The sequence below is a fragment of the Gemella haemolysans ATCC 10379 genome (assembly GCF_000173915.1).
GTDB classification, from domain to species: Bacteria; Bacillota; Bacilli; order Staphylococcales; family Gemellaceae; genus Gemella; species Gemella haemolysans.
This window is the reverse complement of sequence record NZ_ACDZ02000004.1, coordinates 1-57,671: the sequence shown is the minus strand read 5'-3', so window position 1 is coordinate 57,671 and position 57,671 is coordinate 1. Positions and strand designations below refer to the sequence as shown.

The 57,671-nt window shown below is 30.8% G+C and carries 49 protein-coding genes and 2 other annotated features (1 of these 51 running past the window's edge); of the genes, 14 read left to right on the top strand and 35 right to left on the bottom strand.

All coding sequences use genetic code 11. The features are described 5' to 3' along the window. Positions 1-547, bottom strand: the 5' end (the start) of a protein-coding gene (locus tag GEMHA0001_RS08655; RefSeq protein ID WP_004392796.1) for a hypothetical protein. The gene continues 2,390 nt to the left of window position 1, outside the view; 547 of the gene's 2,937 nt are visible here — the first part of the coding sequence; its start codon is at positions 545-547; the stop codon falls past the left edge of the window. A gap of 316 nt (positions 548-863) precedes the next feature. Between GEMHA0001_RS08655 and GEMHA0001_RS00585 the strand changes: the two genes are divergently transcribed. Both GEMHA0001_RS00585 and GEMHA0001_RS00580 read left to right on the top strand, forming a co-directional pair. Further along, on the top strand, positions 864-1,169 hold the full coding sequence (locus GEMHA0001_RS00585; RefSeq protein WP_004392795.1) for a rhodanese-like domain-containing protein: 306 nt from the start codon (positions 864-866) through the stop codon (positions 1,167-1,169). A 97-nt stretch (positions 1,170-1,266) separates the two neighbouring features. Further along, on the top strand, positions 1,267-1,572 hold the full coding sequence (locus GEMHA0001_RS00580; protein WP_004392779.1) for a rhodanese-like domain-containing protein: 306 nt from the start codon (positions 1,267-1,269) through the stop codon (positions 1,570-1,572). Between the two features lie 139 nt (positions 1,573-1,711). Here GEMHA0001_RS00580 and GEMHA0001_RS00575 read toward each other — a convergent pair whose 3' ends face one another. The 4 genes from GEMHA0001_RS00575 to GEMHA0001_RS00560 all read right to left on the bottom strand — a co-directional run bounded on the left by GEMHA0001_RS00575 (position 1,712) and on the right by GEMHA0001_RS00560 (position 5,603). Next, positions 1,712-1,969: a metal-sensitive transcriptional regulator gene (locus GEMHA0001_RS00575; protein WP_040464191.1), complete on the bottom strand. Its 258-nt coding sequence runs from the start codon at positions 1,967-1,969 to the stop codon at positions 1,712-1,714. A gap of 44 nt (positions 1,970-2,013) precedes the next feature. Next, positions 2,014-3,045 (bottom strand): sensor histidine kinase, encoded by a 1,032-nt coding sequence (locus GEMHA0001_RS00570; protein ID WP_004392790.1) that lies wholly within the window; start codon positions 3,043-3,045, stop codon positions 2,014-2,016. 19 nt (positions 3,046-3,064) lie between these two features. Continuing rightward, on the bottom strand, positions 3,065-3,754 hold the full coding sequence (locus tag GEMHA0001_RS00565) for a response regulator transcription factor (protein WP_004392811.1): 690 nt from the start codon (positions 3,752-3,754) through the stop codon (positions 3,065-3,067). A 217-nt stretch (positions 3,755-3,971) separates the two neighbouring features. Next, the gene (locus GEMHA0001_RS00560) at positions 3,972-5,603 is read right to left on the bottom strand and encodes an SSURE domain-containing protein (protein WP_004392801.1); all 1,632 of its coding nucleotides are present in this window, start codon (positions 5,601-5,603) and stop codon (positions 3,972-3,974) included. Between the two features lie 260 nt (positions 5,604-5,863). Then, positions 5,864-6,082: a binding site (T-box leader), on the top strand. Positions 6,083-6,140: 58 nt separating this feature from the next. Further along, positions 6,141-6,383: a binding site (T-box leader), on the top strand. A gap of 83 nt (positions 6,384-6,466) precedes the next feature. On the opposite strand from GEMHA0001_RS00560, the gene metE reads away from it, so the two are divergent. Continuing rightward, on the top strand, positions 6,467-8,707 hold the full coding sequence (gene metE / locus GEMHA0001_RS00555; protein WP_004392838.1) for a 5-methyltetrahydropteroyltriglutamate--homocysteine S-methyltransferase: 2,241 nt from the start codon (positions 6,467-6,469) through the stop codon (positions 8,705-8,707). A 9-nt stretch (positions 8,708-8,716) separates the two neighbouring features. Further along, positions 8,717-10,558, top strand: a complete 1,842-nt coding sequence (locus GEMHA0001_RS00550) for a bifunctional homocysteine S-methyltransferase/methylenetetrahydrofolate reductase (RefSeq protein ID WP_004263238.1) — start codon at positions 8,717-8,719, stop codon at positions 10,556-10,558. A gap of 109 nt (positions 10,559-10,667) precedes the next feature. Here GEMHA0001_RS00550 and GEMHA0001_RS00545 read toward each other — a convergent pair whose 3' ends face one another. The 6 genes from GEMHA0001_RS00545 to GEMHA0001_RS00520 all read right to left on the bottom strand — a co-directional run bounded on the left by GEMHA0001_RS00545 (position 10,668) and on the right by GEMHA0001_RS00520 (position 19,599). Further along, entirely contained in the window at positions 10,668-11,021 is a 354-nt protein-coding gene (locus tag GEMHA0001_RS00545; protein WP_004392847.1) for a YlbF family regulator, read from the bottom strand. A gap of 475 nt (positions 11,022-11,496) precedes the next feature. Then, a complete protein-coding gene (locus GEMHA0001_RS00540; RefSeq protein WP_004392849.1) occupies positions 11,497-13,521 on the bottom strand; it encodes a glycosyltransferase family protein in 2,025 nt (674 codons plus the stop codon). Positions 13,522-13,523: 2 nt separating this feature from the next. Next, on the bottom strand, positions 13,524-14,525 hold the full coding sequence (locus GEMHA0001_RS00535) for a glycosyltransferase family A protein (RefSeq protein WP_004392808.1): 1,002 nt from the start codon (positions 14,523-14,525) through the stop codon (positions 13,524-13,526). Positions 14,526-14,688: 163 nt separating this feature from the next. Continuing rightward, positions 14,689-16,839 carry a YhgE/Pip domain-containing protein gene (locus GEMHA0001_RS00530; protein ID WP_004392834.1) on the bottom strand — a complete coding sequence of 717 codons (2,151 nt, stop codon included), beginning with the start codon at positions 16,837-16,839 and terminating at the stop codon, positions 14,689-14,691. A gap of 125 nt (positions 16,840-16,964) precedes the next feature. Then, on the bottom strand, positions 16,965-17,612 hold the full coding sequence (gene nrdG, locus GEMHA0001_RS00525; protein ID WP_004392824.1) for an anaerobic ribonucleoside-triphosphate reductase activating protein: 648 nt from the start codon (positions 17,610-17,612) through the stop codon (positions 16,965-16,967). Positions 17,613-17,982: 370 nt separating this feature from the next. Beyond that, a complete protein-coding gene (locus tag GEMHA0001_RS00520; protein ID WP_004392817.1) occupies positions 17,983-19,599 on the bottom strand; it encodes an ATP-binding cassette domain-containing protein in 1,617 nt (538 codons plus the stop codon). 375 nt (positions 19,600-19,974) lie between these two features. Between GEMHA0001_RS00520 and pcp the strand changes: the two genes are divergently transcribed. The 3 genes from pcp (at position 19,975) to GEMHA0001_RS00505 (ending at position 22,591) form a co-directional block, all read left to right on the top strand. Beyond that, complete coding sequence (pcp, locus tag GEMHA0001_RS00515) at positions 19,975-20,622, top strand: pyroglutamyl-peptidase I (RefSeq protein WP_004392807.1); 648 nt, start codon at positions 19,975-19,977, stop codon at positions 20,620-20,622. 172 nt (positions 20,623-20,794) lie between these two features. Continuing rightward, positions 20,795-21,199 (top strand): MarR family winged helix-turn-helix transcriptional regulator, encoded by a 405-nt coding sequence (locus GEMHA0001_RS00510; RefSeq protein WP_004263184.1) that lies wholly within the window; start codon positions 20,795-20,797, stop codon positions 21,197-21,199. Positions 21,200-21,211: 12 nt separating this feature from the next. After that, positions 21,212-22,591, top strand: a complete 1,380-nt coding sequence (locus GEMHA0001_RS00505) for an MATE family efflux transporter (RefSeq protein ID WP_004263193.1) — start codon at positions 21,212-21,214, stop codon at positions 22,589-22,591. Between the two features lie 55 nt (positions 22,592-22,646). Here the strand turns inward: GEMHA0001_RS00505 and srtB are convergent, their stop codons facing one another. The 3 genes from srtB to lplA form a co-directional block, all read right to left on the bottom strand. Next, complete coding sequence (srtB, locus tag GEMHA0001_RS00500) at positions 22,647-23,447, bottom strand: class B sortase, LPKTxAVK-specific (protein ID WP_004392774.1); 801 nt, start codon at positions 23,445-23,447, stop codon at positions 22,647-22,649. Between the two features lie 100 nt (positions 23,448-23,547). After that, positions 23,548-23,871: a YbjQ family protein gene (locus GEMHA0001_RS00495; RefSeq protein ID WP_004392840.1), complete on the bottom strand. Its 324-nt coding sequence runs from the start codon at positions 23,869-23,871 to the stop codon at positions 23,548-23,550. 24 nt (positions 23,872-23,895) lie between these two features. Then, positions 23,896-24,885 (bottom strand): lipoate--protein ligase, encoded by a 990-nt coding sequence (gene lplA / locus GEMHA0001_RS00490; protein ID WP_004392810.1) that lies wholly within the window; start codon positions 24,883-24,885, stop codon positions 23,896-23,898. 177 nt (positions 24,886-25,062) lie between these two features. Between lplA and trpS the strand changes: the two genes are divergently transcribed. Then, positions 25,063-26,079 (top strand): tryptophan--tRNA ligase, encoded by a 1,017-nt coding sequence (gene trpS / locus GEMHA0001_RS00485; RefSeq protein WP_004392762.1) that lies wholly within the window; start codon positions 25,063-25,065, stop codon positions 26,077-26,079. A gap of 71 nt (positions 26,080-26,150) precedes the next feature. Beyond that, complete coding sequence (locus tag GEMHA0001_RS00480) at positions 26,151-26,897, top strand: DNA/RNA non-specific endonuclease (protein WP_004263231.1); 747 nt, start codon at positions 26,151-26,153, stop codon at positions 26,895-26,897. Positions 26,898-26,935: 38 nt separating this feature from the next. Here GEMHA0001_RS00480 and psiE read toward each other — a convergent pair whose 3' ends face one another. Further along, positions 26,936-27,337 carry a phosphate-starvation-inducible protein PsiE gene (psiE, locus tag GEMHA0001_RS00475; RefSeq protein ID WP_004263178.1) on the bottom strand — a complete coding sequence of 134 codons (402 nt, stop codon included), beginning with the start codon at positions 27,335-27,337 and terminating at the stop codon, positions 26,936-26,938. A 144-nt stretch (positions 27,338-27,481) separates the two neighbouring features. Between psiE and GEMHA0001_RS00470 the strand changes: the two genes are divergently transcribed. Then, the gene (locus GEMHA0001_RS00470; RefSeq protein ID WP_040464187.1) at positions 27,482-28,000 is read left to right on the top strand and encodes a GNAT family N-acetyltransferase; all 519 of its coding nucleotides are present in this window, start codon (positions 27,482-27,484) and stop codon (positions 27,998-28,000) included. 225 nt (positions 28,001-28,225) lie between these two features. On the opposite strand, the gene lpdA is transcribed toward GEMHA0001_RS00470, so the two are convergent. Genes lpdA through GEMHA0001_RS00450 form a run of 4 tightly spaced genes read right to left on the bottom strand, consistent with a single transcriptional unit; the run spans position 28,226 to position 33,487 of the window. Continuing rightward, entirely contained in the window at positions 28,226-29,974 is a 1,749-nt protein-coding gene (lpdA, locus tag GEMHA0001_RS00465) for a dihydrolipoyl dehydrogenase (protein ID WP_004392835.1), read from the bottom strand. 53 nt (positions 29,975-30,027) lie between these two features. Beyond that, positions 30,028-31,425 carry a dihydrolipoamide acetyltransferase gene (locus GEMHA0001_RS00460; protein WP_004392823.1) on the bottom strand — a complete coding sequence of 466 codons (1,398 nt, stop codon included), beginning with the start codon at positions 31,423-31,425 and terminating at the stop codon, positions 30,028-30,030. 31 nt (positions 31,426-31,456) lie between these two features. After that, positions 31,457-32,449: an alpha-ketoacid dehydrogenase subunit beta gene (locus tag GEMHA0001_RS00455; protein WP_004392775.1), complete on the bottom strand. Its 993-nt coding sequence runs from the start codon at positions 32,447-32,449 to the stop codon at positions 31,457-31,459. A 57-nt stretch (positions 32,450-32,506) separates the two neighbouring features. Beyond that, positions 32,507-33,487 carry a thiamine pyrophosphate-dependent dehydrogenase E1 component subunit alpha gene (locus GEMHA0001_RS00450; RefSeq protein WP_004392765.1) on the bottom strand — a complete coding sequence of 327 codons (981 nt, stop codon included), beginning with the start codon at positions 33,485-33,487 and terminating at the stop codon, positions 32,507-32,509. A 565-nt stretch (positions 33,488-34,052) separates the two neighbouring features. Between GEMHA0001_RS00450 and GEMHA0001_RS00445 the strand changes: the two genes are divergently transcribed. Then, positions 34,053-35,705 (top strand): L-lactate permease, encoded by a 1,653-nt coding sequence (locus tag GEMHA0001_RS00445; protein ID WP_004263235.1) that lies wholly within the window; start codon positions 34,053-34,055, stop codon positions 35,703-35,705. A 60-nt stretch (positions 35,706-35,765) separates the two neighbouring features. Here the strand turns inward: GEMHA0001_RS00445 and GEMHA0001_RS00440 are convergent, their stop codons facing one another. After that, complete coding sequence (locus GEMHA0001_RS00440) at positions 35,766-35,957, bottom strand: hypothetical protein (RefSeq protein ID WP_040464185.1); 192 nt, start codon at positions 35,955-35,957, stop codon at positions 35,766-35,768. Positions 35,958-36,469: 512 nt separating this feature from the next. Then, positions 36,470-37,030 carry a C40 family peptidase gene (locus GEMHA0001_RS00435; protein WP_004392764.1) on the bottom strand — a complete coding sequence of 187 codons (561 nt, stop codon included), beginning with the start codon at positions 37,028-37,030 and terminating at the stop codon, positions 36,470-36,472. Positions 37,031-37,463: 433 nt separating this feature from the next. Between GEMHA0001_RS00435 and GEMHA0001_RS00430 the strand changes: the two genes are divergently transcribed. Continuing rightward, the gene (locus GEMHA0001_RS00430) at positions 37,464-37,850 is read left to right on the top strand and encodes a hypothetical protein (RefSeq protein ID WP_004392803.1); all 387 of its coding nucleotides are present in this window, start codon (positions 37,464-37,466) and stop codon (positions 37,848-37,850) included. A 20-nt stretch (positions 37,851-37,870) separates the two neighbouring features. Here GEMHA0001_RS00430 and GEMHA0001_RS00425 read toward each other — a convergent pair whose 3' ends face one another. The 14 genes from GEMHA0001_RS00425 to GEMHA0001_RS00365 form a co-directional block, all read right to left on the bottom strand. After that, positions 37,871-38,470, bottom strand: coding sequence for a glycerol-3-phosphate acyltransferase (locus GEMHA0001_RS00425; protein WP_004392797.1), 600 nt, complete (start codon positions 38,468-38,470; stop codon positions 37,871-37,873). Next, positions 38,467-39,432: a lysylphosphatidylglycerol synthase domain-containing protein gene (locus GEMHA0001_RS00420; protein WP_004392792.1), complete on the bottom strand. Its 966-nt coding sequence runs from the start codon at positions 39,430-39,432 to the stop codon at positions 38,467-38,469. The genes GEMHA0001_RS00425 and GEMHA0001_RS00420 overlap by 4 nt, the downstream gene beginning before the upstream one ends. 99 nt (positions 39,433-39,531) lie before the next feature. Beyond that, a complete protein-coding gene (locus GEMHA0001_RS00415; protein ID WP_004392773.1) occupies positions 39,532-39,939 on the bottom strand; it encodes a hypothetical protein in 408 nt (135 codons plus the stop codon). Between the two features lie 73 nt (positions 39,940-40,012). After that, complete coding sequence (gene mtnN, locus GEMHA0001_RS00410) at positions 40,013-40,696, bottom strand: 5'-methylthioadenosine/S-adenosylhomocysteine nucleosidase (RefSeq protein WP_004392785.1); 684 nt, start codon at positions 40,694-40,696, stop codon at positions 40,013-40,015. A 4-nt stretch (positions 40,697-40,700) separates the two neighbouring features. Then, on the bottom strand, positions 40,701-41,189 hold the full coding sequence (gene greA / locus GEMHA0001_RS00405; RefSeq protein WP_004392794.1) for a transcription elongation factor GreA: 489 nt from the start codon (positions 41,187-41,189) through the stop codon (positions 40,701-40,703). A gap of 48 nt (positions 41,190-41,237) precedes the next feature. Then, positions 41,238-41,864, bottom strand: a complete 627-nt coding sequence (gene udk, locus GEMHA0001_RS00400) for a uridine kinase (RefSeq protein ID WP_004392844.1) — start codon at positions 41,862-41,864, stop codon at positions 41,238-41,240. Continuing rightward, a complete protein-coding gene (locus GEMHA0001_RS00395) occupies positions 41,864-43,135 on the bottom strand; it encodes a peptidase U32 family protein (RefSeq protein ID WP_003146785.1) in 1,272 nt (423 codons plus the stop codon). Before GEMHA0001_RS00395 ends, udk begins: the two co-directional genes overlap by 1 nt. A 96-nt stretch (positions 43,136-43,231) precedes the next feature. Continuing rightward, the gene (locus tag GEMHA0001_RS00390; RefSeq protein WP_004392766.1) at positions 43,232-44,158 is read right to left on the bottom strand and encodes a peptidase U32 family protein; all 927 of its coding nucleotides are present in this window, start codon (positions 44,156-44,158) and stop codon (positions 43,232-43,234) included. A gap of 48 nt (positions 44,159-44,206) precedes the next feature. Then, a complete protein-coding gene (locus tag GEMHA0001_RS00385) occupies positions 44,207-44,854 on the bottom strand; it encodes an O-methyltransferase (protein WP_004392852.1) in 648 nt (215 codons plus the stop codon). Positions 44,855-45,069: 215 nt separating this feature from the next. Beyond that, positions 45,070-46,050, bottom strand: a complete 981-nt coding sequence (pta, locus tag GEMHA0001_RS00380; RefSeq protein WP_004263197.1) for a phosphate acetyltransferase — start codon at positions 46,048-46,050, stop codon at positions 45,070-45,072. Between the two features lie 12 nt (positions 46,051-46,062). Continuing rightward, positions 46,063-46,182 carry a DNA-directed RNA polymerase subunit beta gene (locus tag GEMHA0001_RS08745; RefSeq protein ID WP_224207478.1) on the bottom strand — a complete coding sequence of 40 codons (120 nt, stop codon included), beginning with the start codon at positions 46,180-46,182 and terminating at the stop codon, positions 46,063-46,065. 57 nt (positions 46,183-46,239) lie between these two features. Next, positions 46,240-47,511 (bottom strand): UDP-N-acetylglucosamine 1-carboxyvinyltransferase, encoded by a 1,272-nt coding sequence (gene murA / locus GEMHA0001_RS00375; RefSeq protein WP_004392850.1) that lies wholly within the window; start codon positions 47,509-47,511, stop codon positions 46,240-46,242. A gap of 325 nt (positions 47,512-47,836) precedes the next feature. Beyond that, complete coding sequence (locus GEMHA0001_RS00370; RefSeq protein WP_004392822.1) at positions 47,837-52,186, bottom strand: PolC-type DNA polymerase III; 4,350 nt, start codon at positions 52,184-52,186, stop codon at positions 47,837-47,839. Between the two features lie 317 nt (positions 52,187-52,503). Further along, entirely contained in the window at positions 52,504-54,204 is a 1,701-nt protein-coding gene (locus GEMHA0001_RS00365) for a proline--tRNA ligase (RefSeq protein WP_040464195.1), read from the bottom strand. A gap of 491 nt (positions 54,205-54,695) precedes the next feature. On the opposite strand from GEMHA0001_RS00365, the gene recU reads away from it, so the two are divergent. Continuing rightward, entirely contained in the window at positions 54,696-55,271 is a 576-nt protein-coding gene (gene recU, locus GEMHA0001_RS00360; protein ID WP_004392809.1) for a Holliday junction resolvase RecU, read from the top strand. Positions 55,272-55,277: 6 nt separating this feature from the next. Beyond that, positions 55,278-57,461 carry a transglycosylase domain-containing protein gene (locus tag GEMHA0001_RS00355; protein WP_004392820.1) on the top strand — a complete coding sequence of 728 codons (2,184 nt, stop codon included), beginning with the start codon at positions 55,278-55,280 and terminating at the stop codon, positions 57,459-57,461. Positions 57,462-57,671 lie beyond the last annotated feature (210 nt).

The window sequence follows — 57,671 nt, the reverse complement described above, 5'->3', positions numbered from 1 at the left end:
CTTCTGGTTTTACAATAGCACCTTCTTTAACTTTACTTTCTGGAACATATTTTGTTCCTTCATTTAAAGTTGGATTTTTTTCTACTAGCTCATATACTTTATAGACAACTTTTGCTTCAATTTCATTCCCATTTAATTCATTACTATACGAGATCGATTTTTCTACTAATTCTCTTACTACACTTGTATTAGGTAGTGATTTTTCTTTTTTACTTTCTTTTGTAATAGAAGCACTGTTGTTATTTATACTTGCACCAGGTTGAACTATTTTTGATACTTGACCTTTTTTTAGATTACCTAGATTATAAGTATAATTTTTCCCGTTAATTTTGGCATATAGAATTGCTTCATAAGTATCTCTAACTGCAGTTACATGAAATACTATATCTCCATTGATTTCTTCTGAACTAATTGTAAGATCTTGTGTTGTTTTATTACTACTTGCTTCTGAAACATTACCTACTCTATTCTCAGCGAATACAGCTAGTGGATTTGCTAATGTAAATAATAGTACACTGGCAGTAGCTACCTTTGATATTTTTTTCATTTAAAATTCCTCCTAAATTATTGGTTGTTTTTTATAAAAATTATGGTTACTTTCTATTCCATTATTCTCCTATTTTTCTTATTTGTCAAGCATATAATTTCTGAAAAAATAAAAGTTATTTTCATATGATTACTTTCAAATTTTCAAAGAGATAAATAATATTAAGATTTAATAGCTATATACAATTCTTTCAACAGCTGATAGTATTTTATTTACATATAATATAAAATATTTCTTATTATACAATCATCATCCTTGACAAAGACCTTAATTCATGTTTTAATATACCCTATAGGGGTATACAGGAGGTAATACAATGTTTTTTTTATTCACAAAAGTTGACAGTATTTCTACTGCTGAACTAGAAAATAAATTAAAGGAAAATATTCAACTAATAGACGTAAGAACACCTGGTGAATTTAGAAGAGGCCACATAAAAAATGCAAAAAATATTCCACTAAATGAAATCGGTAGCTTCACTCCAACAGCTGACAAAAAAACATATATAATTTGTCACTCTGGAGCAAGAAGTAAACTTGCCGCAAAGAAACTTAAAAAAAGAGGTTTCGATGTTGTCAATGTTCAAGGCGGAATGCATGCATGGCGAGGTAAAATAGTTTAAAATTAGACCATGAATAATAATTTAACTCTTTTAAAAACACAACAATTTTTAAAACTAATACAGTAGTTAAATTTAGTAATATTGAGAGGAATTAACTATGAAAAATAATATTTCAATGAAGGATTTTTATGAAAAATATACTAATGATAGTAGTGAAAAACTCACTATTCTTGATGTAAGAGAAATTCATGAATATACAGCTGGTCACATACCTTCTGCTGAAAATTTCCCTTTAAGTGCTTTAGACGCAGATTTTTCTAAATTAGACAAAGATCAAAAATACTACGTGATTTGTCAAGCAGGTGGTCGTTCAGCTAAAGCATATGATTTTCTTGATGCACAAGGGTTTAATGTTATAAATGTTGAAGGTGGCATGAATAACTGGCCTGGAGAAACAAAATAAAGAATTAAACAACCAATTAGTAAAAAGCAACCAACAATTAAAATATTAAAATTCTCTATAAAATTAATACATCTTAAAAAAATAAAAGTCTTGGTCCAAAATAATCTTGGATCAAGACTTTTATTACTAATTTAGTATGCTATTTCTTTTTTACTAGATACTGTATAGCTTTTTCTATTTTTTCTTTATGCTCTTCAGGATTTTCTGTAGGATTATTAATACATTCCATAAGATTTTCTGTTATTAATAATTCAATAACTTTGTCAACACTAGAACGAACTGCACTTAGCTGAATCATAATATCCATACAATCTCGCTCTTCTTCTATCATTTTTTGAATTCCTCTAAGCTGTCCTTCAGAACGTTTTAAACGCGTTATGTACTTTGACTTTGACATATATTTTTCCTCAGTATATTTTTTTTCATTATACATTGAATAATTTATTTTGTCAAAATTTCCAAGGTAAATGTACTTCCTTTACCATATTCACTCTCTACTTTAATGTCTCCATTTAGTTGCACAGCTAGTTGTTTCGCTATAGCTAAACCTAACCCATAGCCACCTGTTTTCATATTTCTTGATGCTTCAACACGATATAATCTTTTAAAAATATTATCAAGTTCTTCTTTTTTTATACCACATCCTTCATCAATTATAGAAATAGAAAGCATTTCATCACTAATTTCAGCAACTATTTCGATTTTTGTTCCACTTGGAGAGTATTTAAATGCATTACCTAGTAAATTAACTATAATTCTTTGTAATTTATTATAATTACTTACTATTTTTGCATTTTCTGGTATTACTTTAATAAAAATATCTCTTTGTTCTTTTTCTGCTCTTAACTTAAATTCAGACATACAATCAATTAGTAATTTATCTAAAAATATTGTTTCTTTTTTATCTGCAGAATCAGTTTCTTTCACACTTAGCGTCAAATAATTTAATTCTTCAACTAATTTGTTTAATCTCGTTGTTTGACGACAAATTGTTTCTAAATAGTACTTGTATTCATCTTTTTTTATTATACCATCTAACATTCCTTCAGCTGTTGATTGAATAGAAGTTATAGGAGTTTTTATATCGTGAGAAAGTTGAGCAATCATAAGAGATTTTTCTTTTTCACTTTGTTCTAGTGATTCAAAACTTTCTTTTAAGTGCTCCGCCATATCATCAAATGCAATAGATAAATCTCTAAATTCGACTGGACGTATCACTTCATCACTGATATCAAATCTCTTCTCGCTTATATTTACTGTTTTTTTCTTTAGCACATCTAATGATTTAAACACACCTTTTAGTAATGCTAGACTTATCGTCGCACCGATTAATCCCGCAATCACAGTAATTGCAACAATAAAATAGGTATCTTTCTTTTCGATTAACATTTGGTTTGAAGCCCAAAATACAGCAGCTATAGTTATTAAAAATGACAAAATATATCCAACAATAATATAATCTCTTAATTTCATTCTATATTCCTTTCCATTTTTAAACTTGTCTTTCCATTTTATATCCTAGTCCCCACACTGTCTTTATATTTGGTGTTTTCTCTGTAGAGTATTTCATTAATATTCTCCTTAAAGAATGCACGTGCACATTCAATGTATTCGCATCTTCTACATATTCATCGTGCCATATTTTTTCATATAATTCTGTTTTAGAAAAAACACGTTCTGGATTATTAGCTAATAACCATAATAATTCAAAAGATTTCACCGTTAGGTCTAGTTGTTTTCCATTGACCATTGCTATTCTACTATTATAATTTATTTCTAAATCCCCTAAAGTCGAAATACTATCTGTACTACTTTTTTCAATTCGACGTAATATGTTCCTAACTCTTAATACTAATTCTCTAGGACTAAACGGCTTAACTATATAGTCATCAGCCCCCATGCTCAAAGCATAAATCTTATCTGGCTCAGTTGTTTTGGCAGTTATAAATAAAAAAGGTTGCTCTGTATCCAAATATTGTACTTCACTAATCAAATCATAGCCATCCATATTTGGCATCATTATATCCGTAATAATTAGAGAATACTTATTTCTCTTATATTTTTCTAATGCTTCTTTACCATCATTAGCAATATCTATATCATAACCACCTTGTTCTAGATATCTTTTGTTTATCTCCGTTATTTCTATCTCGTCATCTACTAATAAAATTTTATTCATCATATCTTTACTCCTCCTAACAAAATAGCACTATACATTTAAAGTATAGCACTATTCTGTTAAATTCTGCAAGGTACTATCTCTCACTATTTTAAAAATATCAATTTAATTGAGATTTCCCCACATAATTCTAGATATTCAAAAAATTTTATAAAAGAGACTACTATCAAATCACACTGATTTAAATCGTTTAATACATAACTTTTTAAAATTATTCTATTTAGTCGATTTCATTTTTTCTTCTAAGTCCTAATAAACCTAATAGACTAGCGATGATTAATCCTACTATTCCTGTAGTTGAAGAATTTGTTGAGTTTGTTGCATTCATTGTTCCTTCTGGAGCTGCACTTGTTTTTGGTAACATTCCTTTTTTCATCATATCATTGTTCATATGAGCGTTCATATTTTTCGCTTTCATATCTCTGTGCATATGTGCTTTCATATTCATAACATCTGGTTTGTGCATATCCATAGGTTTTTCACTCATATTTGGATCCATTGAACCATGTTTTTTATGATCTGTCATCATATTTTCACCTGGTTTTTTCTCCATTTCCATAGCTTCTTTATGAAGATTTACAGTAACCTCTTTTAGTGCTACTAAGTTTGTTAAATCTGCTTTTCCGTCTTTTTCACCGTATACTTTGATTGTTGCTTTGTAGCTTTGTGTTCCATTTGCTTTAAGTAAATCTAATAATTCTTTATCTTGTTTTCCTTGTGTTCCTTCTAAGTCTACTTCATAGAAGTATAATCCATGTCCTAATTTCTCCACTGGAGGAAGAGCTGGATTTTTCGCTGTTCCATTATCTGACCATGGAGCTTTATCTGATGCTTTCAAGATTAATCTTGTTAACATTCCGTCACCTGCGAATAAGTGATAAGGAATTACTTGGTTTACTCCCGCTGTAAATGGTCCAGGGAAGTTTGCTTTATCTAAGTATTTAGCTGGTACGTCAATTATATTTTTAGTATTATCCATAACAGCTTTTTTAACTTCGTTAACAGTTGTTAATCCATTTAGATTTACATTTACATCTTTTGTAGCTACTAAGTTTGTTAAATCTGCTTTTCCATCTTTTTCACCGTATACTTTGATTGTTGCTTTATAGCTTTGTGTTCCATTTGCTTTAAATAAATCTAATAATTCTTTATCTTGTTTTCCTTGTGTTCCTGCTAAGTCTACTTCATAGAAGTATAATCCTTGTGTTAAATTTTCCACTGGTGGAAGAGCTGGATTTTTAGCTGTTCCGTTATCTGACCATGGGGCTTTATCTGATGAGTTTAAGATTAAGCGAGTTAACATTCCGTCACCCGCGAATAAGTGATAAGGAATTACTTGATTTACTCCAGCTGTGAATGGCCCAGGGAAGTTTGCTTTATCTAGGTATTTAGCTGGTACGTTAACTTCATCTTTCGTATTATCCATTACTGCTTTTTTAACTTCAACTGGAGTTGTTTTATGTGTAGTCATATCTGATGCATCAACTTTTGGAGCATCTACAGTATCTTTAGCAAGACTTAAAATATTATTTTCTGTTACCTCAGGTTTAACTTCTTTATCTGTTCCAACTACAGGTTGTTCGACTGTTTTATCAGCTTCTTTAGGTTTTACTGTTGTTGATTCTACTGATTCAGGTTTTTCTGTTGGTTTAGTAACTACATTTTCATCTACTTGCGTTTTTACAGTTTCAACTATTGGTGCTTTATCTAATTGTTTATCACTTGCATGTGCTTCTCCACCTCCTACAATTACAAAAATACCACTTGCAATAGCTGCTGATACTACTCCAACACTAACTTTTCTTATTGCCCATTTTGTAAAATTTTCTGATTTCATAAAGTTATTTTTCATTTGTATTTTTCTCCTCTTATTAATACTTTATTACCAAAACTTTTTGTTTGATGAATACAGTATACCTTATAGATATTAACTAACTATTAGTAAATGTTTAAATATTTCTTAAATAGATATTATAAAATAATTATTTTAAAAATATACTAATATATATGGTTTAAATTAGATTTCTGACAATTTCGAAAAAAGTTTTTAATTTTTTTACTAAAAAGTGTTGACAAAGAAAATATCTTATGTTAATATTTCTTTAACAGTTTTAAAAAGCGAAGAAGTGAAGAGCAATATTTCTTAATTATTAGAGACCTTTTGGTTGGTGAAAAAAAGGATTTGAGTGTATTGTAAATGGTCACAGAGCTGAACTAATGAGTATATATAAGTTAGTTCCGGTTGATAACCGTTAATAATCATTGAGGTAAGATTAAAATTTATTTTAAGATTATAAAATTGGGTGGTAACACGGTCATTTCGTCCCTTGTGTTACTACCCTTTTGTCGTATTTAAGACTGAATAAAAAATATTTTTACAAATTAATATATTATTACATGGATAAGATGAGTAGAAAAAAGGATTTACACCAGAGAGTCTCGGTAGCTGAAAAGAGATTAATGAGTTTTTTTGAAGATGGTCTTTGAGTTTTAATTATCGAGCAGCTGTTAGATAATTACGCAGAAAATAGCGTTAAAATTTTAATGAGGTGGAAAACTAAAAAATTCATTTTATCATTTTAGATTTTCCATAAAATAAGGTGGTACCACGTATAAAACGCACGTCCTTAGACAATATTAGATATTGTTTAAGGGCGTTTTTTATTTTTATAATTCAATATACACAAAAAGAGAAAATTTCAGGAGGAAAAAATAATGACAAAAATATCAAGTTTAGGATACCCACGTTTAGGGGAAAAAAGAGAATGGAAAAAATTAATTGAAGGATACTGGGCTCGTACAGTTCGTCAAAATGAGTTATTTGAAGAAGCAGGAAAACTTCGTCGTCTTTATATCGAGAAACAATTAAATGCTGGATTAGATTTTATCCCAGTTGGTGATTTCTCACTTTATGATCACATTTTAGATTTATCAGTTCAATTCAACGTTATTCCACAACGTTTCGAAGGAAGAGAAGTTGATGTAGACTTATTCTTCGATATCGCTCGTGGTAACAAAGATAATGTTGCATCTGCACTTAAAAAATGGTTTAACACTAACTACCACTACATCGTACCAGAATGGGAAAATGTTAACCCTAAATTAAACAATACTCGTCTATTAGACTTATATAAAGAAGCAAAAGAAATCGTAGGAGATAAAGCTAAACCAGTAATCACTGGACCAATTACATATGTTGCTTTATCTAGTGGTCTAGCTGAAGGAGAATTTGAAAAAGCTGTAGATAAATTAGTTCCACTTTACACTCAAGTATTCAAAGAATTAGCTGAAGCTGGTGCTTCTTACATCCAAGTAGATGAGCCAATCTTTGTTACTGATGAAGGTAGAAACTATGTAGAATTAGCTCACAAAGTATACAACCACTTCAACAACGAAGTAGATGCTAAATTCATCTTCCAAACTTACTTTGAAGCTTTAGTAGAAGCTGAAAAACTTGTTGATTTACCAGTAGCTTTCGGTTTAGACTTCGTTCACGGAAGAGAAGAAAACTTAGCTAATGTAAAAGCTGGTTTATTCAAAGATAAAGAAGTATTTGCTGGGGTTGTTGATGGGCGTAACGTATGGAGCAATGATTTCGAAGATAGTTCTGCATTATTAGAAGAAATTAAAGCCAATGTTGCTGAATTAGTAATTCAACCTTCATGTTCATTACTACACGTACCAGTAACAACTAAAAACGAAACTGAATTAGAAGAAACATTATTAAACGGTTTAGCATTTGCTGATCAAAAATTAGTAGAGCTTAACTTACTAGCTAGCAAATTAGATGGTAAAGAAGATGCAGCATACCAAAAACACGTTGAAGACTTCAACAAACTACAAAATGCTGACTTCAGAAACCTTGAATTAGAATCAAGTGAAAATGTTCGTTCTACTCGTCCATCTGATTACAAAGTTCGTCGTGAAGTTCAAAATAAAAAATACAACTTACCATTATTACCAACTACTACAATCGGATCATTCCCTCAATCTAAACAAGTACGTCTACAACGTGCTCTATGGAAAAAAGGTGAACTATCTAATGAAGCATATGAAAAATTCATCGAAGAAGAAATCGCTCGTTGGATTAAAATCCAAGAAGATCTTGATATCGACGTATTAGTTCACGGTGAGTTCGAACGTACAGACATGGTTGAATTCTTCGGACAACGTTTCGCTGGATTTGCATCTACTAAATTCGGTTGGGTTCAATCATACGGTTCTCGTGGGGTTAAACCACCAATCATTTACGGAGATGTAAAACACGTAGAAGCTGTTACAGTTAAAGAAACTGCCTATGCTCAAAGCTTAACTAACCGTCCTGTTAAAGGTATGTTAACTGGACCAGTTACAATTCTAAACTGGTCATTCGAAAGAACTGATATTCCTAAAGCAGAAATCTTCAACCAAATAGCTATCGCTCTTAAAAATGAAATTGAACTTTTAGAAAAAGCTGGAATTACAATTATCCAAGTTGACGAACCAGCTATCCGTGAAGGATTACCTCTAAGAGATAACAAAAAAGAAAAATATCTTGAAGAAGCAGTATTCTCATTCCGTCTAGCTACTTCATCAGTTCAAGATGATACACAAATTCACACACATATGTGTTATTCTAACTTCGATGAAATTATCGATTCTATCCGTGCATTAGACGCTGACGTTATTTCTATCGAAACTAGTAGAAGTCACGGAGAATTAATCTCTGCATTCGAAACTGCAATCTATCCTTTAGGTATTGGTCTAGGAGTTTACGACATTCACTCTCCTCGTGTACCTTCTAAAGAAGAAGTTCGTACAAACATCTTACGTCCACTTCAAAAACTATCTACTGAGCAATTCTGGATTAACCCTGACTGTGGATTAAAAACTCGTGCTGAAAAAGAAACTATTGAAGCATTAGAAGTTTTAGTTGAGGTAACTAAAGAAATTAGAAATGAACTTGCCGCTAAATAGGAGGTTCATATGAGAAACTTACTAGAGAGATTAGAACAAAATGTACTCGTAGCTGATGGAGCTATGGGTACAGCTCTCTATAGTAATGGATTGGAAAGTTGTCATGAATATAATAATATCTCTAATCCGGATTCTGTAGAGAAAATTCATAAGGCTTATATCGAAGCTGGAGCAGATATAATTCAAACAAATACTTATGCTGCAAAAAAATGTCAGCTAAAAACTTATGGTTATGAAGACAAGTTTGAAGAAATTAATATTCGCGCTGCTGAAATAGCTCGTAAAGCTGCTGGAGAAAACACTTTTGTTTTCGGTACTATTGGAGCTATTAGAGGACTTCGTGAATGTGAACTATCATTAGAAACAATTGTCAATGAAACAATCGATCAAGTTAAAGTATTATTATCAACAAATAAAGTTGATGCATTACTCTTTGAAACTTACTATGATCAAGAAGAAATTCGTGCTGTATTAACTGAAGCTAGAAAATTAACTGACTTACCTATTATTACTAATATTTCATTATTAGAAGCAGGTATAACTCAAAATGGGGAAAAAGTAACTGATGCTCTAAGTACCCTTGTTAACTTAGGTGCTGATATCGTTGGTTTAAACTGCCATCTTGGTCCTTATCATATGATAAAAAGTTTAAAACAAGTTCCATTATTTGCACAAAGCTACCTGTCAGCTTATCCTAATGCCAGCTTATTACAGTTAACACAAACTATTAATGGTAATGAATACCGTTTTAGAAAAAATTCAGCTTACTTCGAACAAAGTGCTAAGTTACTTGTAGAAGAAGGTGTAAGATTAATAGGCGGTTGCTGTGGAACTACTCCTGAGCATATTCGTGCTATTAAAAAAGGAATTAAAGATCTTAAACCTGTTAAAAGAAAAATTATCACACCTTTACCGGCCGAGGAAGAGCTTGTAAGGGTTGCTCATAACGAACCAACAATTGTTGATAAAGTGAAAAAACAAGTAACAATAATAGCTGAACTAGATCCACCTAAACATTTAAATGTAGATAAATTTATAGAAGGTGCAAAAGCGATAGATAAAAAGAATATCGAAGCTATAACTTTAGCAGATAATTCTTTAGCTAGCACTCGAATTTGTAATTTAGCTGCTGCTACGTTACTTAAAGAGCACATTTCTACCCCTACACTTCTACATTTAACATGTCGTGATCACAATCTTATCGGATTACAATCTCGCTTAATGGGATTTGATCTTCTTGGAATTAATAATGTCCTTGCTCTTACTGGAGATCCAAGTAAACTTGGTGACTTCCCTGGAGCAACTAGTGTCTATGATATGACTAGTCTTAAATTAATTCCTTTCATTAAACAACTTAATGAAGGACTTGGATATAATGGAGCTTCTCTGAAAAAGACTACAAACTTCACAGTTGCTGCTGCTTATAATCCAAATGTTCGCGACTTAAGTAAAACAAAACGTCTAGTTGAGAAGAAAATTAAAGCAGGTACCGATTACTTTATTACACAACCTGTCTTTGAAGCTGAAAAAATTGAGCAATTAGCAGAATTTGCTGCTGATTATCCAGATACTCCATTCTTCGTTGGTATAATGCCAATTACAAGCTACAACAATGCTGTATTCCTACACAATGAGGTACCTGGTATCAAGTTATCAGAAGAATTCTTAGCAAAACTAGAAGAAGTAAAAGATGACAAAGAACTTTGTCAAAAAATTGCTTTAGAAGAAAGTAAAAAGTTACTTGATGTTGCTTTAAAACACTTCAAAGGAATTTACCTAATAACACCATTCTTTAGATATGATCTTACATTAGAATTAATAGATTATGTTGAAGAAAATAAAGATAAATAAAAGTTAAATGTATATATAGAAATCACCTAGAAAATTAATTTCCTAGGTGATTTTTAAATAGTAACACGAAGTATCAGAAAATATCTAATACTTCGTGTTAAATCTTATTCTATTTGTTTCCGTATTTTTCGAAAAGTTCATCTAGAGGTTTGTACATTACTTTGTTTAAGTCTTCAATTAAAAATTGTAGTTTTTGTTGAGTTTGTACAAACTCTAAGAATTTAGCATTTTCTAATAATTTTTGTTGAATTTCTTCAAATACTGATAATTCTTCTTCTGTAGGTTCATTTCCTGCTTGAGCAGACTCCATTAAATCTTTTTGTTTAGATACGAATTCTGTATATAAAGCATTAGCTTCTTCATCTGCGTATAATTCTTCAGATGCAGCTAATGATGCTTTATACTCATCAGATTCTCTTAATGCTCTTTCAAATTCATTTGCTTTATCATAAATATTTACCATAATTATTTGCTCCTTTTATGTTGTATTCTAATTATAACATAGTTTTACCTTCTTTGACAATAAATCGTTTGCAAATTAGAACTATGCTATGTTATTTGGAGAAAGAGAGTGATTCAAAAATTAAAATTTTTGAGAAGTCGATTTTGTCGAATTACTCTCATATTTATATTATATATTCCCTACTTTATGTTAACCTTATACTATAGCTAAACTTAAATTAAAATCCACCCTTATTCTTAAATATGAAGAAAGGGAGTGACTCAAAAATTGTGATTTTGGAGAAATCGATTTTGTCGAGTCACCCCCACACAGTTTATTAGATATCTAAAAAGCTTTTATAAAGCGAATTTAGATATCAATAAACCACTGTGTCTATGAGTTCTCATATGAACTTTGTTAAATTTTAGGACCTTTTTTGGTCAGCACTCATATTATTCTGATTCAAAATTACAAAACTTCTTTGTCCACTATTTCATTAATACCACCAAAGTTTTTGGTATCTATGTCCTATTTGTAATGATAAATCTTTTTTATTTTGATCAGCACCGTTAATATATAATTTACCAGCTTCATACATATCAATCATTTCATTTGGTACACTAGAAATTACTATGCTTCCATTATTATCACTTTCTACTTGTGAGAATTTCACACTGTAGTCTCCTGCCGGAAGATCATTGAAATACCAACGAAGAGTATATGTTTGTAGTGGTACTTCCCAATACAATTCACGATAAATAAATTCATGTTCTCTTACAACTTTATTATCTTTTTTATCTATTATCTCTACTTTATACTTCGAATTATTTTTCTCATCATATGAAGAAATATATCCTCGAACATAATTAAAGCTGCGATTAGCTTTAAATGTTTGTTCTACCTCTGTATCTTTATTCACCCTAACTATTCCATCTCTTAAATAATTATCCGTTGCATAAATACTAATACCATTTATTACACGTGAATCATAGTCTAAGTTCATCGAATAAGATGGTCTTAAGAAACTATCACTTCCTACTTGAAGAGCAAATACTACTCCAAAAGCAATATAAAGTTTTTTCTTGTACTTATCAAATATGATTGTCTCATATCTTTCAGCAAATAGTATTATACCTTTTGCTCCTAAAATAAAAATTATCGGCATCCATGCATAAACATATCTTGGTTTAGCTTCCCAGATTAAATGGAACGTAAATACCCCGAAGATGATAATTTGGAATAAGAAGCATGAAGTAATATACTCTTTTCTGCGTTTATAGATGTAATATACCATACCAAAGATAATCACGACATACATCATTTGAGAAAGATATATGAAGAAACTATTATTACTTCCATAGAAAAGTTGCCATAAGAAGCCATCACCATCTCTTAGTGCACGTGTACCATTCGTATAGTTAATAGTACCATCACTCCAATTACCTCTTATTTTAAGAACTATCATGAGTAAATTAAGGAAAAACGGTCTATGAGTCACCCTATTAAAGAATAAACCTAGATCATCTGTCATCTTGTTTTGACTAAGATAAGTAAATTGGAAATCCTGCCAGTTATAACTACCACCTTGAATACTCATTCCCATCATTACCCAGTGCAACATTGGAAACTTATAGCCATCATCTTTCCAAAATCCATAGTGTGCCCACAGCATATCGAATCCTTTTCCAAAGAATACAAATGCAATTCCAAAGGTCACTAATAATAGAACTAAATTTTTATACCATTTAAAAAATAGTAAGTAAACTATTAACGCTGGTAAAATAATAATTATATTAGATCTTAAGTTCCATGCAAATGCAACTAAAATAGCTACTGCTAAAATATGTTTTGTTCTAAAGATAAAACTTCCATCTGAAGGTATAAGAACATATATTATTAGAGCAACCATAATTACCATTAATGTATCAGAGTAATAAAATAAACTATACATTTGGAAAGGAATGTATAATATCATTAATCCTAAAATTATCGTTTGCTTTTGCTTTGTAAGTAATTTTCCAGCAGTCTTATATGTTAAAAATATTGTCGCCGTTGTTACCAAGAAACAGAATATATGTAATGTCCACACTTCTGATATATGTAGAAATGCAGCTATACGATATATCCAATATAGAATAATTGTCGGTGTAATATTATTCGGATAAACTAAAAAATATCTTTCACCAGAGAATTTTCCATAGTTTAGCATGTAGTGTGCTTCGTTTTCTATCTCTGCACCATCTGAAAAGTTTAGTGTATCCATAGATAAAATAATCGCCTGAAATACTAAATATACTAGCACAATAATTCGATTATATTTTTTTAATCCAACTTCATCTGTTGCTAACACTTTTTTTACTGCATAAATAAACAGTATGAAAACCACTGGAACTCCTAACAGAAGTGCCAACGGATTTAATATTCTTTCATACACAAATGGTGCTACATATGCCCAAGTTAAAGCTATTGTAAACAAGGCTATGAACGCATACGAAAACACATTATGTAATATTCGCCTCATAATTATCTCCTATCCTTTCTGTTAAGATGATTTGCAAACATTATCGGAGACATTGCTATCATCGTTTTATTTACGAATGTGTCACTATCAAAATAGTTTTTTCTTGATTTTATTAGCTCTAAAATCTCTATTTCCTCGGACATATTTTCATGCATTCTAAGTACATCAAAAAGTAAATATCCACAAAGTAAATTTAAACTCTCCTCATATTTTTTATTTTGTTTAAATTCTTCAATCTTATTAAATGCAATCATTATTCTTCTTGTTGAAGCTTCAATCATTGCATTATTTCTTACAGATTTACTTTCTTGTAAATCTTTATAACCTACTTTTGCTACTTGACTTACTTTACCTGCAACATCAAAGACACGTAATTTGAAGTATAAATTCTCTAAAGCTAACATATCTTCTTGGAATCTTAAATTATAAACATCTAAGAATTTTTTCTTAAAAATACAAGAAGTAACATTATAATTCAAATCACTTTTTAATTTCTTAATTTCTTCTATAAGGTAATCTTGCCCTGATGATATAGTCTCATTTAATATACTTGGATAACCATTTCTTGTTAATATTGCTATATCAAGATTTTTCTGCGATACTTCATTAAATAATAATTCCAAATAATTAGATTTTAATTTTGAGCTTTCTTCAACAAAAACTACATATTCCCCCTTAGAAAAATCTAATGCACAGTTTTTTGCTGAAGAGTTAGAACCTAGTTGTTTTTTTATGTAGTTAATTTTATTATTATCTAATGCAACTACCGCTTCTTCAATCTCTGATCCAGAAAGATCATCAACTACTATTATTTCAAATTCTTGAAAACTTTGATTATATAAATCCTTAATAATACTTTCCAGTCTTCCTACATTTCTGTAAGCAGCTAAGATTACAGTGATTTTAGTCTTATTAGTTGTTTTTATTTTTTTCGTTAATATTTCATTTCCCAAAAGCATTGTATCTAAGAAAATGTCTTTGGTTCTATCTAATGTTTTAACCATAATTTATCCTCTATATTTTAAGGTTTTATCATTTTATTATATCATAAATACTAAGTTTTTTCATTTAGTATGAGAAAACAAACAAAAGAAGTGACTCAAAAGTTTTGACTGCATTAAATCAATTCTTTTGAATCACTTTATTAAAATTTTTAAAATATAAATCTTATAAGAATAACTTAGAACGTTCTCTTTCTCTACTCAGTTTAGCAGAACGTGCTTTTAAACTAACTAGAATTGCTCCTCCTACAAGAACGACAATTAGATAGATAAATAATATCTTAATATCACGTTCTACAGCTGGAATATATACACCACCTACCGCTTCACGTAGTAAACCTATAGAATATGTAAATGGTACTTTAGGATATAAAGCTTGGAAAAATTCTGATGTCATTTGAATTGGGAATGTTCCTCCTGAACTTCCTAATTGTAATACTAATAATACTATACAAACAGCTTTCCCTACATTTCCTAAAATACACACTATAGTATAGATAATTGAAGAAAATAGAAGGGAAATCAGTAATGCATATAATACAAATCTATATGGTGAGGTTGCCTGTGTTCCTAGCACATACATATCCCCTAGTGTAATTATTAATGTTTGGAATAACGATATAATTACAAATAGTAGCCCTCTACCAAAATATTTTTGATATGGTTTATATTTTTTCTCTTCATCTTCTACTTTAGTAGTTAATAACGAAGACATTAGTAATGAACCAACCCAAATAGAAAGAACTGTATAAAATGGTGTCATCGCTGAACCGTAGTTTTCTATATGATAAAGTTTATTCTCTTGAAGTTTAACAGGATTTGCGAAAAACTCTGCCTGTTGTTTATAGTCAACCTTCAATAAATTAAACAGTTGATTTTTATTTATCCCACTGTCAGCTTTTTTAATTTCATCTGTTAGTTTTTGGATTTTACTCTTCGCAGATGGCATTTGGGCCTGTAATGATAATAGTTTTCCATAAGCATTACTAATTTTCACCTCAGTTTCTGATAATTTTCTTTCTACTGCAGGTAGCTCTCCTTGTGCCCCAGCAATTATGCCACTCACCTTATCAATATTAACCTCTGCCTTACTAAGAACTTGAGAGATCAAAGGTGCAACTTCTACATTTAATTTTGAATTCATATTTGAAGAAACTTCATTAATTCTAGCAGATTTATTTACGAATTCCTCTTTTACAGTGTCTGCTATTTCATCATAATGATCCATTTTATTGTAAATATTATTATTTACTTCTTTTATCGTTGTAATATCATTCAATAAAGTTGTTACTCTTTCAAGTTGATTATTAAATAATCTCTCATTTGATAATCTATTAAAATACTCAAAAATATTCTTTACTAGTTGTAATCTTTCCGTACTAGCTTGTAATCTGCTATCTAAAGCTTTCTGTCTCGCCTTTATTTCTTCTGTTTTATCTGGTTTCTGTTGTAACTCCTTTGCTATAACATTAGCTTCTTTAGATACTTCCTCTACAACATTAAGATGATTATTAATAATAGGTAATAATCTTTCATTGAATCCCTGTATATTATTAATAGTAATTCCAGCCTTATCAGCAATCATAATACTATTTGTAGCTACTCTATCTATTTCTGGAAGTGTATTTTGAACATTGTTTAAAATATTATACCCATATTCCACTTTTCCAATTAATTCACTTAAAGTACTTTCATATGTAGAAAAGTTATCATTTAATTTAAAGATTTCTTCTTTTGCTTTTTCAATTGATGGAAGATTTTCTTCAAATTTTATCCCCGCTTCATGCAGTCTTTCAAAAATTATACCATTAGCTGTTTCTACAAAATTTTTACTAATATTATTAGCTATTGCAGAAGCACCACTGTTTGTTATTTTTGGACTAATCGCATTAATTTTTTCATTAACCGTATACTCTATAGTGGCTCTCTTAGGTTCTGTTCTACTAACCGATGTCATATCTTGACTAAAATTTTTCGGTACAACAATACTCGCATAATAGTCCCCTATTCTTACTCCATCCTCAGCTTGTTGTTTATTAGAGACAAACTGCCAGTCAAGATTTTTATTATTTTTCAATCCTTCAACTAAACTATTACCTAAGTTTAACTCTTTTCCATCAACAGTAGCTCCCTCATCTTCTGATGTTACAGCAACTTTTATATTGTTAGTATGTCCATACGGATCCCATGAGGATAGTATATTCGGCCATGCATACATTGATGGTAAAAATATTAACCCTACTATGATTATCCACGTATTAGTTTTTCTAAATACTTCTTTTATATCCTTTCGAAAAATCTCTATAATATTTTTCAATTTTTAATCTCCTCTCTATAAATTAATTTACAAAACAATTAGAGATATAATAAATCCATAATTGTTAACATAATTATTATATCACGAAAAATATTCTATTAAAAGTAATTCCATTGCAAGTATTACTATTCTAAATATAATACTACATTATCTTTACTCGAATTTTTTAAATCTATAATTCTTTGATTACTACTTCCTCTAAATCTAAGGCTTAAATCTTTTAGAAAAATCATAAATGGTCCATCTACCAAGACATCACACAAGCTTAATAATTCTTTTTTGTCCTCACTACCATTTTGGAGTTGTTCATATGTATAACCACTATATACCCAGATATCTTTTGTTGAACCGAATTCATCTCTTACTCTTTTCGCTAACGTTCTAGCTACCTGAGTATTAAGGAACGGCTCTCCTCCAAGAATCGTTAGTCCTTGCACATAAGAATTACTTAAATCCTGGATTATTTGATCTTCTATTTCTTTCGTGTATAATTGACCTGCATTAAAGTTTTGAATACTTTCGTTAAAGCATTCTTTACAAGCGAATAAACAGCCACTTAAATATATTGAACACCTTACTCCCTCTCCATCAACGAATTGAAACGGTTTATAATCAGCATATTTTTTCTTAGAATAAGCTTCAGCTAGCCAAGTGTCATTAGCCTCTTTAAATGTTTTCATCATACATTTATTATTAGTGGTTTTCTTAGTAGCACTATACTCTGAATTATCTATCGTACTAATAATAGTTCTTAATTTTTCTTCTCTTGACATAATCCTCACCCCTTATATTCATATAATATCACTTTTAAAAATGAATTACAATTTATCCTATAAAGAGATCCTCAAAAATCTTTATTTTTGAGAATCGATTTTATTGAGTAACAATAACACAGTTTGTTAAATACATAAAAAGTTTTTATAAATCGTAATTAGATATCAATAAAGTACTATATCTAAGATTCTCATATAAACTTTCTAAAATTTGAAACTTTTGATTCAGCACCTTCAAAATATATCTTATATGAAACAACAAAGAAAGACTTAGGAAAATTAATTTTTATAAAATCAAAATCCTAAGTCACTAATATCTAACTCGATGTATAAGTATTACTTATCTGCGATAATATTTATAATGTTACTCTTATTTAATTTCTATGATATCTGTAGCAAATTTATCAAATTCCTTACTATGAGTTATTATTAAACTTGTAATATTGTGTTCTTTTAAGTAGTTAAAAATATTTTCTACTATTAATTCACTCAAATTGGTATTCATAGCACTTGTCGGTTCATCCAAAATAATAAACTCAGGTCTTCTTATTAATATTCTAGCCAACTCTAATCTTTGCTTTTCTCCACCACTTAAGTTTTTTCCGTTTTCTTTCAATAAATAATTATATCCTAATTTATCAATCAATTCTTGCAGGTGTAATAATCTAACTATCTCATCAAGTCTATCCTCGTATGAATCACCTAAGAGAAGATTGTCTCTTATTGTAGCTTCATATATGTATGGTTCTTGACTTACTTTCAAAAATTCTCCTAAAACTTGAATATTATTCTTATATATATCTTTTTCATTGATTAAGACTTCCCCATCTAACTTATATGCACCCTCTTGCAAGTTTCTTAATATAAGATTAGATACCGTCGTCTTTCCTACTCCACTTCGTCCTTTTAGAACTAGAAAATCACCCTTATTTATGTTTAATCTAAAATCAGATAAAATCAGATTGTCTTTAAAATAAAAACTAGCTATATTCACATTTACACTATTAAATTTACTTATTTTTAATACTTCTTTCTCTTCATTGCTTTTATTATTAAAAGTCTTAGACAACTCACTTTCTATCTTATAAGCGGTCTGCCTAACAGTTATTTTATCTGATATAGAATTTATAGGTTCATCTAACATTCTAACTGTAGAAAATATTGCAATAGCCGAACCTATGGAAAAATCTTTATATATTATAAAATACACTGAAAGTAATAGAGAAACAATAGGTAGTATAAATGCAACAGTAGCAGATATACCTATATATAATGAAAAATACTTTGCTAAGTCAGTATTGACCTTTATTCTCTTATTTATAATATTTTCTTTAAGATAATCTATAAAGTACTGTTCTTTATTTAATTGCTTTAAATCAAAATAACCTAATATTGACTGAAGTATATATTGATTAGTTTCACCTAATAATTTCTGTTCACTCTTCATACAATTCGAAAGCTTCTTACTTATTTGTTTTATAATAAAAAAACATACAAGTATTACAGAAAATAATATAAGTGTTATCGAAACATTATACCTACACATAAACATCAATATAGAAAACAAAATAAAAGACTGCGTTACTAAAATAACTTTACCTTGAGAATACCAATCTGATATCTTTATACTATCTGACGTTAACTTAGATAATATTTCACCGCTTTTTGCTTCTTTAAAATCATTATATTCACTTTTTAAAAACTTATCATAAAAATACTCTAAAACAGAAAAATTTCCAAGAAAGAAAAGTTTTCTTAAAAAATATTGAGAAAGAAATAACAATAAAAAATAAAATACTAATACTACTATCAAGTATTTAACAAAATGATAAACTCTCTCAAAATCTTTTGATATCAAACTATCCAAGATAACTTGAATAATAAAAATTGATGTTAAATTTACTATAGTTCTTAGTAATATAGAAATTATAGTAATAAGTTGAACAATATACAACTTATTATCATAGTATTTTTTTGTACGATCCATAAACTTCTCCTATCCATTTATTACACATTACTTCACGTAGCCTTATTTTATTAGCTAACAATAGAGTAAAACTTATCTTTTTAAAAAATACATCTTAGAGAATAAATAGATTATATCATCTTTTCAGAATAATGTAAATTTAATTATTAAAAATCTGAAAATTAAAACTAGTAAATTTATGATTTTATATCTCTTATTTTATGATTGATTAGAATTTATCTCCTAAAAATATAGAAATACTATTTTCAAATTTTCTAAACTGTTTTATAATTATTATAATTTAAAAATTCATTTAATTGAAAAGTAATAATTACCATGGAATATTATTAAATTAATTATTACAATATATTTTTTATATAAATTACGAGGTGCATTATGAGAGTATTAATAACTGGTTTTGATAAGTTTGGTGGCGAGAGTATTAATCCTTCTAGTTTATGTGTTAATAGCTTACCAGATGTAATAGATAATATAGAAATTAAGAAAATTACCCTACCTACAATCTTTAAAGATAGTTCACAAGTTTTAGAAGAAAACATAAAATCATTTTCTCCTAATATTGTTATATGTGTTGGTCAAGCTGGAGGAAGAAGTAAGATTACACCTGAACGTATCGCTATTAATATTGATGATGCTAGAATCCCAGATAATATTGGAAATAGCCCTATTGATAAAACCATAAGAAAAGATGGTGAAAATGCATATTTTTCTACACTACCAATAAAGGCTATTGTTGATGGATTAAATAAAAATAATATCCCTTCTGCTATTTCTAATACTGCTGGGACTTTTGTTTGCAATCATATTATGTATGAATCTTTATACCTAGCTTCAACAAAATATCCACATATTAAAGCTGGATTTATTCATATTCCATTTATTGAAGAACAAGTTTTAGACAAACCTAATATGCCTTTTATGAAAAAAGAAGATATTATCGTTGCTTTAGAATTAATAATAAAAACTGCTGTGACTTTTTATGATAGGGAAGATACAAAAGTAACAGGTGGTTTAGAACATTAATTAATGCTAACTTTCTACTCAATATAAACAGAGTCAAATTTTCATAAACAGTAAGAAAACACTGAAAAGATAACATGAAACATATTATTTTCAGTGTTTTCTTTTTTATGTTGACAAAGTAGTATACTAGGTATATAATATATTAGCTATATTATTTTTAGGTGGTGAAATTATGTTAAAAGATGCGTTAGGCTATAAGATTATTACGCTATTAGAGAACATGAGAAGTTATACTAAACAACCTTTAGCTGAGATAGGCATTACACATGGACATTTCATTACTCTTATTTACGTTTCGGAAAATGAAGGTGTTACCCAAGCTCAACTTGCTAAAATACATAGAAAAGATAGAAATATTGTTGGACGTAATATAGATGCTCTTGAAAAACAAAATTTTGTTATTAGAAAACGTGGAATAAAAGATAGACGTTCTTATACTCTACATTTAACTGAAATAGGTAAAAAAGTTTTATCAACTTACTCTAATCTACTAAACACAGCTGAAAAAGAGGTTCTTAAAAACTTAACTGAAGAAGAAATTTCTACTTTCTTCACACTATTGAATAAAATAACTTAAGGAGGAGATCATATGGAAAAAACACAAAATTTTATAGAAAATCCGCTAGGTACAAAACCTATAAAAAAATTACTTATATCATTTGCTTGGCCAGCTATTACAGCGAATATTATTAATGCGATGTATAGTGTAATTGACCAAATTTTTATCGGTCAAGGTGTTGGCTACTTAGGTAATGCTGCAACAAATGTCGCCTTTCCTCTTACAACTATTTGCTTAGCTATAGGTTTAATGATAGGAATTGGTGCTGCCTCTAACTTTAATCTTGAGTTAGGTCGTGGAAATCCTGAAAAAGCAAAATCTGTAGTTGGTACTGCAGTATCTTCATTATTTATAATTGGTATTATTATCACAATTTTAGTTCATATATTCTTAAAACCTCTTATGTATGCATTTGGATCTACAGACGAAATTTTAGAATATGCAATGACCTTTGCTGGAATTACTTCTTTAGGGATTCCATTCTTACTAATTTCTATTAGTACTAACCCTATTGTTCGTTCAGACAATAGCCCCAAATATTCAATGTTTGCCATTATTTTTGGTGCAGTACTTAATACTATTCTTAATCCAATTTTTATCTTTGGATTTGGTTGGGGAATTGCTGGATCAGCTTGGGCTACAGTTATAAGTCAATTCTTATCTGCTTTGATTCTTGTTTTATATTTTCCAAAATTCAAAAGTGTTAAATTTACTAAGCAAGACTTCATACCTAAGATACCTTTATTAAAAGTCGCTGCAGGATTTGGAATGCCTTCATTTGTTTTCCAAGGTTCTAATATGATAGCTCAAATAGTAACAAACAATTTATTAAATATTCACGGTACTAATTCTGTGTACGGGAATGATATTCCTATAGCTGTAGCTGGAATCGTAGCTAAAATTTATATAATATTTATAGCTATTATTATTGGATTAATTCAAGGAGCTCAACCAATTTTTGGATATAATTACGGAGCTAAAAAGTACGAAAGAGTTCGTACTACAATGAGATATACCATGAAGTATGCAATGATTATCTCAATTACATTCTTCTTAATCTTCGAGATTTTTCCTAAACAAATTATTAGTCTATTTGGTAATGGTAATGAACTTTACTTTGAGTTTGCAGTTAAGTATATGAGATTCTTCTTGTTATTTACATTTATAAACGGTGTTCATATTTCAAGCTCTACTTTCTTCTCTGCAATTGGAAAACCAAAGATTGGTGTTACTATCGCCTTAACTAAGCAAGTTATAGTGCTAATACCAATGTTATTTATTCTTTCACATTTCTTTGGTATCGAAGGAATAATCTATGCTACTCCAGTAACTGACCTTTGTGCAATCTCGGTTTCATTATTCTTCTTAATAAGAGAATTTAGAACTATGCCTAAACAAAATATTATTTAGATAAACTAAAAAGCAATCTAGTGAACTTAATCATTAGATTGCTTTTTGTTATTTATTATCTTGTAGCTACATATTTTAATTCATCTTTATGTTTAGCTAAGAAATCGTTCATTTCGTTGTCTGGAATTTGACGTAGGTACAGGTTAGAACGAATTGTTTCGTCTTCCTCACGGCAAGTAGATAATACTAAGTATTTATCATTTCCTTTAAGCTGAACGCTATCATTTTTAGTTGCTGCATCTTTCTTAACATTTGTTAATTGGTTTAAGAAATCTTCATCATTTTCAAAATCTAAACGGTAGAATGAAGTTGTTTCTGGCACGATTGTTAAGAATGCTGCTTCGTAGTAGTATTTTCTCTCAGGAGTTTCAATAACTACGAATTTGTGTTTATCCATGTATTCTTGTTTATCATAGTAGTTAACATCGTTAAACATACGGTGATCTCCAACTTTACTTCCACGAGCGTGACCGAATAACCAAGTTAATCTATCATGGAAGTCTTTTTTGTTATCCATATCCATGAATACAGTTCCAAGGTATGGAACATGCCCACCTTCAAAAGTTTTATCTAAATACGTTTCGTTGTCATTAGTTTGAACTACTGGTTCATCTAACTGTGTACCTGGAGCATAAACATAAGCTACAGTTTCATTATTTGTCTTAGATAATTCTGAAAAACGTTTTGATAAATAATCTTTCTCTTCTTTACTTACTGTATAAGTTGCTTTTGATGATGTATTAGAACTTGTTCCTTTATCATCACTACATCCAGCTACGAATACAGCAGATATTACTAAAGCAATTGCTAAAAGTAAAATAGAGAAAATCTTTTTAAAGTTAAATACTTTTTTCATTAATATTTTTCCTCTCTATTTGAAATTTTAATTACTGTTTAACATTATACAATATCTCAATAAATATTGCTATTATTTTTATTTTATAATTTATATAAGTTTATCTTACTACTACAGCTGTTCCTGTAACTGTAACTAAAAGCATATTGTTACCGTCGCCTCCTAGAGGATCAAAATCAATTCTAACTCCGATAATAGCATTAGCACCCATTTCAGCTGCACGAGCTTCTAACTCTTTTAAAACTTCAGCTCTTGCTTTTATAATTTCGTCTTCGTAGCCTTGGACTCTTCCACCAAAAAGGTTTCGAATTCCTGCTCCAATATCTTTGATGACATTAATCCCAGCTACTACTTCACCAGTAGCAAGACCTTTATATTCTACTACTTCCATTCCTGGAACATAATTGGTTGTTGCAATAATCATAATACTTCACTCCAAAATTATTTATTAGTCTACTAATATATCTACTACTTCTTCTAATGTTGCTCCTAAGAAGTATGAATTAATATCAATTTGCTCTAAAACTTTTTGAATATCTTCTTTTTGGTATTTTACACCCACTAATTTTTTAGCAATATCTTCTACATCCATTACTCCGAAGAAGTCTCCGTAGAATTTGATATTAGTAATTACACCTTGTTCTACCATGATGTTAGCTTCGATTTTACCAGTTTTAAGTCTTCTATTACGTTTAATATTGAAATCTGGATTTTTACCATATACCCAATCCCATGAGTTATTTTTTTCTTCTTGAATAGCTAAGATTGCAGCTTCATCTTCTTTAGTTGCAACAAAATCAGTCATTTCGTATTTTTCACTCATATATTTTTTAAGAGCTGCTACGAAATCTTGAACTGTCATGTCCTGGTTTGGAAGGTGATCTTTAATGTTTGTTACACGTGAACGTACTGATTTGATACCTTTTGATTCAATTTTATCTTTAGATACTTTTAATGCATCTGCTAAAACTGATGTATCAACATCAAACATTAAGCAACCATGGTGCATAATACGTCCATTACGTACGTATTGAGCATTACCGCAGAATTTTTGCCCATCAATTTCAAGGTCATTACGTCCTGTAAATTCCGCTTTAACTCCTAATGAGTCTAATGCATCAAGTACTGGTTGTGAGAATGATTTAAAGTCAAATTCTTCACCACTTCTACCATTTGAGATAATTGTGTAGTTTAAGTTGTTTAAATCGTGGTAAACTGCACCACCTCCACTTACACGACGAACGATTTTGATATCTTTATCATCACAGAATTTTTGGTTTACCTCTTCTGTTGTGTTTTGGTTTTTTCCAACAACGATACATGGTGAGTTTATCCATAGCATAAACACATCATCTTTTTCTGCTAGCTCATTAAAAGCATAAAGCTCTAATGCAGTATTGTAGCGTGGATCATTACTTTTTGATTCTATATATATCATATTAATCTCCTTAATAATTAACTATTTCTTTACTCCTTATTATACCATTTTTTACTAATTAAAACACTAAATTTTTATCCGAATTAATATTTTTTATGTTATTTCAAACAAACTTCAGCCAGATTATGGTATAATTATAAGGAATTATTAAAATTATTTTAAAGGAGTTACCCTTTTATGACAAAAATTATTTTAACTGGAGATAGACCAACTGGTAAACTTCACTTAGGACACTATGTTGGTTCTTTAAAAAACCGTATAGCTTTACAAAATGAAGATGATACTGAAGTATTTATTATGATTGCCGATCAACAAGCTCTTACTGATAATGCTGATAACCCTGGAAAAGTTATCGAAAATATTACAGAAGTTGCACTTGATTATCTTGCCGTTGGAATCGATCCTAAAAAAACTACTATTTTTATTCAATCACAAATTCCACAACTTGCAGAACTATACATGTACTACATGAATTTGGTATCAGTTTCTAGACTACACCGTAACCCAACTGTAAAACAGGAAATTAATGACAAAAAATTCGGTGAAAGTATTCCTGCAGGATTCTTTACTTATCCTGTAAGCCAAGCTGCGGATATTACTGCCTTTAAAGCAACGCACGTTCCTGTTGGTGAAGATCAAAAACCAATGCTTGAACAAACACGTGAAATCGTTCGTGATTTTAATAGAACATACAATAAAGAAGTTCTAGTATTGCCTGAGATTGTACTTCCACCAAAAAATCATGCTCGTCTTGTTGGTATTGATGGACAAGGAAAGATGAGTAAAAGTTTAAATAACGGTATTTACTTAGGCGATAGCGAAGAAAACATTAAAGCTAAAATCATGAAAATGTACACTGATCCAAATCATATTAAAATTGAAGATCCAGGCCAAGTTGAAGGAAATGTAGTATTTAAATACTTAGACATTTTCGATACTCGAGTTGATGAAGTTGCAGAACTTAAAGAACACTACTCACGTGGTGGACTTGGTGACATGAAACTAAAACGTCGTTTAAATGATGTAATGCAAGACTACTTACGCCCTATAAGAGAGCGTCGTGAAGAATTTGCAAAAGATAAAGCTGAAGTATACAGAATGCTTAAAGCCGGAAGTGAAAAAGCTGAGAAAGTTGCATCTGCTACTTTAGATGAAGTAAAAGATGCAATGGGAATTAATTACTTCAAAAAATAAATTTTTTATAGGGGAAGAGCTCTACTCTTCCTCTTAGTCGTTTGAATTATTTAAAAAAATAAGGAGGCCCTATGGCAAAAAGAAAAAAACAACAATTATCACTATTTTCAATTATATCAATTGCAATAGTAATTTTAGCATCATTTGCTATTACTTATTACATGAATAAATCATCAAACAAAAATTCAAATACTACCACAACATTCACAAGTGTATCAAAAATTCCTGATGATGTGATAAACTCTCTTACAGCACCCAAAGAAAGTGAAGCAACTGATGATAATAAGTATAAAGTATTAAATAATAATAATCCATACTTCTCTAAAGAAGACTTATCTACGACTTCATTTGAAAACTATAGTCCATTAGATAAGCTTGGGCGTGTCGGACAAGCAAATGGTATCATCGGTGTTGACTTAATGCCTTCAGAAAAACGTGAAGAAATCGCACACGTTCGTCCAAGTGGATGGCAAAGTAACAGAGGAACTCATGTTTACGATAGATCGCATTTAATTGCATTCCAACTAGCTGGAGAAAATGATAATGATAAAAATCTTATGACAGGAACAAGATTTATGAATCTTAATATGATTCCTTTTGAAAATGAAGTTGCTGATTATGTTAAGAAAACTAAAAAACACGTACGTTATCGTGTAACTCCTATTTTTAAAGGGGATGATCTAGTTGCTCAAGGGGTTATCATGGAAGCAATGTCAGTTGAAGATAATGGTAAGAGTGTTAAATACAATGTATTCTTACCAAACTTCCAAAAGGGTGTTACTATCGACTACAAAACAGGTAAATATACTGTGAAATAGAATTTAGACTTCGAACAAATTTTGTTCGAAGTCTTTTTTTAATCTTTCTTTATAAATTTCTCAGCAATAGCTAAACTTATAACTAATAATAAAATTGCTCCAGCCCAGACTAGAACACTTTTAGGATCATCATGTTGTACTATAATTAACCTAATAATTGCTGTTATACCAATATAAATAAAGTATCGTAGCGGAAAATGATAATTGTTTTTAAAATATTTCACAATCAGAGCTACAAACTCAAAATATAGAAAGAATACTAATATCCCTTCAACAAAGTGTTGATAATTCCCTTGTTCAGCTAAAAATTTTACACCTTCATGATATATTTCTTTAGCTTCCATTATTAATCCAAATGATAATAATATTCCTATGATTAATAATCCAATGTTCATTATCCAAAGGAAAATATCCGATATTATTTTACTAAATTTCTCCATTTTTCACCTCTTAACATTTTATACAAGAATCATTATATCATAATAAAATTTAATATTCTAATGAATTCAACTATGAAAATAATATTTTAGACATCTTGTATGCTATAATAAAGAAAAGGAGATACACATGATTACACTAAAAAAATTAAAGAAAAACATTTAAAGGATTTATATAAAATAATTTACTCATCAGAAAATCCTGAGTGGAGTAAATATAATGCTCCATACTTTAATGAATATAAATATATTGATTTAGATACATTCTTACTAAAAAATCATCATGAATATTACTTAAGCGAGCGAGTCTTGGGCATATTTTTAAATGAAAAACCAATCGGCATTGTTACTTATTATTGGGAAAGCTTAGCTACTCGTTGGCTAGAAATTGGAATTGTAATATATGATCGGAATATTTGGGCAAAAGGTATAGGATATGCAGCTTTACATAAGTGGATTGAGCTATGTTTTAATAGATTTCCTGAAATACAACACATCGGCTTAACTACTTGGAGTGGAAATACAAGAATGATGAAACTTGCAGAAAAACTAGGACTTATTTGTGAAGCAAGAATTAGAAAAGTTAGATATTACAATGGAGTTTATTATGACTCAATAAAGTATGGTATATTGCGAGAGGAGTTTAGTATTAACCGAAAATCCTAATTTTTTTAAAAATGTATATTTTGACTCATAGACGCATTGGTTGTGCGATATCTAAAATCACTTTATAAAATTTTTTTAGATATCTAATAACCTTTGCGAAGGTGACTCAACAAAATTGATTTCTCCAAAATTACTATTTTTGAGTCAATCCCTTTCTAAATTTTGAAATTATTATATAAAAAAGATGACTAGCAAATTGCTAGCCATCTTTTTCTTTATAAACTATTATTTAGTTTTTTTCTTAGGTGCATGTAGACATAAGTCAATACAGTCAGTCATAGCTTCATATAAAGCTTCAGAGAATGTTGGGTGACCATGGATAATATCCATAATATCATCAATTGTCATTTCTGTTTGGATTAAAGTAGACCCTTCGTTGATTAACTCAGCTGCAACTGGTCCTACAATGTGGATACCTAAGATTTCTCTGTATTTAGTATCCATAATTACTTTAACGAATCCTTCACCTTGGTTAGATGCTAATGAACGTCCGTTAGCTGCAAAGTTGAATTTACCAACTTTGATGTCATATTTTTCACGAGCTTGTTCTTCAGTTAAACCAACCATTGCGATTTCTGGGTGAGTGTAAATTGCTGCTGGAGTAGATTTAAGATCAACTTTTTTGTGGTGACCCATTGCGTTTTCTGCTGCAACTTCTCCCATCTTGAATGCTGCATGAGCTAACATCTTAGTTCCGTTAATATCACCAGGAGCGTAAATACCTTCAACAGATGTTTCCATGTACTCGTTAACTTTAACACGACCACGTTCCATTTCGAATTGATCTGCTAATTCACCAAGACATGTGTTATCTGGAACACGTCCAATTGATAATAATACTTTGTCTGCAACGATATCTTCTTTTCCTTCAACTTTAACTACTACTTCTTGACCTTTGTCAACGATTTCTAATAATTTAGTTGATGTAAGAACTTTAATACCTTGTTTTTTGAATTGTTTTTCTAATGCTGCAGATGCATCTTTATCCATTCCAGCGATTAAACGATCAGCCATTTCAACGATAGTTACTTCAGATCCGAAAGTAGAGAATGCTTGTCCTAACTCTGATCCGATAACTCCTCCACCGATAACTGCTAAACGAGCTGGTACTTCATTAATATCTAAGAATTCATCACTTGTAAGAACTTTATCACTGTCCATTCCTGGAATATTAATTCTACTTACTTTTGATCCACCAGCTAAGATTACTCTGTCAGCATCAATTGTTTCTTTTCCATCAACAGAAACTTTTTTATCAGCTGTTAATTGTCCAACACCGTTAAATACTTTAACACCGTAAGATTTAAGTAATCCTCCAATTCCTCCTGATAGAGTTTTAGAAATTTTATTCTTAACTGCTACAGTTTGTTCCATGTCAACTGAGAATGCATCATTTACAAGTTTAATACCACGATCTTTAGCAGAACGGATGTGGTTGATAATTTCAGCATTGTGTAGGAATGTTTTTGTTGGAATACATCCACGGTTTAGACATGTTCCACCTAGTTCACGATTTTCTACTAATGCTACTTTACCACCTAATTGAGCGGCTTTAATAGCTGATACATATCCAGCAGGCCCTCCACCAACAACTACTACGTCATATTCACCACGACGTTCGCGTTTTGGTGCTTCTTCTCCTGCTTTAGTTTCAGGTACTTTAACATCTGCTGCAACTTCTTTAACGATTTCTTGAGCTGCTGCAGTAGTGCTGTCTCCTCCAGGAACTGCTTCTCCAGGTTGTCCAATCCATGCAATAGTTTGTACTACTGGTACAACTGATCCAGCTGGGTGTACGATTTTTAATAAAGTTCCGCTTGCTTCAGCTTCAACTTCCATGTTTACTTTATCTGTTACGATTTCAAGTAGGACTTCTCCTTCTTTTACTTCGTCACCTTCTTGCTTAAACCATTGTACGATTTCGCCTTCTTCCATTTCACTTCCGGCTTTTGGCATTATAACTTCAACTGCCATGTTTTAATCACTCCTTATACACTTTATCTTGTTTTATAAATATTATATCATTATTAAATTAGTAATGATAGTGGATTTTCGATAGCTTCTTTCAGAGTCTTCATGAATTTAGCTCCTTCTAATCCGTCAACAACACGGTGGTCCGCTGTTAATGTTAATGTCATGATAGGTCTTACAGTAACCTCACCATTTAATACCACTGGTTTTTGTACAGTAGCACTTACACCTAGAATAGCTGTATTGGGTTGGTTAATGATTGGTACGAAGCTCTTAACTCCATACATACCTAAGTTACTAATTGTAAATGTAGAATCTGCCATTTCATCTGGTTTTAATTTACCAGCAAGAGCTTTTGTTGTAATTTCTTTAGAAGCTACTACAAGCTCTTTAAGGCTCATCTTATCAGCACCTTTAATTACTGGTACTACTAATCCACTATCCATACCAACAGCGATTGATAAGTTTACATAGTGGTGTAAATACATTTCTTTTTCATCACTTGATAAAGAAGCATTTACATATGGGTGTTTCATTAATGATTTAATTACAGCTAATGAAATAAAGTCAGTAACTGTTGCTTTTTTACCTGTTTCTTCGATAATTGCATCAACAACTTTTTTACGTAAAGCTAATAATTCAGTCATATCAACTTCAACGTTTACAACGAATGTTGGTGCACTGAAGTAAGATTCACTCATACGTTTAGAAATAACTTTACGCATTGGTGACATTGGTACAGTTTCAACAACACCCCATTGATTTTCATTAGGTGCTTTAGCAGATTTAGCACTTGCTGGTGCAGCAACTTCAGCACTTGCAGCAGCTTCACTTGCACTTCCGTTAAGAACAGAAAGAACATCTGCTTTCATAATTTTACCTTTTGGTCCAGTACCAACGATACCGTCGGTATTAATTCCTTCAACTTCTGCAATACGTGCAGCAAGTGGAGAGATTTTAGCTTTTGCATTTAGTTTATAATCAACTACATCGTCTTTATGAACACGACCTTTAGCTCCAGTACCTTTTACTTGAGATAAGTCGATTCCGTTTTCACGAGCATACGCTCTAGCTGCTGGTGTAGCACGAAGACCAGAGTTATCAAATTCTACTACTTCTTGAGCAGGTGCTGCTTCAACTTTAGTTTCAACAACAGTTTCTTCTACTGGTGTCGCTGCAGCTGCTGGTGCCGCTCCAGCTCCAGGTACAGCTTCTCCAGCTTGCCCAATCCATGCAATAGTTTGTACTACTGGTACAACTGATCCAGCTGGGTGTACAATTTTTAATAAAGTTCCGCTTGCTTCAGCTTCAACTTCCATATTTACTTTATCTGTTACGATTTCAAGTAGGATTTCACCTTCTTTTACTTCGTCACCTTCTTGCTTAAACCATTGTACGATTTCGCCTTCTTCCATTTCACTACCGGCTTTTGGCATTATTACCTCTACTGCCATATTCTATTCACATCCTTCACTAACTAAATTTTTATTTTTTGTTTACAGCTTTTCTAATAGTTTCTTTGATGTCTTCTACATCAGGTACAACTAATTTTTCTAAGTTTTTAGCTGATGGAATGTGTGTGTCAGCACCAGCAACACGGTAAATTGGGCTATCTAAGAAATCAAATGCATCACTTTCTGCGATACGAGCGACGATTTCTCCACCGAACCCACCAGTTTTGAATGAGTCGTGACATACTACTAATTTTCCAGTTTTCTTAACTGATTCAACAATTAGATCAGTATCTAGTGGTACTAATGTAATTGGGTCAAGTACTTCTACTGAGATTCCTTCTTCTTTTAATTCTTCAGCTGCTTTTAAGCTACGCTCTAACATTCTTCCCCAAGATACTAATGTTACATCAGATCCTTCAACTTTGATATCACCTTTACCGATTACACCAATTTTACCTACTTCTACTTCACCTTTACGTCCAAATAACGCTTTTGGTTCAATGTAGATAACTGGGTTATTATCTCTGATTGCAGCTCTTAAGATTGAGTAAACATCTCCTGCTGTTCCTGGTGCTACTACTTTAAGACCTGGAATGTGACAGAACCATGCTTCTAGAGCTTTACAGTGTTGAGCAGCAGCTCCTGTACCTGCACCAGATGCACAACGATATGTAACAGGTACTTGAACATCTCCTCCAAGCATATAACGCATTGGTGCTGCTTGGTTAACGATAGCGTCCATACCGATTGTTACGAAGTCCATGAATGTTACGTCAACGATTGGGCGCATACCTACAGAAGCAGCTCCTGCAGCCGCACCACAGATTGCAGCTTCACTGATTGGTGTATCGATTACACGTTCTGAACCGAATTCTTCTAACATACCAACTGTAGTTCCAAAGTCTCCTCCGAAGATACCAACATCTTCACCCATTAAAAATACATTTTCATCTTCACGCATTTCGTGAGTCATAGCTTCTTTTATGGCTTCACGAACTGTCATAATTTTTGTTTCTTTAGTCATAACTATTAATCTCCTATTATATAAAATATTACTCTAAAATTATTTTAACTTAAAATATTAGTCAGCGTAGTTATCTTGGAACGCTATTGCAACATCAGCAAATGGTGATTCTTTCGCAAATTCTACAGCATCGTCGATAGTTGCTTTTGATCTATCTTCGATTTCTTTTAATTCTTCTTCTGTAGCAATTCCATTTTCTAATAAGTAGTTTTTATATTTTACGTTAGGATCTTTAAGCTTCCACTCAGCTACTTCTTCACGACTACGGTATTTACCTGCATCTGATGCAGAGTGTCCAAACCATCTGTAAGAAACTGCTTCTACTAAAACAGGTCCTTTTCCACTTCTAGTGTGTTCAATAGCTTCTTGCATTGCATCATATACTGCTAATACATCGTTTCCGTCTGGAACGTGAATACCTTTGATTCTGTATGAAGCTGCACGTTCAGTAATTTCTTTAACTCGCATACATCTTTCTTGAGCCATTGAGATACCATATTTATTGTTAATTACGTAGAAAATAAGTGGTAAATCCCAGTTAGACGCCATGTTTAAACATTCGTGGAAACTTCCTTCGTTAGTAGCTCCGTCACCCATACAACAAATAACAATGTTACCTGTTTTTTTCATTTTTTGAGCTAGGGCAGCACCAGTACTTAAACCGTGTCCTCCACCAACGATACCATTACATCCCATGTTTCCATGTTCAAGGTCATAAATGTGCATACTTCCTCCACGACCTTTACACTGACCTGTTTCTTTACCTAGGATTTCCGCCATCATACGATCAATTTCAATTCCTTTAGCAATTGTTTGACCGTGACCACGGTGATTAGAAAACATTAAGTCTTCTTTTCTTAATGGATAAATAGCACCAACGTTTGCTGCTTCTTCTCCTACTGAATAGTGAGTCATACCGTGAACTAAACCACGAGAGTATAGTTTACTCAACTCCATATCAAAATCTCTAATAAGCTGCATTAGTTCGTACATTTCTAAATGCTCTTGTTTAGTTAAATCTTTTGATGTTTTTACCATAATAACCTCCAAAGTTTGTGTATATATTTATTAAATGTATATAAATTATTTTTTAATCATATATTACACTATTAATATACTATTTTTCACGAAAAATGTCAAATCTATAATCACAATAAAATAATAATATTTATCTCGGTAATATTATTCGCTTCACATATCAACATAAACTCAAACTGTATTAATACAGTTTGAAAGAAAGCATTTTCCTTTATATCTCATATACATTTTATTTTTTACAACCTGTCGTAATAAAATAAAAATTATACAGATACAGATTTTTAAAAATATAAATTATACAATTTCTCTATTTTTTATATAGAAATTTTTTTAAATAATTAATATTTCTCCATCTATATCACTTGACAAATATATTGAAGCCGTTACTAACCTTTAAAGAGGCACATTTAAATCAAAAAATTGAGTATATTTGATTAATTTCTTAAAAACTATGTAAACATTTTATTCTTGAAAATCTCATGAAAATGTAGTTTAATAGCTTGCATTAGTACAGTATTTTATATATAATTATTTTATACAAATTTTCAATTTAGGAGGAATTATAATGATTCTTAATGCTATTTGGGAGCAACAGTATAATCCAATGGGTAATATTTGGTTATCTGCAGGGGTTGCTGCTCTTCCTATAATTATATTTTTAATTTCATTAGTTGTCTTTAAACTAAAAGGTTATGTAGCTGGTGGTTTAAGTATTATCAGTGCAGCTATAGTTGCTGCTGTATGTTATAAGATGCCTGTGGATAAAATCGCAGGAGCTGCAGAACAAGGTATTGTTTCAGGTTTATGGCCTGTTGCTAGTATCGTTCTTGCTGCTATCTTCTTATACAAATTAACAGTTAAAATGGGATTCTTCGATGTAATGAAACAAAGTATCTCATCTATTTCACCAGATAAAAGAATTCAAGTTCTTTTAATTGCATTCTCATTTAACGCTTTCCTAGAAGGTGCTGCAGGATTTGGTGCACCAGTTGCTATTACAGCCGCAATTTTAGTAGGTTTAGGTTTCAAACCTTTACAATCTGCTGCAATTTGTTTGGTTGCTAACATCGCTGGTGGTGCATATGGAGCAATGGGTATCCCGGTAACTGTTCCAGCTACTTTAACAGATTTAGATGCATTAACTCTTGGTAAAAACACATCATTAATTTTATGTCTTGTTACTGTTATTATCGCATTCCTTATCGTATTTATGGTAGATGGTTTCAAAGGTATTAAAGAAACATTCCCAGCAATCTTAGTTTCTGGTGGTGGATTTGCTATTACTCAATTCATCTTCTTAAACTTCATAGGACCAGAACTTGTTAACGTTTCTTCAGCTATCGTAAGTTTACTTGCTTTAATTGTATTCTTAAGATTCTGGCAACCAAAACAACAACTTACAGCTGAAACTAAAGAAATTTCTCATGACAAAGAAGTTTTAGCTGGTAAAGAAGTTGTTAGAGCATGGACACCATTCATTCTTTTAACTTTATTCGTTACTTTACTAAACACTGGATTCTTCAAACAATTAATCCAAGCTGCAAACCCTAAAACAGGTCAAGCAGCAGGAGCTTTAAACTCACTAATTTTCAACTTCCCATACTACATTGATGGTACAGTTGCACGTGTTGCTCCTATTGTAAAACAACCTACTCCAATTAAAGCAGTATTTAGTTTTGCTCCATTTACTTCAACTACAACAGCGATTTTACTTGCAGCAATTCTAACAATTATTATTTTTAGAGTTAACAGCCGTATTGTAGTATCTACAATAAGAGAAACAGCAGTTGAATTATGGGCACCTATCTTAACAATCTGTTCAGTACTTGCATTTGCTTACATTTCAACATATTCAGGAATGTCATCAACATTAGGATTAGCATTTGCTAACACAGGTAAAATCTTCCCATTATTCTCTCCTATCTTAGGATGGATTGGGGTATTCTTAACTGGATCTGTTGTTAACAGTGGATCTCTATTTGCTGGATTACAATCAGTAACTGCATCACAAATTGGAATTGATCCTTCATTACTTGTTGCTGCTAACATTATCGGTGGAGCTATCGCTAAAATGATTTCTCCTCAATCAATCGCAGTTGCAGCTGCAGCTGTTGGATTAGTTAACAGAGATAGCGAAATCTTCGCAAAAACAATTAAATGGAGCGTTATACTTCTTGTTCTTGCAGGAGTACTAAACCTTCTAATTACACTTAAATAATTTTAAGTAAATAAAAAAGAGATTTGGTAATTTTTCCAAATCTCTTTTTTTATTAAACAGTTATGCAACATGTTTATTGCAATGACAGTCTCCTGTTTTGCAGTTTCCACATTCGCAATCTTCTTTTGCATTATGGCATCCACAAGCGCAACCTTCTTTACATTCACATGTTCCTTCAACACAGTTTCCACATTTACAATCTTCTACTGCGTCGTGACAGTGACAGTGGTGTTCACATTCACATTTACTCATATTAATCGCCTCCGTATTATTTAATTAATTATTCTTTAGTTAAATTTTATTATGTTTTATATAACAAGTCAATAGATTCTCGTCTTAAGTAACTATTACGATTTACACGCCCTTAAATCGTAATGAGGTCGGATTTGAATTAACATAAAGAATATCTATAAATACTACTCTAGCAAATATAGATTGATACCTATTTATTATTCACTGCTCATGTTGTATTATAATCTTTGAAATTTATTTTCTTCGTTTTATTTTCTTTTTATAATATTCTTAAGTATCTTTATAAATTTAGGATGACTTATTAATATCCATGCAATCTTTCTAACTTTTTTATTCGCTAATAACTTCGCTATCTTCTTTAACGACATATGAAAAATCTCCTATTTTTTATTTCTTTTAATTTATCAGATAAATATATTATATATTATTAACTTTAAAATCACTTAAATCAACACAAATTATTAATTAAAACGCCTTAAATTACTTCAAGACGTTTTTTATAGTTTATATATTTATTTAACACGGATATAAACCGCTCCACTACCTATATCTGCTGAATTAACTACAGTTTGATTGCCAAGCCATCCCCCATGGATAGCTTTTCCATTACCTGCATAAACTGCGATATGTGCTAATCCCATACCACCATTGGCATAATAAATTAAATCACCGGGTTGAGCTTCAGATGCTGATACTATTGTACCTAAACTCATATATCCAGCTGGCCAATCATGATAGTTTATTCCTACAGATTTTAATGCATTTGTAACTAGCATTGTACAATCTTGAATTGTACCTACTTGACTTAATGCTGCTTGATAAATAGCAGCTCCTTTGCTCGAAGAGGATACTTGACTATTTGTAGTTTCTTGTGCATTCAATTGAGTTACTGTAGTAGATACTCCTCCTTCTTGATTTACTTGAGTTGCATCAGTTACAGTATATTGAGTAGTAACCTGATTAGCAGATATATCATGAGCTGAAGCATTTTGTATCGGTGTTACTCCACCAATTACTCCTGTTGTTAACATTGTTATTAAACTAGCTCCAATAAGTAATTTTTTATTCTTCATTTAATTTGTCTCCTAATTTATTTTATCTACTTGTTTGTATATTTCTATTTACCTATTTCCAAGTATTTTACTTCAGTTATCTATATCTATTAAAAGATATTAGTATCTATTACTGAATCTCTCATCAAATATTAAATTTATAGTTGATAAATAATATTATATAGATATAAACTAAAACTCACTTAAATCAACTTTAAACTATAATTAAAACTGAAATTTAATTATAGTTAAGGTAACATTTTAGTTTCATAGTATATTTTTCTATATTGTATAGAAAAAAATTTCTCTTAGAATATAATTATACAAAATATGATATATAATATTATCCTTCTTGTATTTATTATGTTATAATGAAATTGAAATAAGGAACTTAATACTTAATCGATTTTACTTATATATTTATTACTTTTCATATAAAAAAGGAGGGATTTATATGAAATATAACAAATACTTAATCATCACTTTACTTATTTTCATTATGCTATTAACTACATTTCTTTATACAAAAAATATCTTCTATTTCTATTCAACTATTCCAATAATCATATGCGCTAGTATTATTGGATATTTTCAAGAAAAAAATAAGTTATCAATAAAAACAAATAAAATCTTGAATCTTTTAAAATATGAGCGTATTTTTTACACTTTTGCAGTAATAATACCATACATTGTTAGTTTTACCTATAAAATTGAAAAAGTAGAAAACTACTTTACTATTGCCTATATAACTTCTGTGATTTTTCTTTTATTATATGCGATAATTTGTTTTAAACGTACTCTACTTATAAGAAAAGAACTACGAAATAACAATTCTAAATAGCAAAAAAAGAAATCAGCTCACTATCGAACTGATTTCTTAATTTTTCTTGTGCTAAAATATTTATTAAATGACTCTTCTATATCTTTTACAGCTACCACACTTATTAATAAAACTGCTAGTAGAAAAATTCCTAGTATTATAAACGATGGATTTTCTACATAGTTTATATAAGTCACAAAAGGAAGACTAGAATAAAATCCAATTGTTAAACTTTTTACAATAATAGCTATAACTAATGTACAAAGTATTAAAATTAAGAATAAATTTAATGATAATGCTGCTAAACAACCAAAGAATGTCGCAACCCCTTTACCACCTTTAAACTTAAAGATAATAGGTTTTATGTGACCTAATAATACTAATACTATACAAATATATATAATTTTTGGATCAACATCTAATATTTTCAATAATATAACTACAAAAAATCCTTTGAAAAAATCTACTGCTAAAACAAATAAAAACGATCTAGGACCTAAAACACGTCCCGCATTTCTTGCCCCAACATTACCAGAGCCTTTATTAGTAAATTCTTCTTTATAAATCTTCTCTAATAATTTTCCACCCATTACATTTCCAATAAAATAGGCAACTATCGCATAAATTATCGTTGTAATCATAACTTTTCTCCTCTCTTAAATTTATCTTTTATCATTCTAATCCCTTCACTTAGGAACATAAAACATCCAATAGAGAACGGAACAACATAATATGACAATCTGTATATTATAATTGTCGCACCTATAATTTCTGGATTTACACCTAAATTCTTAAGTCCAATAAGAACTAAAGTATCAAAAGTACCTAATCCTCCTGGAATCATAGTCAATAATCCTACTATTGATGCTACTATTATAACTCCCATTATCTGTAATTCTTTATCCGCTACTAAATCTCCCGTATAAAAATAAAGAATCATAAGAATAATAAGGGCTGCAAATACCCATTCTAAAAAAGAAATCACTGTCAATTTAACACTTAAGTATCTATCCGTTCTAATTCTTGGTTTTCTCAAATTAAAAAATAGATACAATGGTAAAAATAAAGACATCAATATTAATGAATAATAAAAGATTTTATTATTAGCATATAACGCTTGTCCCGGGAAGACATTTAGTACTACAAAAATTGACAATAGACTGATTCCAGAAAGCATAGAAATAAGAATCATCCCTATTGCAGTAACTAATGTTTTTCCATTTTTTGTATATGGTTTGTACATATAATATCTAAGTCCAGCACCGATAAAACCACCAAAACCTAGAACCATATTTAATGTGTTAGTCATAAAACTAATTTTAAAAATACGGAATGAAGACATATTTTTCGTTAAATTAATGGCCTTTAGAACAAAATAATCATATAAGCATAAAATGCTTATGCCTAATAAACCACTTAATAAAACTACTAAAAATTTCACCTCTCCTATAGTAAGGGTGAGATGGTGTATTTTTTTGAAGTCTAGACTAACAATCTCTTTTTTAAAATAGGAAAAAATTAAATAAAATATCAATAATCCTACACTTATCTGAGTTATATTCTTCAAATAAGTAAAAGATCTTTTTTCTGTAATATTTTTCATTTTTCTTTTCCTTAAATAATATTTATCTACCTTATATTAACATTTTATAACATTTTTTTCAATACAATTAATTACATAAATTTATGACTATAATATTTTTTAATCTACATATTCATACAACTTATCTTCATATTCATTATATAATTCTGGATAACCCTTTTTCACAGCTTTTAAAAATGTTTTTCGAATTTTATTCACTTTTTGTACATAAATCAAAATAAACATCAATGTAAATATTACAATATACAAAATTAACATTTCAATTAAAAACGCTCTATAGGCTCCTTGATAGAATCCAAGACATAATATAAGTGAAACAATAAAAAATACCATTACTACTGAAGCTTTAAAACCTTTTTTGTATCTTGTATAATCATCTTTTACGATTTTACAGATTATATCTAATTCTTCTTTTGTATAAGCTCCACTTTTAATTGATTTCAAAGTATATCGTGGTAGTTTTTCAGATGTCAATATTAAAAATAATTTCGATAATATAGTTATCATACTTTCCTTCCTACTTCACATAAATATTACAGCAAAGAAAAGCTTTCGCTCTTCTTTGCTGATTTATATAATTTTAAAGTTTTTTTATTAACTCTGTAGTTAAAATTGACGAGTTTACTGCAGCTATTTGTAAGAATTCATCAAAAGTAACTCTTGTTCCTTCTTCTGCTTTATCACTTACACTACGGCAAACTATAAATTTTGTTCCAAATTGGTAACAAGTTTGAGCAATCGCTGCTGCTTCCATCTCAACTACTTGCATATTAGGAAAGTTTTTCAATATTCCTTTTTTCAACTCTTTATTAGAAATAAATGAATCTGATGTACCCACTAAACCAAAATGAATATTATGATCTGGCAAGCTTATCTCTGAAGCTAGTTTTTCTAACCCTTCATCGCTCTTATATGCTGCCGGCATCTGTGGCACTTGACCAATTTCATAGCCAAACTCTGTTGCATCAACATCAAAATGTCTTACTTCTGTAGCAACAATCATGTCCCCAATTTCCATATCACCTTGTAAGGCACCACATGTACCTATATTAATCACATACTCTGGTTTATAGTGATCTAATAATAGAGTTGTACCAATAGCAGCATTCACCTTCCCTGGTAAACTTAGCATAAGAACAATATTGCGTCCTTCATATTTTCCTTCATAAAATGTTACATGTACTATTTTTTTCTCTTGTAAATTTTCTATTTTTTCTTTTATTATAGCCACTTCTTCTGGCATTGCACCGATTAATGCTATCATAGTACTATTCTACCGCTAGAATTTTAATATCCATTGAGTCTTCTGGACCTGTTGGTAATGAAACTTTTGCCACATCTCCAACTTCTTTTCCTAATAAAGCTTGAGCCACTGGAGATTCATTTGAAATTTTGAATTCAAATGGATTAGCTTCAGCACTACCTACGATTTTGTAAGTTTCTGTTAAACCATCTGGTAGTTCTTGATAAGTTACTTTGTTACCTAAACGAATTGTACTTGATTTTCCGTCTAATTCGATAATAACAGCATAACGAATCATTTGTTCCATTTCTAAGATTCTTTGCTCGATAAATCCTTGTTCATCTTTTGCTGCATCGTACTCTGAGTTCTCAGATAAGTCTCCGAAACTACGTGCAATTTTAATTTTTTCAATTACTTCTGGACGTTTTACTTTTTTATAGTGTTCTAATTCTTCAACAAGTTTGTCATAACCTTCTTGGGTCATTTGATATTCTAATTTTTCTTCTAAAGCCATAGTGATACTCCTTTTTTTAGTCTACTCTATATTATATCGTTTTTTTTATTATTTTGCTAGTAGCGATTTGATTTTTGTTATTAAAATGTCAATCGCAATATCATTATATCCACCATCAGGAACAATAATATCAGCATATTGTTTAGTTGGTTTAATATACTTTTCATGCATCGGTCTAACTGACACTAAATATTGATTGATTACTGATTCTACAGTTCTTCCACGCTCATTAATATCACGTAATAATCTTCGTAAAATACGTAGATCACTCGGTGTATCAACAAAAATCTTAATATCCATTAATTCACGTAGTTTCTCTGAATAAAGACCAAACATACCTTCGATAATAATTACATCTTTAGGTTCTTGATGTTTTTGTTCTTTACTACGAGTATGATTTACATAATCATATACAGGTAATTCAACAGCTTTCCCTTCGATTAATTCTAATAAATGATTATACAGTAACTCATTATCGAATGCACTCGGGTGATCGTAATTCGTCTTAACTCTCTCATCCATTGTCATATGGCTTTGATCTTTATAATAATAATCTTGCTCAATTAAAGCAACTTTATCTTGAGTTAACTCGTCTATAATTCTTTTTGTAACGGTCGTTTTTCCACTACCGCTTCCTCCAACAATACCGATAATTTTTGGTCTATCTGTAGCCATTAGCGTCCCATTTCCTTTCGCATCATATTGCTTTTAAATACTCTAGAGTCTAATTTTGTTCTAATAATTTGAAGTGGATGTCTTGCTGCATCTAGCAATTCACCATCTTCATCATAAATTTCTCCGATAACTTGTCTAAATGTATCGATTTCTGGTCCAAAGAATTCAACTTCCTGACCAGTTTTAAAGAAATTACGTTGTTGGATTGTTGCAATTTGAGTTTCTTCATCATAGTGAAGAACTTGCCCAACGAAGTCATAATTTGTTTTCTTACCACCTTCGTTTCCAAACATTTGTTCAGAATACTTAGGAATCTCATAGAAGAATGACATCGCAGTGTCACGGTTAGCACATTTATATAATTCTAATTTATATTCTGGTGTCATCTCAAAATTATCTGGGTCTGCACAATAGTCATCGATTAGTTTTCTATATACACTTGCAACTGTTGCTACATAGTGAATAGATTTCATACGACCTTCAACTTTTAATGAATCAATACCCAATTCAATAATCTCAGGTACTGCTTCAATTAATGTTAAATCTTTTGGACTCATCGCATAAGGATTTGCACCTTCATCGAATAATTTAGTATCTTCATCAGTTCCTTCTTCATAAAGGTCATAATTCCAACGACATGATTGACAACAACCTCCACGGTTACTATCACGAGCTGTCATGTAGTTACTTAATGTACAACGTCCAGAATATGCTATACACATTGCACCGTGAACAAACATCTCAATCTCAACATCTGTTTTTTCACGAATTTCTTTAATTTCTTCATATCCTGTTTCACGAGCTAATACTACGCGATGCACTCCTTCGCTTTCCCAATATCTAACTTCCTTATAGTTTGAGATTGATTGTTGTGTACTGATGTGCACCTCTACTTTTGGAGCTACAGCTTTACATCTTTCAATGATATATGGATCCGCTACGATAATTCCTCTTACTCCTGCATCTTGAAGTGCCATTAAGAATTCATCTAATCCTTCAAAGTTCTCATCGTGCGCAATAATGTTCGCTGTAACATAAATATCAGCTCCATATTTTGCTGCAAATTCACAACCTTCTTTAATCTCTTCAATTGTGAAGTTGTCTGCATTACTACGAAGCCCAAACTCCTGCCCTCCTAAGAACACAGCATCTGCTCCGTAATGAATAGCTATTTTTAATTTTTCTAAATTCCCTGCTGGAAGCAGTAATTCTGGTTTTTTCGTTATTACTCTCTTACCGTCTCTAATTTCTGAAATATTTGGTATCGCCATAAGTTAAGGTCACATTCAAGTATGACCCATCCTCCTTGTCTTTTTTATTAGGTTTTATATAGGAAACCTTACCCTTTTATAAAATTCAAGAATATACTAGTACATAGTTTTCTTATAGAAGAACCCTAAGTCTACTTCTCTGTATTTTGGTTTAATTCTTTCTATATCGTTATAGAAATCTTGTTTTTCGTCTTCGTATGCCTCTTTATCTTCATAATAAAGATCAATAGCATCACGATAAATAGTTACAATCTCTGTGATGTAATCTTCATCTTTTAAAACACCTTCAATCTTAAATGCAGTTACTCCTGCTTCGATTAGACGATCTAATTCTTCTATCGCACAGATATCATTTGCACTCATGATGTGTGTTCCATTCGAATCCTCAAAAATTGGATAGCGTTCATTTCTATCTTGACTGTATAGGAATAGTTTCTTAGAATTACTATATTCTTCAATATACTTCTCTTTACCACTATACATAAAATAGTTATCCACCAATTTCCTTACAGATTGGAACATACAAAGCATCCCTTGAACTTGTACTTCAATCTCATATTCACTTTTTCCTGTAATTTCAAGAATTTCATCAATAGTTAATTCTTTTGATAGACACGTTCTATATGCTCCACGTTTCCCCCAATAATTACATGAGAAAGAGTTCGTAGCTAATGTATGTGGATCCCATTGAAGTTTAAAATCAAGATTTTCTTCTCTTAAAATTGTTATAATTGTTGGTTCTCCATATATTAGAGCATCAACATTTAGTGTTGATAAATAATGTAAATAATCAACTAGGTCATCTATATGCTCATTATGGAATATTGCATTTACACTAACATATGCCTTTTTCCCTGCTTGGTGAATAATCTCGATAGCCTTCTTTAATTCTTCTCTTTTAAATTCACCAGCAAGACGTAATCCATATTTTTCTTCACCAATAACGAAACTATCAGCTCCTACATTTATCAGTTCATAAATATGATCAATACTTTTCGGTGTTACAACTAACTCTACTGTCATTTTTTATCCTCTCTTAATAAAATATACTAACTTCTCAGCTCTATAATTTTATTTTCTTGTTGTTATAGTTATTCCATCTCCAAATGGTAATATTACACTCTCATAATTTTTATGTTTTAATAACCATTCGTTGTAATTATTAATTTTTCTAGAAAGTTGTTTTAAATCTCTACTGTGTTTAATAATACTTGGATCGGCAACCATTCCTTTGAATAGCACATTATCCGTAATAACTACGACATCCTCAGCAAAATATGGTTCATATAATTCAAAAAACTTTCTACTTTGACTCTTAGCACCATCAATAAATACTACATCATATGGGGCATTTGTCACTACTTCATCTTGAAGTTCTAAAGCATCGGCATGAAGTAATGTTATTTTATCAGTTAGATTTCTCTTTTCTATGTTGTTTTTTGCTTGGTTATACATCTTATCATCACGCTCAATAGTTGTGACATTACATCCTATTTTTTCAGCTAATTTAATAGATGTATATCCAATTGCCGTTCCTATTTCTAATAAATTCTTAGCTTTCTTCACTTTAAGCATCTGAATTAAAAATCTTATCCCTATTTTATCTATAATAGGTACTCTATTTTCTTCGGCATATTTTTCTAATTCTAGATAAAATTCATCAAAATCTTCTAGTAAATCTATAACATATAAATCATCTTTTGATTCTATCGCAACCATGTTTACCTCCATATTTATACATCATATTATAATACCATAAAAGTTGGTATAAATGCAATTATAAAGACTAGCACATGCAAAATAATAAAAGATAGTCAACAGTATTTTTATACAACAAAATTAAATTTATATATACTCTTTAAATACTACTAATAATGCCACGGATAAAACTAAAAAAGAGATTAACCGAAGTTAACCTCTTTATAATTATAATACTATTTTTCTAAAGCTTGAACAGCTGTAATTAATGAAAGTTTGTATACATCTTCTGCATTACATCCACGAGATAGGTCGTTTACAGGAGCGTTTAATCCTTGTAAGATTGGTCCTACAGCTTCAAATCCACCTAGACGTTGTGCAATTTTGTATCCAATATTACCAGCTTCTAAGCTTGGGAATACAAATACATTAGCATCTCCTTGTACTTTTGAGTTAGGAGCTTTTAATTTAGCAACTGAAGGTACAACTGCAGCATCAAATTGTAATTCCCCTTCAACAGCTAATTCAGGTGCATTTTCTTTAACTAATTTAGTAGCTTCTGCTACTCTTGTAGTATCTTCAGTAACAGCTGAACCTAAAGTAGAGAAACTTAACATTGCTACTTTTGGATCAACGTTAAAGCTTTTAGCTGTTTTTGCACTTTCGATTGCGATTTCAGCTAGACCTTCTGCATCTAATGTTGGGTTAATCGCACAGTCAGCAAATACATAACGTTTGTCTTCTTTACTCATAATGAATGCACCACTTGTACGTTTTGTACCTGGTTTAGTTTTAATAATCTGTAATGCTGGACGAACAGTATCTCCAGTAGAGTGAATTGCTCCAGATACTAATCCTTCAACTTCACCAGTGTATACTAACATAGTTCCGAAGTAGTTAACATCTTTTAATAATTCACGAGCTTTTTCTTCAGTTACTTTTCCTGCACGACGCTCTACAAACTTAGCAACTAATTCTTCTAATTTTTCGTAGTTTTCGTGATCAATAACTTCTAAGTTAGAAGCATCTAAAGATAATCCTTTAGCAATCTCTTCTACTTTTTCTTTTTTCCCAACTAACACAGGTTTAACATAACTAGTAGCGCCTAATTTAACAGCCGCTTCTAATACACGCTCATCATATGCTTCTGGTAGTACGATACGTACATTTTTCCCTTCTAATTTTTGTTGAAGTTCTACAAATAAATCATTTGCCATCTTCATTTCCTCCTAATTGTATATAATATCTTTAATATGTCTTATCGGCTTTAAACTTAAAGCATCGAAAAGACTGCCCTTACCTAAAATAGTATACCCTAATAACAATCCTATATAAAATATAATGATCATTAAGGCTATGTTTCGCAAATATCTTACTAATTTATCATTTGATTTCATAATAAATTCCTACTCATCTATTCTTTGAATATCTGCACCTAGTTTTCTCATTTTTTCTTCGATGTCTACATATCCTCTATCAATGTGGTAAATATCAATAACTTTAGTAGTTCCTGTAGCCATTAAACCAGCAATGACAAGAGCTGCTCCAGAACGTAGATCCGTAGCTCTAACAGTAGTTCCTTCTAAATGAGGTAATCCTTCGATTAGTGAACTTCTACCTTCAATTCTAATCTTCGCATTCATTCTGCGTAGCTCTTCTACATGCATAAATCTATTTTCAAAAACAGTCTCAGTAATAGTACTAGTACCATCAGCTAATAATGTTAATACACACATAATAGACTGCATATCTGTTAAGAATCCTGGGTGAGGTAATGTCTTAACATCTACAGGTCTTAAACTATCTAGTTTATTACTAACACGCATAGACATCTCATCAACTACTTCTATATTAACACCCATTTCACGCATCTTGCTTACTAAGGCAACATTATCTTTATAAGGAGCTCCTTTGACTAGTACGTCCCCTTTAGTTGCTGCTGCTGCAATCATGTATGTAGCAGCTTCTACACGGTCAGGCATCACTGTATATTCCGTACCTACTAATTTTTCTACTCCTTCAATAACTAAAACAGAAGTTCCTTTACCTTCAATCTTGGCTCCCATTTTAATTAAGAAGTTAATCATATCCTCAATTTCTGGCTCTTGAGCCGCGTTAACAATAGTAGTTTTTCCTTTGGCTAAACAACTTGCCATAATAACATTTTGAGTACCACCTACACTTGGGAAATCAAAGAAAATTGTTGTTCCTTCTAATTCTTTTTCTGCTCTTGCCTCAACAAAACCAGCATCTTGAATAATTGTAGCCCCTAGTGCTTCAAACCCTTTTAAGTGTTGGTCTATAGGTCTACTTCCAATTGAACATCCACCAGGCATTGCTACTTTAGCACTTCCTTCACGTGCTAACATTGGTCCTAAAACTAAAAATGAAGCACGCATTTTACTAACAAATTCAAATGAAGCCTCTGTTAGTAATGGTTTTCTTGCATCCATTTCTAAAGTATTTTCTTCTGGTTTATAATCTACCTTTACTCCTAGACTTTCAAATAATAATCCTATTGTCTTAATATCTGATAACTTAGGAACATTATAAAATTTACTTGTACCCTCTGTTGCTAATAAACCTGCAGCTAAAATTGGTAAAGCTGCATTCTTCGCACCAGAAACTTGTACTTCTCCTATTAAAGGTGTTCCACCTTTAACGACTATTTTTTCCAAGTTGTTTCCTCCATCTCTATATTTACATTTTATATCACATATAATACTACCACAAATTAAAAAATAAATAAAGTTTGAATAAATATTTTTAAAATTTATTTTATTAAGAGAGTATACCTTTTCTATACATGAAATATTAAACTAGATTTAAACAAATATTTAATATTATTTTTTGATTTTTGTAATATGGAAATTAGCTCATATTTAAATACGAAATATTAAAATTATTCTGCAAGAATGAAAATAAATTACTTTCAAAAATTTTATATTTATCTTGCAGAATAATCTTTAAATTTAAACTATTTTAATTGAATAATTCTATCAATTATAATTCATCAAAGAAAGATAATTGTGCTTTTTCTGGAAGACCTTTTAATGTCCCCATTTCTCGTAAGTATTCTACTACCGTAGATGAAACACTTCCTCGTTTTGAGAAATCTTCGATTGATAAAAAGGCTTTTTCTTCTCTCGCTTGAACAATTTTGTTAGCTACGTTATCTCCAAGTCCAGGAACAATCGAGAACGGTGGAATTAGCGTATTCCCTTCAATTATGTAGTCATGACTTGCTGATTTTTCTAAATCAACTTTCGAAAATGTAAATCCTCTTTCCATCATCTCATTAGCAATTTCATAACTTACAAGAGCATCTTTATCTTTATTTGATAATTCATTTTTATCTGTTGTTTTTATTTCTTTTATTTTCGCTTTTAATGTTTCTGTTCCCTTAACAACTGTAATAATGTCAAAGTCACTAGCTCTGACAGAATAATAAGCACAGTAGTATGTTAATGGTTGATGCACTTTAAACCAAGCAATTCGAAGCGCCATAAGTACATATGCACATGCATGGGCTTTAGGGAACATATACTTGATTTTTTTACACGAATCAATATACCATTCTGGTACATCTTTATCTATCATCTCTTTTTCAAAGTCTTCCGTTAATCCTTTACCTTTCCTTACACTTTCCATTATTTTGAAAGATAAACCTTCTTCTAAACCGGCGTGAATTAAATATACCATAATGTCATCACGGCATCCAATTACGTCTTTAAGTTCACAAGTACCATTTTTTATTAATTCTTGTGCATTACCTAACCAAACATCAGTACCGTGAGATAATCCAGATATCTGAACTAATTCTGAGTATGTAGTTGGTTTTGTATCATCTAACATTTGAATAACAAAGTTTGTTCCAAACTCAGGAATACCAAACGTTCCACTAGCTGAATCTACTTGATCTCTAGTGACACCTAGTGCTTCAACAGTCGAGAAAATCCCCATTACTTCAGGATCTGATACGTCTATAGTTTTAGGATCAATGCCAGACAAATCTTGTAACTTTCTAATCATAGTCGGATCATCGTGTCCAAGTATATCAAATTTCAAAATATTATCATGGATAGAGTGGAAGTCGAAGTGAGTTGTTCGCCATGGACTCGTTTCATCATCAGCTGGAAATTGGTATGGCGTAAAGTCAAAAATATCCATATCATTAGGGACTACTAGTATACCTCCCGGGTGTTGACCAGTAGTTCTCTTAGAACCTTCACATCCAGCTGCAATACGTTCAATATCTATACTTCTTTTCTCTATTTCATTTTTCTCATAATAATCTCTAGTAAATGAATAAGCTGTCTTCTCAGCTACCGTCGAAATAGTTCCAGCACGATATACGTAATCTTCACCAAAAATTTCTTTCGTGAAGTTGTGAGCTGTTGCTTGATATTCACCAGAGAAGTTTAAATCTATATCAGGTACTTTATCTCCATTAAATCCTAAGAATGTTTCGAAAGGAATATCTTGCCCATCTTTTGTCATTTTAACATCACAATGAGGACAGTTTTTATTCGGAAGGTCAAAACCTGATGCATATTCAGCATTCAAAAAGAATTCACTATGTTTACATTCCGGACAAACATAATGTGGAGCTAGTGGATTAACCTCTGTGATCTCCATCATTGTGGCTACAAGTGATGAACCAACCGATCCCCTTGAACCTACTAGATATCCATCATCTAGTGATTTTTTTACAAGTTTATGGGAAATTAAATAAACTACACTAAATCCATTACCGATAATAGATGCAAGTTCTTTCTCTAATCTTTTTTCTACTATTTCAGGTAACTCTTCACCGTATATTCTATGCGCCATATCATAACTTAGATTACGAACCTCGTCAGCTGCACCTTCAATATTTGGCGTATACAGTTTATCCTTTAACGGCACGACTAATTCAATCATATCATTGATTTTATGAGTGTTATCAATAACTAATTCTTCTCTTAATTGTTCATCAAGATAAGAGAACTCTTTTAACATTTCTTCGGTTGTTAAAAGTGTCGCCATCGGTTTTAAATCACGCGCTCCAGGATTACTTTTCACAGTCAATCTTAGTATTTGTCTGTAAACATGTTGGTATTCGTCTAAATAATAACAGTCTCCTGTCGCTACAACAATTTTTTCTTTTTTCTTAGCTAACTGAATTAATTTTTTCAGAATTTCTTCTAATTCAGCATTATCTGCTATTCTTTCATTTCTTATAAAATTAGCATAATGATGTTTAGGTTGAATCTCAATATAATCGTAAAAATCAATTATATCCTCAACCTTAGCTTCTTTTGAATTTAACAATTCTTCAAATACTTCATTATCACCATTACCACTACCAATTAATAAATCTTCACGGTACTGTGCTAATAAACTACGTGGAATCGTAGGTTTAGCAGAATTCAAATACTTAGTACAACTATATGAAACTAATCTGAATAGATCTTTAAGCCCTTTAGCATTCTTAACTAAAATCGAACAAGGGAATGTTCTTGAACGTTTATGCGCAAGTTCTAAGTCAATTTTTTCATCAATTTCGTTATGATATTCAATACCAAGTTCATAAAGTTGATCTAGCATTTTTACAAAGATTTCTGCCGTAGCTTTAGTATCGTAAATCGCTCTGTGGTGTTGAACTAAACGAACTTTGTATAGTTTAGCTAAATTGCTAAGACCGTGTCTTTTCGCTTCTTTATTTTCAGCACGAGAGACGAATAATGTATCTATACTAGCATTGTTTTTATTCTCTAAACCTAGTCGTTCAAAACAAGTATCTAGAAATCCAAGATCAAACTTCGCATTGTGGGCTACTAATATATCATCTTTATCTAACCAATTATAAAAGTTAGTCATTACTTCTTTTTCAAGTGGAGCATCTTTAACATCATCATTAGTAATACTAGTTAAACGAGTAATTAATTCAGAAATAGGTCTTTGTGGATTAATATAGCTTTCAAAACTGTCTATTTCTGCTCCATTTTTCACCTTAACCGCAGCAATCTCGATTAATCTATCACGTTCTGCTGAAAGACCCGTAGTCTCAACGTCGAATACGACATACGTAGCATCTTTTAATTTAAGTTCTTTCGGGTTTGTCGTAGCAGTAATACTATCATCCATGATAAAGGCATTTAACCCATAGATTGGTTTAATATCCTTACCTTTTGAACTTAAACAAATCTCAGGATATGCTTGAACACCATACGTATCTGTAAAAGCAATGGCTTCATGTCCCCAATCTATAGCTCGAGATAAGTATTCTTTTGCTGAAGAAATCCCTTCAAGCTGACTCATCTTCGTATGAGTATTTAGCTCTATTCTCTTTCTTCCACTGTAATTATCTTTCTTCTCTTCTTTATGAGCAACCTCAATAGACTTAGGTTCAATGATTGTGTCTCTTAAATAAGGATCATTACTTACAGCTCCATGGATTTTAAGCCATTGACCTTTCTTAATTCCTTTTACTAAATCGATTAGTTCACTCTTACGTTTATTTTGGAATTTTGAATTAGGGTTATTACCAAATAATCTTAGTATTATAGAATCACTATAATCTGTAAGTTTTAAACGATACTGACTAGAACCATTTCTGTGAACAATCTCTTCAGTCCCGAAAACCTGAGCCATTATAGTTACATCTCCAGCATATCCAACAACATCCTTGATTTCTACAATATCCTCATCGCGAATCTCTTGACCATATCGAGTTCCACCGCCACCTCCAAAGGCAACAAATTTTCTTTCAGGTTCTTTTGGTTTTCGTTCCGCTTCTTTTTTCTCTATTTCCTCTAACTTAACGATTTCCTGGGAAATTTTTTCTTCTTGACTCTCCAGTACCGCTTCAACATCAGTCCTAGAAAAATTAGGAATAATATCTTTAATTGTAATACCTAAATTTTCATAACTACTTATTATTTGCTGTTTTCGTTCATTAATAAAGTTATTCCAGATTGATGGAGCCATTATTTTCATAGTTAAAACGCCATTGTTAACTTCAACTTCACTAAATAAAATACTCTCCATTAGAACTTGAGAAATCCCTGAGAAGTTTTCTAATATTATATACTTCCAAAATTCTTTTATTTGCTCATCCGTGACTTCAGCACTTACCTTCAAACGATAATTAACAATATAATCACCTAAGAAATTCTCTCGTAATTTCTGAATAAGTATTGTTAATTCTTCTACTGTAGGTAAACTTTCTCCACTAAAATTAAACGTCCAAATCTTATTTTTATTATCTTTTTCTATATTATCTAAAGAGTAATTTATAAATTTTGAATTGGATAACTGTTCTTCTAATTCTAATGTTTTAACTAATAAAGAAAAATGTTTATTACTCATGATTCCTCCTACTTTTTTGTATAATTGACTAGGCTTTTATTAATTTTTAAGCTTCTCTCCTGCTTATAACTAGAGAACAAAAATTAATTTCCACAACAATTCTTATAACATCCATTAAATGTAAAAAATTCATTCATCTTAATTATATTTAAATTAAGATGAATTCATTTTTATCAATCATTTTTATACTACTTTAAATTTAAAAAGTATCATAACTCTTAATTAAATTATACTAAAAATACCAACTAAAAACAAATGGTTATTTTCTTAACAACTATTTATTTTTAATTGGCATTCTTTAATTCAGATTATAATTATTATTTATAAAATGCTTCTACTTTAGCTAACACATCAACTACTTGCGTATCAACTTTTTCTAAAGTTTGTCTTTCTTTAACTTCTACGATTCCTTCTCCGGCTTTCTTTCCAACAACTACTTGTAATGGAATACCGATAAGGTCCGCATCGTTAAATTTAACACCCGCACGTTCTGCTCTATCATCGTAAAGAACTTCATATCCTGCTGCTGTTAATTGAGCATATAACTCATCGCTAAGTTTAACTTGATCTTCTTTCTTAACGTCAACACATACTAAGTGCACTTGGTATGGTGCGACTTCTTTAGGCCAAATAATACCTTTTTCATCATTATGCTGTTCGATAATCGCTGAAATACAACGTGTTACCCCTATACCATAACATCCCATGTAGAAGTGGTTTGCACGACCATTAGCGTCTAAGTATGTAACATCCATAGCTTCTGAATATCCTTTACCAAGTTCGAATACTTGTCCAACCTCAATACCTTTAGCAAATTTAACTGGTCCTGATAAGTCTTCTGCTAAATCACCTTCTTCAATCATACGAAGATCGTAGTGAGCATCGATTTCATAATCGCCTGGATTTACGTTAATATAGTGGAATCCTTTTTTGTTAGCTCCACAGCTGTGGTTATACATGTATTTAATCGCATTATCACCGATTACTTTACAGTTTTTAATACCAAATGGCCCCATGTAACCAGCTACACTTCCCATGACTTCTTCAATTTCTTGTTCAGTAGCCATTTCAACTTCAGAAGTTCCTGTAGCTTTCATGAATTTAATATCATTAAGTTGATCATTACCACGCATAAGAACTAAATAAAACTCTCCATCAGCTTTTAACGCTAAAGCTTTCATGGCACGATTAACTTCTACACCACAAAATGCTGCAACATCATCGATTGATTGTTGATCTGGAGTTTCTAATAAACTACGTTCTTTTTTCTCGAAACCTGTAGGCATAGTGTAGTTTTGTTCAACTACTGCTGCAGTTTCAATATTTGCTGAGTAGTCACTCTCTTCAGTATAAACAATTGTATCTTCCCCTACTTCAGCTAATGCTTGGAATTCATGAGTATAGCTTCCACCAATATTACCAGAATCAGCTTGTACTGCACGATACTTAAGTTCAAATCTATCAAAGATACTACTGTATGCTTGATAATAATCTTTATATGTTTCTCTTAATGATTCTGGTGAATCATGGAATGAGTATGCATCTTTCATTATGAACTCTTTACAACGTAATAATCCTAAACGTGGACGAATTTCATCACGGAATTTAGTTTGGATTTGATATAAGTTCATAGGTAATTGTTTATAAGAAGTTACCATGTTATTAACTGTTTGGCTTACTATTTCTTCTGCAGTTGGACTTAGGGCATATCCTGCTTTTTTTCTATCTGTTACACGAATAAGTTCTTCTCCCATTTTGTCCCAACGACCAGATTTTTTCCAATATTCATCTGATTGTAAAATAGGCATTAAAAGTTCTGCAGCTCCAATTTTACTATGTTCTTCTCTAATTACTTTTTCAATTTTTTGAATTACACGAGTAGCCAAAGGAAGGTAAGTATAAACTCCTGCAGATACCTGCTTCACCATCCCCGCTTTAATAAGCAACTTATGACTAATTGCTTCTGCAGAGGACGGTACTTCTCTTGTTGTCGGAATAAATGTTTTTGATTGTCTCACAACAATACCACCTCTCATATTTAAAATTTTCTTTATTATTATACCATAAAATCTAATGATTTTTTAAAAAATATTATTTTTTTATAATACGAATTATTAAGAATAATAATTATATAAATATAGATCTAAACTATTGATCTTTAAAACCTTATACTTTTAACTAAATTATTTAAAAAGAGCAATTAGTAATAATTCATATTATACGTTGAGCTATTTTATTCTATTGTTCCTATTTAATCATAAATTCTACTCCAATTTTTGACATTTTGATATAAATTCATAAACAGTTTTCTTATACCGAATGATCATCTTATATCACCTCGGTATCCTATAATTATAAAGTAATTACAGTGTTCCATCTTTATTCATAAGATGAATATTACTTTAGTAATTAATAAATTCTAAAAATATGATAATTTTCAGCTATTTGTAATTCAAATTTTCTTCAGAATATAGTATAATAGATAGGATAATTATTTATGGAGGGATATATGTTTAATTATCCTAATAAGAAGAGTAATTTCATTCAAAAAACAAAGTATTCTAATCGAGGTATGGAACTTGAAGAAGACATTAATTTTGCGAATAAATATTACTTAAATAATGACATTGCAGTTATTCATAAAAAACCTATTCCAATTCAAATAGTAGAAGTGAATTATCCTAACAGATCGAGTGCTATGATTACCAAAGCGTTCTATAAAACTCCTTCTACAACAGATTACAACGGTCTTTGGAACGGAAAATATATTGATTTTGAGGCTAAGGAGACTAATTCGGCCACATCATTTTCTTTAAATAATATTCACGAACATCAAATAGAACATATGCAAAAAATTTTAAATCACGGTGGAATTACTTTTATTATTGTTAGATTTAAAAAAATCGATAAAACATTCATACTTCCATTTAAAAAATTCATATTTTTCTATAATCGTGCACAAAATGGTGGGAGAAAATCAATAAAACTTAGTGAATTCGAAGAAACTGCATTTGAATTATCATTTAACTACAAAATAAGATTAGATTATATAACTATTATAAAAAATAATGAAAGTGAGTTTTAACAACAGATGAAAACTTTATTCAAATATATTAGTTCCATCTTTTTTTCAATATGCCTAGTATTATTCTTTGCTATTTTAATACTCTTTGCTAAAGAATTAAAAGATGTTCCAGATATAACTCAGGCTAATTTACAAGATCCATTATCATCAGAAATTTATGATAAAAATCTTAATCTAATAGCTACAGTTGGAGCTGAAAAAAGGGAATATGTATCTATAAATGATATTCCAAAAAATATTACAGACGCTGTACTATCAACAGAAGATTCAAGATTCCAATCTCATATAGGTATTGATCCTATTCGTCTTATCAAAGCAGCACTTGTAAATATCCGTTCCAATTCAGCACAACAAGGCGCTAGTACAATTACACAACAGGTAGTAAAAAATTCACTACTAACATCTGATAAATCATTACAAAGAAAAATTCAAGAAGCATATCTGTCTCTTAAATTGGAAAACAGGTATTCTAAAGATGATATATTAGAGATGTACATGAATAAAATTTACTATTCTGATGGACAATACGGTGTTAAAACAGCAGCTAAGTACTTTTACAATAAAGAGTTAAATCAATTAACATTACCTCAGATTGCGCTTCTAACTGGTATGCCTCAGCAACCAATCCTGTATAATCCATACGATTATCCAGAACAAGCAAAAGAGCGTCGTAATACAGTATTATATGCACTTCTTAACAACGATAAAATCACAGAAGCCGAATATAATAATGCAATCAATACTCCTATTATGGATGGAATAGTTGAAAAAACAAAAGAAGAACGTGCAAATCAACATACTTATAACCCTAAATATGCTGCATATATAGATCAAATTACAAAAGAATTAAAAGAAAATCAAAACTTTGAAAATACTAAAGATCCTCTTTCAATGGGATTAAAAATATACACTAACTTAAATCCAGAATTACAAACATATGTTCAAGATATGTTAGATAACCAAAGCTCACCGATGGCACCTCACGCAGCTCAAGCTGCTATATCAGTTCTTGATACAAAAACTGGTCTAATCGAAGCTATTGGTGGTGGAAAAAATTATAAAGCTGGGGGGTATAACTTTGCAGTTGATGCCCGTGTTCAACCAGGTTCATCAATTAAACCATTAATTGATTACGCTCCTGGTATAGAATATTATGGATGGGATTCTCAAACTACATTCTCAGATACACCTTATCAAATTGCTGGAACTGATTTCTATATCCAAAACTGGGACAGACTTTACCACGGTACAGTTACTATGAGTACTGCTTTATCTTGGTCTTATAACATTCCAGCGGTTCGTGCATTCGAAACAGTTGGATACGAAAGATCTAAACATTTCGCTGAGAAACTAGGTATACCTGTAACAAAAGATGAACCAACAACAGCTATTGGAGGAAACGTAGATGGAGTTTCTACTCTTCAAATGGCCGGTGCATTCGCATCTTTCGGTAATAAAGGATATTACAATAAACCTTCAACAATAGTTAAAGTATTTAACGCAAATGGTAAAGAACTATCTAGTATTAAAGATGAACCTGTTAAAGCAATGTCAGAAGAGACTGCATATTTAATAACAAATGTGTTAAAAGGTGTACTTTCTAGTAATGGTACTTCTCCAAACGGTAAAGTGGCTAACTTTGATATGGCAGGTAAGTCTGGTTCAAGTACATTCGATGATTCTGCTTACTATAATTATGGTATAGATGTTGTAAACTCTACTAAAGATAGTTGGATGATTGGTTACACAACTGACTATACAGTTGCCGTTTGGCAAGGAGCTGATATAGTAGACTCAGCTGCAAAAGCATTGTCTTCAGAACAAGCGAAAACTACACAGGTGATTATGGCAGATGTAATGAAAAAAGTTTCAGATAAACAAGTACCTGCTGCCTTTGAAAAACCTGCAGGAATTGAAACAAAAAATGGTGTAGAGTATGCTAAGGAAAGAAATACAGAAACTGACTATATGTACGCAGGTACAGATAGAGATGCTGTTTATCAAGCTGCTATCGCTCAAAAACAACGTGATAGCCGTTCTGCTCTTACAACAGTATTCAACTCTTTAACAAATTCTACTAATAGAACAAATAGTGCTGTTGCCGCTCAAACTCAAAGACAAACAGCAGGTAGAACAACTGCAAACAATGCTGCTCGTACAAATAGAGCAACAAAACAAACAAGACGGTAATATATAAAAAGAATCGTGAACAACTTCGGAACCGAAAGGGTTTGAATTCGAAGAAACTGCATTTGAATTATCATTTAACTACAAAATAAGATTAGATTATATAACTATTATAAAAAATAATGAAAGTGAGTTTTAACAACAGATGAAAACTTTATTCAAATATATTAGTTCCATCTTTTTTTCAATATGCCTAGTATTATTCTTTGCTAT

What these genes read in the sequence shown, in the direction of transcription:
- GEMHA0001_RS00520 (WP_004392817.1), bottom strand. Translation starts at nt 19,599, where the DNA reads ATGGATCGTACAAAAAAATACTATGATAATAAGTTGTATATTGTTCAA.
- GEMHA0001_RS00510 (WP_004263184.1), top strand. Translation starts at nt 20,795, where the DNA reads ATGTTAAAAGATGCGTTAGGCTATAAGATTATTACGCTATTAGAGAAC.
- GEMHA0001_RS00440 (WP_040464185.1), bottom strand. Translation starts at nt 35,957, where the DNA reads ATGAGTAAATGTGAATGTGAACACCACTGTCACTGTCACGACGCAGTA.
- GEMHA0001_RS00455 (WP_004392775.1), bottom strand. Translation starts at nt 32,449, where the DNA reads ATGACTAAAGAAACAAAAATTATGACAGTTCGTGAAGCCATAAAAGAA.
- GEMHA0001_RS00445 (WP_004263235.1), top strand. Translation starts at nt 34,053, where the DNA reads ATGATTCTTAATGCTATTTGGGAGCAACAGTATAATCCAATGGGTAAT.
- GEMHA0001_RS08745 (WP_224207478.1), bottom strand. Translation starts at nt 46,182, where the DNA reads ATGATCATTATATTTTATATAGGATTGTTATTAGGGTATACTATTTTA.
- GEMHA0001_RS00460 (WP_004392823.1), bottom strand. Translation starts at nt 31,425, where the DNA reads ATGGCAGTAGAGGTAATAATGCCAAAAGCCGGTAGTGAAATGGAAGAA.
- pta (WP_004263197.1), bottom strand. Translation starts at nt 46,050, where the DNA reads ATGGCAAATGATTTATTTGTAGAACTTCAACAAAAATTAGAAGGGAAA.
- metE (WP_004392838.1), top strand. Translation starts at nt 6,467, where the DNA reads ATGACAAAAATATCAAGTTTAGGATACCCACGTTTAGGGGAAAAAAGA.
- GEMHA0001_RS00535 (WP_004392808.1), bottom strand. Translation starts at nt 14,525, where the DNA reads ATGGTTAAAACATTAGATAGAACCAAAGACATTTTCTTAGATACAATG.
- GEMHA0001_RS00565 (WP_004392811.1), bottom strand. Translation starts at nt 3,754, where the DNA reads ATGATGAATAAAATTTTATTAGTAGATGACGAGATAGAAATAACGGAG.
- GEMHA0001_RS00450 (WP_004392765.1), bottom strand. Translation starts at nt 33,487, where the DNA reads ATGGTAAAAACATCAAAAGATTTAACTAAACAAGAGCATTTAGAAATG.
- GEMHA0001_RS00385 (WP_004392852.1), bottom strand. Translation starts at nt 44,854, where the DNA reads ATGGTTGCGATAGAATCAAAAGATGATTTATATGTTATAGATTTACTA.
- GEMHA0001_RS00495 (WP_004392840.1), bottom strand. Translation starts at nt 23,871, where the DNA reads ATGATTATTGCAACAACCAATTATGTTCCAGGAATGGAAGTAGTAGAA.
- greA (WP_004392794.1), bottom strand. Translation starts at nt 41,189, where the DNA reads ATGGCTTTAGAAGAAAAATTAGAATATCAAATGACCCAAGAAGGTTAT.
- lpdA (WP_004392835.1), bottom strand. Translation starts at nt 29,974, where the DNA reads ATGGCAGTTGAAGTTATAATGCCAAAAGCCGGAAGTGAAATGGAAGAA.
- srtB (WP_004392774.1), bottom strand. Translation starts at nt 23,447, where the DNA reads ATGAAAAAAGTATTTAACTTTAAAAAGATTTTCTCTATTTTACTTTTA.
- GEMHA0001_RS00415 (WP_004392773.1), bottom strand. Translation starts at nt 39,939, where the DNA reads ATGATAACTATATTATCGAAATTATTTTTAATATTGACATCTGAAAAA.
- recU (WP_004392809.1), top strand. Translation starts at nt 54,696, where the DNA reads ATGTTTAATTATCCTAATAAGAAGAGTAATTTCATTCAAAAAACAAAG.
- GEMHA0001_RS00395 (WP_003146785.1), bottom strand. Translation starts at nt 43,135, where the DNA reads ATGGCGATACCAAATATTTCAGAAATTAGAGACGGTAAGAGAGTAATA.
- GEMHA0001_RS00420 (WP_004392792.1), bottom strand. Translation starts at nt 39,432, where the DNA reads ATGAAAAATATTACAGAAAAAAGATCTTTTACTTATTTGAAGAATATA.
- GEMHA0001_RS00480 (WP_004263231.1), top strand. Translation starts at nt 26,151, where the DNA reads ATGGCAAAAAGAAAAAAACAACAATTATCACTATTTTCAATTATATCA.
- GEMHA0001_RS00435 (WP_004392764.1), bottom strand. Translation starts at nt 37,030, where the DNA reads ATGAAGAATAAAAAATTACTTATTGGAGCTAGTTTAATAACAATGTTA.
- GEMHA0001_RS00550 (WP_004263238.1), top strand. Translation starts at nt 8,717, where the DNA reads ATGAGAAACTTACTAGAGAGATTAGAACAAAATGTACTCGTAGCTGAT.
- nrdG (WP_004392824.1), bottom strand. Translation starts at nt 17,612, where the DNA reads ATGTCAAGAGAAGAAAAATTAAGAACTATTATTAGTACGATAGATAAT.
- GEMHA0001_RS00370 (WP_004392822.1), bottom strand. Translation starts at nt 52,186, where the DNA reads ATGAGTAATAAACATTTTTCTTTATTAGTTAAAACATTAGAATTAGAA.
- GEMHA0001_RS00430 (WP_004392803.1), top strand. Translation starts at nt 37,464, where the DNA reads ATGAAATATAACAAATACTTAATCATCACTTTACTTATTTTCATTATG.
- GEMHA0001_RS00585 (WP_004392795.1), top strand. Translation starts at nt 864, where the DNA reads ATGTTTTTTTTATTCACAAAAGTTGACAGTATTTCTACTGCTGAACTA.
- udk (WP_004392844.1), bottom strand. Translation starts at nt 41,864, where the DNA reads ATGGCTACAGATAGACCAAAAATTATCGGTATTGTTGGAGGAAGCGGT.
- GEMHA0001_RS00560 (WP_004392801.1), bottom strand. Translation starts at nt 5,603, where the DNA reads ATGAAAAATAACTTTATGAAATCAGAAAATTTTACAAAATGGGCAATA.
- GEMHA0001_RS00575 (WP_040464191.1), bottom strand. Translation starts at nt 1,969, where the DNA reads ATGTCAAAGTCAAAGTACATAACGCGTTTAAAACGTTCTGAAGGACAG.
- mtnN (WP_004392785.1), bottom strand. Translation starts at nt 40,696, where the DNA reads ATGATAGCATTAATCGGTGCAATGCCAGAAGAAGTGGCTATAATAAAA.
- GEMHA0001_RS00425 (WP_004392797.1), bottom strand. Translation starts at nt 38,470, where the DNA reads ATGATTACAACGATAATTTATGCGATAGTTGCCTATTTTATTGGAAAT.
- GEMHA0001_RS00570 (WP_004392790.1), bottom strand. Translation starts at nt 3,045, where the DNA reads ATGAAATTAAGAGATTATATTATTGTTGGATATATTTTGTCATTTTTA.
- pcp (WP_004392807.1), top strand. Translation starts at nt 19,975, where the DNA reads ATGAGAGTATTAATAACTGGTTTTGATAAGTTTGGTGGCGAGAGTATT.
- GEMHA0001_RS00355 (WP_004392820.1), top strand. Translation starts at nt 55,278, where the DNA reads ATGAAAACTTTATTCAAATATATTAGTTCCATCTTTTTTTCAATATGC.
- trpS (WP_004392762.1), top strand. Translation starts at nt 25,063, where the DNA reads ATGACAAAAATTATTTTAACTGGAGATAGACCAACTGGTAAACTTCAC.
- GEMHA0001_RS00580 (WP_004392779.1), top strand. Translation starts at nt 1,267, where the DNA reads ATGAAAAATAATATTTCAATGAAGGATTTTTATGAAAAATATACTAAT.
- GEMHA0001_RS00545 (WP_004392847.1), bottom strand. Translation starts at nt 11,021, where the DNA reads ATGGTAAATATTTATGATAAAGCAAATGAATTTGAAAGAGCATTAAGA.
- psiE (WP_004263178.1), bottom strand. Translation starts at nt 27,337, where the DNA reads ATGGAGAAATTTAGTAAAATAATATCGGATATTTTCCTTTGGATAATG.
- lplA (WP_004392810.1), bottom strand. Translation starts at nt 24,885, where the DNA reads ATGATATATATAGAATCAAAAAGTAATGATCCACGCTACAATACTGCA.
- GEMHA0001_RS00540 (WP_004392849.1), bottom strand. Translation starts at nt 13,521, where the DNA reads ATGAGGCGAATATTACATAATGTGTTTTCGTATGCGTTCATAGCCTTG.
- GEMHA0001_RS00390 (WP_004392766.1), bottom strand. Translation starts at nt 44,158, where the DNA reads ATGACAGTAGAGTTAGTTGTAACACCGAAAAGTATTGATCATATTTAT.
- GEMHA0001_RS00505 (WP_004263193.1), top strand. Translation starts at nt 21,212, where the DNA reads ATGGAAAAAACACAAAATTTTATAGAAAATCCGCTAGGTACAAAACCT.